Source organism: Allobosea sp. 67-29 (assembly GCF_001898115.1).
Classification (GTDB): Bacteria; Pseudomonadota; Alphaproteobacteria; order Rhizobiales; family Beijerinckiaceae; genus Allobosea.
In genome coordinates this window covers 1-43,235 of the sequence record NZ_MKSQ01000024.1, presented here as the reverse complement: position 1 = coordinate 43,235, position 43,235 = coordinate 1, and the positions used below count along the sequence as shown (strand labels likewise).

General features: G+C 61.9%; 49 protein-coding genes, 1 pseudogene and 4 riboswitches. Of the genes and pseudogenes, 26 read left to right on the top strand and 24 right to left on the bottom strand.

Annotated elements, in window-relative coordinates; translation table 11 throughout:
* The 5 genes from BGO20_RS18580 to BGO20_RS18560 all read right to left on the bottom strand — a co-directional run.
* The coding region (locus tag BGO20_RS18580) for an ATP-binding cassette domain-containing protein (protein ID WP_299858562.1) at positions 1-289 on the bottom strand (289 nt) is incomplete at its 3' end.
* 28 nt (positions 290-317) lie between these two features.
* A complete protein-coding gene (locus BGO20_RS18575) occupies positions 318-1,352 on the bottom strand; it encodes an amino acid ABC transporter permease (RefSeq protein WP_291664818.1) in 1,035 nt (344 codons plus the stop codon).
* Positions 1,353-1,429: 77 nt separating this feature from the next.
* Positions 1,430-2,569, bottom strand: coding sequence for an amino acid ABC transporter permease (locus tag BGO20_RS18570; RefSeq protein ID WP_291664819.1), 1,140 nt, complete (start codon positions 2,567-2,569; stop codon positions 1,430-1,432).
* A 55-nt stretch (positions 2,570-2,624) separates the two neighbouring features.
* Complete coding sequence (locus BGO20_RS18565; protein WP_362890409.1) at positions 2,625-3,662, bottom strand: amino acid ABC transporter substrate-binding protein; 1,038 nt, start codon at positions 3,660-3,662, stop codon at positions 2,625-2,627.
* Between the two features lie 29 nt (positions 3,663-3,691).
* Positions 3,692-4,873: a trans-sulfuration enzyme family protein gene (locus tag BGO20_RS18560; RefSeq protein WP_291664820.1), complete on the bottom strand. Its 1,182-nt coding sequence runs from the start codon at positions 4,871-4,873 to the stop codon at positions 3,692-3,694.
* A 98-nt stretch (positions 4,874-4,971) separates the two neighbouring features.
* On the opposite strand from BGO20_RS18560, the gene BGO20_RS18555 reads away from it, so the two are divergent.
* The 3 genes from BGO20_RS18555 to BGO20_RS18545 all read left to right on the top strand — a co-directional run bounded on the left by BGO20_RS18555 (position 4,972) and on the right by BGO20_RS18545 (position 8,443).
* Positions 4,972-5,856, top strand: a complete 885-nt coding sequence (locus BGO20_RS18555; protein WP_291664822.1) for a LysR substrate-binding domain-containing protein — start codon at positions 4,972-4,974, stop codon at positions 5,854-5,856.
* Positions 5,857-6,372: 516 nt separating this feature from the next.
* Complete coding sequence (locus tag BGO20_RS18550) at positions 6,373-7,044, top strand: response regulator transcription factor (protein ID WP_291664823.1); 672 nt, start codon at positions 6,373-6,375, stop codon at positions 7,042-7,044.
* Positions 7,037-8,443 carry a sensor histidine kinase gene (locus tag BGO20_RS18545; RefSeq protein WP_291664824.1) on the top strand — a complete coding sequence of 469 codons (1,407 nt, stop codon included), beginning with the start codon at positions 7,037-7,039 and terminating at the stop codon, positions 8,441-8,443. The genes BGO20_RS18550 and BGO20_RS18545 overlap by 8 nt, the downstream gene beginning before the upstream one ends.
* Here BGO20_RS18545 and BGO20_RS18540 read toward each other — a convergent pair.
* The 4 genes from BGO20_RS18540 to BGO20_RS18525 form a co-directional block, all read right to left on the bottom strand.
* Positions 8,437-9,312: an ABC transporter permease gene (locus BGO20_RS18540; RefSeq protein ID WP_291664868.1), complete on the bottom strand. Its 876-nt coding sequence runs from the start codon at positions 9,310-9,312 to the stop codon at positions 8,437-8,439. The two genes, BGO20_RS18545 and BGO20_RS18540, sit on opposite strands and share 7 nt — an antisense overlap.
* An 11-nt stretch (positions 9,313-9,323) precedes the next feature.
* The gene (locus BGO20_RS18535; RefSeq protein ID WP_291664825.1) at positions 9,324-10,148 is read right to left on the bottom strand and encodes an ABC transporter ATP-binding protein; all 825 of its coding nucleotides are present in this window, start codon (positions 10,146-10,148) and stop codon (positions 9,324-9,326) included.
* 107 nt (positions 10,149-10,255) lie between these two features.
* Entirely contained in the window at positions 10,256-11,248 is a 993-nt protein-coding gene (locus tag BGO20_RS18530) for an ABC transporter substrate-binding protein (protein WP_465246055.1), read from the bottom strand.
* A gap of 281 nt (positions 11,249-11,529) precedes the next feature.
* Positions 11,530-12,093 (bottom strand): Chromate resistance protein ChrB, encoded by a 564-nt coding sequence (locus BGO20_RS18525; protein ID WP_291664829.1) that lies wholly within the window; start codon positions 12,091-12,093, stop codon positions 11,530-11,532.
* A 147-nt stretch (positions 12,094-12,240) separates the two neighbouring features.
* On the opposite strand from BGO20_RS18525, the gene BGO20_RS18520 reads away from it, so the two are divergent.
* The 11 genes from BGO20_RS18520 (at position 12,241) to BGO20_RS18470 (ending at position 21,509) form a co-directional block, all read left to right on the top strand.
* Positions 12,241-12,987 (top strand): COG4280 domain-containing protein, encoded by a 747-nt coding sequence (locus BGO20_RS18520; protein ID WP_291664831.1) that lies wholly within the window; start codon positions 12,241-12,243, stop codon positions 12,985-12,987.
* Positions 12,987-13,196 carry a hypothetical protein gene (locus tag BGO20_RS18515; protein WP_291664832.1) on the top strand — a complete coding sequence of 70 codons (210 nt, stop codon included), beginning with the start codon at positions 12,987-12,989 and terminating at the stop codon, positions 13,194-13,196. The genes BGO20_RS18520 and BGO20_RS18515 overlap by 1 nt, the downstream gene beginning before the upstream one ends.
* Positions 13,193-13,942 (top strand): phosphatase PAP2 family protein, encoded by a 750-nt coding sequence (locus BGO20_RS18510; RefSeq protein WP_291664833.1) that lies wholly within the window; start codon positions 13,193-13,195, stop codon positions 13,940-13,942. Before BGO20_RS18515 ends, BGO20_RS18510 begins: the two co-directional genes overlap by 4 nt.
* On the top strand, positions 13,939-14,748 hold the full coding sequence (locus tag BGO20_RS18505) for an endonuclease/exonuclease/phosphatase family protein (RefSeq protein WP_291664834.1): 810 nt from the start codon (positions 13,939-13,941) through the stop codon (positions 14,746-14,748). The genes BGO20_RS18510 and BGO20_RS18505 overlap by 4 nt, the downstream gene beginning before the upstream one ends.
* Positions 14,745-15,353 (top strand): cation efflux transmembrane domain-containing protein, encoded by a 609-nt coding sequence (locus tag BGO20_RS18500; protein ID WP_291664836.1) that lies wholly within the window; start codon positions 14,745-14,747, stop codon positions 15,351-15,353. The genes BGO20_RS18505 and BGO20_RS18500 overlap by 4 nt, the downstream gene beginning before the upstream one ends.
* A gap of 113 nt (positions 15,354-15,466) precedes the next feature.
* A riboswitch (Fluoride riboswitch) is annotated at positions 15,467-15,529 on the top strand.
* An 87-nt stretch (positions 15,530-15,616) separates the two neighbouring features.
* A complete protein-coding gene (locus tag BGO20_RS18495) occupies positions 15,617-15,805 on the top strand; it encodes a hypothetical protein (RefSeq protein WP_291664838.1) in 189 nt (62 codons plus the stop codon).
* Positions 15,806-15,901: 96 nt separating this feature from the next.
* Complete coding sequence (locus BGO20_RS18490; RefSeq protein WP_291664839.1) at positions 15,902-17,137, top strand: MFS transporter; 1,236 nt, start codon at positions 15,902-15,904, stop codon at positions 17,135-17,137.
* A gap of 91 nt (positions 17,138-17,228) precedes the next feature.
* Positions 17,229-17,290: riboswitch (Fluoride riboswitch) on the top strand.
* Between the two features lie 89 nt (positions 17,291-17,379).
* On the top strand, positions 17,380-17,574 hold the full coding sequence (locus tag BGO20_RS18485) for a hypothetical protein (RefSeq protein ID WP_291664840.1): 195 nt from the start codon (positions 17,380-17,382) through the stop codon (positions 17,572-17,574).
* A gap of 212 nt (positions 17,575-17,786) precedes the next feature.
* Entirely contained in the window at positions 17,787-18,404 is a 618-nt protein-coding gene (locus BGO20_RS18480) for a hypothetical protein (RefSeq protein ID WP_291664841.1), read from the top strand.
* Positions 18,405-18,507: 103 nt separating this feature from the next.
* Positions 18,508-18,586: riboswitch (Fluoride riboswitch) on the top strand.
* Positions 18,587-18,675: 89 nt separating this feature from the next.
* Positions 18,676-20,523: a DUF190 domain-containing protein gene (locus BGO20_RS18475; protein ID WP_291664843.1), complete on the top strand. Its 1,848-nt coding sequence runs from the start codon at positions 18,676-18,678 to the stop codon at positions 20,521-20,523.
* A 247-nt stretch (positions 20,524-20,770) separates the two neighbouring features.
* A riboswitch (Fluoride riboswitch) is annotated at positions 20,771-20,833 on the top strand.
* 100 nt (positions 20,834-20,933) lie between these two features.
* The gene (locus BGO20_RS18470; protein WP_291664845.1) at positions 20,934-21,509 is read left to right on the top strand and encodes a respiratory chain complex I subunit 1 family protein; all 576 of its coding nucleotides are present in this window, start codon (positions 20,934-20,936) and stop codon (positions 21,507-21,509) included.
* On the opposite strand, the gene BGO20_RS18465 is transcribed toward BGO20_RS18470, so the two are convergent.
* The 10 genes and pseudogenes from BGO20_RS18465 to BGO20_RS18420 form a co-directional block, all read right to left on the bottom strand.
* Positions 21,502-22,262 (bottom strand): IS5 family transposase gene (locus BGO20_RS18465; protein ID WP_257735517.1). Its coding sequence is split into 2 segments (ribosomal slippage): positions 21,502-21,923 and positions 21,923-22,262, totalling 762 coding nucleotides; the frame shifts between segments, so codons are not numbered across the junction. The two genes, BGO20_RS18470 and BGO20_RS18465, sit on opposite strands and share 8 nt — an antisense overlap.
* 93 nt (positions 22,263-22,355) lie before the next feature.
* Positions 22,356-22,559 (bottom strand): annotated as a pseudogene (locus tag BGO20_RS18460) (transposase); the annotation flags it as partial.
* Entirely contained in the window at positions 22,517-22,711 is a 195-nt protein-coding gene (locus tag BGO20_RS18455) for a hypothetical protein (RefSeq protein ID WP_257735534.1), read from the bottom strand. The gene BGO20_RS18455 and the pseudogene BGO20_RS18460, both read right to left, overlap by 43 nt.
* A gap of 79 nt (positions 22,712-22,790) precedes the next feature.
* Positions 22,791-23,102, bottom strand: coding sequence for a hypothetical protein (locus BGO20_RS18450; RefSeq protein ID WP_291664848.1), 312 nt, complete (start codon positions 23,100-23,102; stop codon positions 22,791-22,793).
* A 122-nt stretch (positions 23,103-23,224) separates the two neighbouring features.
* A complete protein-coding gene (locus tag BGO20_RS18445) occupies positions 23,225-23,470 on the bottom strand; it encodes a hypothetical protein (protein WP_257735515.1) in 246 nt (81 codons plus the stop codon).
* 206 nt (positions 23,471-23,676) lie between these two features.
* Positions 23,677-23,955 carry a copper-binding protein gene (locus BGO20_RS18440; protein WP_257735514.1) on the bottom strand — a complete coding sequence of 93 codons (279 nt, stop codon included), beginning with the start codon at positions 23,953-23,955 and terminating at the stop codon, positions 23,677-23,679.
* 25 nt (positions 23,956-23,980) lie between these two features.
* Complete coding sequence (locus BGO20_RS18435; protein ID WP_257735513.1) at positions 23,981-24,457, bottom strand: cupredoxin domain-containing protein; 477 nt, start codon at positions 24,455-24,457, stop codon at positions 23,981-23,983.
* A 28-nt stretch (positions 24,458-24,485) separates the two neighbouring features.
* A complete protein-coding gene (locus tag BGO20_RS18430; protein WP_257735512.1) occupies positions 24,486-25,925 on the bottom strand; it encodes a multicopper oxidase family protein in 1,440 nt (479 codons plus the stop codon).
* Between the two features lie 14 nt (positions 25,926-25,939).
* Positions 25,940-27,403, bottom strand: coding sequence for a TolC family protein (locus tag BGO20_RS18425; RefSeq protein WP_291664851.1), 1,464 nt, complete (start codon positions 27,401-27,403; stop codon positions 25,940-25,942).
* A gap of 53 nt (positions 27,404-27,456) precedes the next feature.
* Positions 27,457-27,675, bottom strand: a complete 219-nt coding sequence (locus BGO20_RS18420; protein WP_257735510.1) for a hypothetical protein — start codon at positions 27,673-27,675, stop codon at positions 27,457-27,459.
* Positions 27,676-27,851: 176 nt separating this feature from the next.
* On the opposite strand from BGO20_RS18420, the gene BGO20_RS18415 reads away from it, so the two are divergent.
* From BGO20_RS18415 to arsB, 9 genes are all read left to right on the top strand, one after another.
* A complete protein-coding gene (locus BGO20_RS18415; protein ID WP_257735509.1) occupies positions 27,852-28,613 on the top strand; it encodes a response regulator in 762 nt (253 codons plus the stop codon).
* Entirely contained in the window at positions 28,610-30,037 is a 1,428-nt protein-coding gene (locus BGO20_RS18410) for an ATP-binding protein (protein WP_257735508.1), read from the top strand. The genes BGO20_RS18415 and BGO20_RS18410 overlap by 4 nt, the downstream gene beginning before the upstream one ends.
* A 270-nt stretch (positions 30,038-30,307) precedes the next feature.
* Positions 30,308-30,625 (top strand): ArsR/SmtB family transcription factor, encoded by a 318-nt coding sequence (locus BGO20_RS18405; protein WP_257735507.1) that lies wholly within the window; start codon positions 30,308-30,310, stop codon positions 30,623-30,625.
* A gap of 50 nt (positions 30,626-30,675) precedes the next feature.
* Positions 30,676-32,073, top strand: coding sequence for an NAD(P)-binding domain-containing protein (locus BGO20_RS18400; protein ID WP_291664870.1), 1,398 nt, complete (start codon positions 30,676-30,678; stop codon positions 32,071-32,073).
* Positions 32,073-33,296: an MFS transporter gene (locus BGO20_RS18395; protein WP_257735505.1), complete on the top strand. Its 1,224-nt coding sequence runs from the start codon at positions 32,073-32,075 to the stop codon at positions 33,294-33,296. The genes BGO20_RS18400 and BGO20_RS18395 overlap by 1 nt, the downstream gene beginning before the upstream one ends.
* A gap of 30 nt (positions 33,297-33,326) precedes the next feature.
* Positions 33,327-34,088 carry an arsenical resistance protein ArsH gene (gene arsH, locus BGO20_RS18390; RefSeq protein ID WP_291664857.1) on the top strand — a complete coding sequence of 254 codons (762 nt, stop codon included), beginning with the start codon at positions 33,327-33,329 and terminating at the stop codon, positions 34,086-34,088.
* Positions 34,089-34,182: 94 nt separating this feature from the next.
* Positions 34,183-34,554, top strand: coding sequence for an ArsR/SmtB family transcription factor (locus BGO20_RS18385; protein WP_257735504.1), 372 nt, complete (start codon positions 34,183-34,185; stop codon positions 34,552-34,554).
* 89 nt (positions 34,555-34,643) lie between these two features.
* Positions 34,644-35,069 carry an arsenate reductase (glutaredoxin) gene (gene arsC, locus BGO20_RS18380; RefSeq protein ID WP_089174918.1) on the top strand — a complete coding sequence of 142 codons (426 nt, stop codon included), beginning with the start codon at positions 34,644-34,646 and terminating at the stop codon, positions 35,067-35,069.
* Positions 35,070-35,074: 5 nt separating this feature from the next.
* Positions 35,075-36,130, top strand: coding sequence for an ACR3 family arsenite efflux transporter (arsB, locus tag BGO20_RS18375; RefSeq protein ID WP_089174917.1), 1,056 nt, complete (start codon positions 35,075-35,077; stop codon positions 36,128-36,130).
* A gap of 79 nt (positions 36,131-36,209) precedes the next feature.
* Here the strand turns inward: arsB and BGO20_RS18370 are convergent, their stop codons facing one another.
* From BGO20_RS18370 to BGO20_RS18360, 3 genes are all read right to left on the bottom strand, one after another.
* Positions 36,210-36,998: a sulfite exporter TauE/SafE family protein gene (locus tag BGO20_RS18370; RefSeq protein WP_291664859.1), complete on the bottom strand. Its 789-nt coding sequence runs from the start codon at positions 36,996-36,998 to the stop codon at positions 36,210-36,212.
* 151 nt (positions 36,999-37,149) lie between these two features.
* Positions 37,150-38,028 carry an arsenate reductase/protein-tyrosine-phosphatase family protein gene (locus BGO20_RS18365; RefSeq protein WP_248308047.1) on the bottom strand — a complete coding sequence of 293 codons (879 nt, stop codon included), beginning with the start codon at positions 38,026-38,028 and terminating at the stop codon, positions 37,150-37,152.
* A complete protein-coding gene (locus BGO20_RS18360) occupies positions 38,025-38,543 on the bottom strand; it encodes an arsenate reductase ArsC (protein WP_089174915.1) in 519 nt (172 codons plus the stop codon). Before BGO20_RS18360 ends, BGO20_RS18365 begins: the two co-directional genes overlap by 4 nt.
* Before the next feature lie 112 nt (positions 38,544-38,655).
* On the opposite strand from BGO20_RS18360, the gene BGO20_RS18355 reads away from it, so the two are divergent.
* Positions 38,656-39,699 (top strand): ArsJ-associated glyceraldehyde-3-phosphate dehydrogenase, encoded by a 1,044-nt coding sequence (locus tag BGO20_RS18355; RefSeq protein WP_089174914.1) that lies wholly within the window; start codon positions 38,656-38,658, stop codon positions 39,697-39,699.
* A 4-nt stretch (positions 39,700-39,703) separates the two neighbouring features.
* Positions 39,704-40,978 carry an organoarsenical effux MFS transporter ArsJ gene (gene arsJ, locus BGO20_RS18350; RefSeq protein WP_291664860.1) on the top strand — a complete coding sequence of 425 codons (1,275 nt, stop codon included), beginning with the start codon at positions 39,704-39,706 and terminating at the stop codon, positions 40,976-40,978.
* Positions 40,979-41,204: 226 nt separating this feature from the next.
* On the opposite strand, the gene BGO20_RS18345 is transcribed toward arsJ, so the two are convergent.
* On the bottom strand, positions 41,205-42,083 hold the full coding sequence (locus tag BGO20_RS18345; RefSeq protein WP_291664862.1) for a macro domain-containing protein: 879 nt from the start codon (positions 42,081-42,083) through the stop codon (positions 41,205-41,207).
* A gap of 1 nt (position 42,084) precedes the next feature.
* Positions 42,085-42,585, bottom strand: coding sequence for a TIR domain-containing protein (locus BGO20_RS18340; protein ID WP_089174911.1), 501 nt, complete (start codon positions 42,583-42,585; stop codon positions 42,085-42,087).
* 90 nt (positions 42,586-42,675) lie between these two features.
* On the opposite strand from BGO20_RS18340, the gene BGO20_RS18335 reads away from it, so the two are divergent.
* On the top strand, positions 42,676-42,807 hold the full coding sequence (locus tag BGO20_RS18335) for a hypothetical protein (RefSeq protein WP_291664865.1): 132 nt from the start codon (positions 42,676-42,678) through the stop codon (positions 42,805-42,807).
* Positions 42,808-43,235 lie beyond the last annotated feature (428 nt).

Sequence of the window (43,235 nt, the reverse complement as noted above, 5' to 3'; positions counted from 1 at the left end):
AGACCATGCCGACGTCGCGGCGGATCTCGTCGATCTTCTTCAGATCGTTGGTAAGTTCCGTGCCGTCGACGATGATCTGGCCCTTCTGGTGCTCTTCCAGGCGGTTGATGCAGCGAATCATCGTCGACTTGCCCGAGCCCGACGGGCCGCAGATCACGAGCTTCTCGCCGCGGCCGACCTTCAGGTTGATGTCGCGTAGGACGTGGAACTCGCCATACCACTTGTTGACGCCGATCATTCCGACGGCGTCGGAGGCGCTGGATCCAAGCACATTCACGCTTACGTTCATGAAAAGCTCCTTGTCGCTTTCGCGGTTGTCAGCGTGCCGTCCCGATACTCGCCCTTCGTTCCAGGAAGGCGCTGTATCGCGAGATCCCAAAGCACATCACGAAGTAGATCGCGGCGATGAAAAGGTAGGTTTCCGTGAAGGGGCTGGGCCAGGCCGGATCGGTGAGCGCTGCCTTGCCGGAGCTGAGTAGGTCGAAAAGTCCGACCACGAGAACCAGGGCTGTGTTCTTGACCATCACGATGATCGTGTTGGTTAGGGGTGGGATCACTTTCTGAAGGGCCTGGGGCAGGACGACCAGGCGCATGGCCTGGCCCCAGCTCAAACCTAGCGCCCGAGATGCTTCCTCTTGTCCGGCAGGCACGGCTTGCAAGCCGCCACGCACGATCTCCGCGAGATAGGCCGCTGAGAAAATGGTGAGAGCCACGCCAGCCCGAGCGAGCTTATCGATCGCCATCCCATCCGGAAGCATGATGGGCAGCATGATCGACGACATGAAGAGCAGGCTGACCAGTGGCAATCCGCGGATGATCTCGATCAGACCGGTTGAGAGGATGCGGGGAACGGCCATCGCAGAACGCCGGCCGAGCGCGAGCACAATGCCGAGCGGGAAGCCGATGCCGAGGGCGGAGACTGCTAGGATCAGCGTCACCGGCAAACCGCCCCAGTAAGCGCTGGGCACCAGAGCTAGACCGAACATCCCACCCTGCATCAGGATGAGGAAGGCCGCGATGGCAGTGGCCCAAAGGACGAGCAAGCTTCGTCCCCAGTTGCGGGGTGGCAGGCTCCAGAGGATGCAAGCGAACAGCAGGATCATCGCCAAGAACGGCCGCCACTGCTGATCGGGGGGATAGATCCCGAAGGTGATCTGCCGGAACTTGGCCCGCAGGAACGCCCAGCACGCTCCTGTAGCTTCGCGGCAAGCCGCGCCGTCGTTTGCGCTCCAGACGCTGTCGATCACACCCCATTGGATGATGCGTGGCAGCACGAGGATCAGGACCGCACCGAGTGCGATCGTCAGCACCGCACTGCCCAAGCTGCCGAACAGCACCGAAAGAGGCGACATGCGCCGCTCCGGGGGCCTGGCTGTCTTTTCGCCCGACCTCGCCGGAGAGGTTTGTTCCAAGGAGAAATCCGCAACCGTCATCGCGTCACCAGCATGATGCGCTTGTTGTACCCGTTCATCAGCGCCGAGACGGACAGGCTGATCACCAGGTAGACCGCCATCAGAATCAGCACGCCTTCGATCGCCTGGCCGGTTTGATTGATCGTCGTGGCTATGACGGAAGCAAAGTCGGGATAGCCTACGGCCAGCGCCAGGGTCGTGTTTTTTACAACGTTCAGGAACTGGCTCGTCATCGGCGGCACCATCAACCGTACGGCCTGAGGGAGAATGACCAGCCAGAGGATCCGCGGCTCCCGCAAGCCCAGCGACCGCGCGGCCTCCCACTGCCCTTTCGGAACGGCGTCGATGCCGCTCCGGACGATCTCGCCGATGAAGGCGGATGTGTAGAGCACAAGTCCCAGCATCAGTGCCATGAACTCCGGGGTCAGAGTCGCACCGCCAGAGAAGTTGAACCCCTGCAAAGCAGGCCGATCGAAACTCACGCTCGCACCAACCACCCAGCCGGAGGCCGCTGCCAGGCCCAAGCCTCCGAGCGCAATTACCCGTGGAGGCGGAATCGGGACCCGACCAGCCGTCCGTCCGAACCAGGCCGCGCCGACGGAGAGAGCGACCGCCGCGAGCGCAATCCAGGCCGGGATCGCCCATCCGCTTAAGATGGGCCAAGGGAAGAAGAGTCCTCGCAGCGAAAGAAACAGCCCCGGGGCAGGCTCCAACGCCGCGCGAGGCGACGGCAACCCGATCGTGAGGACCGCGTACCAGAACAGCAATTGAACCACGAGGGGCGTGTTTCGCATCGCTTCGACGAAGCTTGCAGCAACGCCGCGCACAAGCGGATTGAGGGAGCGACGCGCCAGTCCGATGACGAACCCGATCACCATTGCGGCGGCGATCGCGAGCACGGACACATAGATCGTGTTCAGAAGGCCGACCGCGAATGCCCGCAGATATGTTTGCGTGGGCTCATAAGCGAGAAAGCCTTCTGAAATCGGGAAGCGCGCGGGCCTTGTCAGAAAGCCGAAGCCAGTCTGGATTCCACGGCGCGCCAGATTGTCGAGAGTGTTTGCCGTCAGCCAGGCAATCGCCGCCAGGAAGGCCGCAAGGATCGCGGCTTGCCAAACGGCAGAACGAACACGGCGATCGAACCAAAAACGAAACATGACGCGCCCTCGCGCTCGTCGGGAGAGGCGATGCCTCTCCCGCTGTCCTGGTGGACTAGTTGAACACGAGCGGGAACATCAGCCCGCCGTCCTTGTGAAGCTTGTTCGGTCCGCGATCGAGCTTGATCGGACTGTTCTGGCCAATGTGCTTGTCGAAGATCTCGCCGTAATTTCCGAGCTGCTTGATGATGTTGTAAGCCCATTTCTCATCCAGCCCCAGCGCCTGACCGTTCCCCGGCTCGACGCCGAGGAAGCGCTGGACCCTAGGATCGTTCGACTTGAGCTGATCATCGACATTGGCTTGCGTAACGCCGAGGTCTTCTGCCGCGATCAGGACCTGGAATGACCACTTGACGATGTCGTAGAAGCGATCGTCACCATGTCTGACGGACGGCGCCAAAGCCTCGTAATGACCGCTGGCCGGGACGATCACGTAGTCATCCGGATTCTTGGTTTGCGTCGCCCGGGCGGTTGCGAGCGCCGAAGCATCGGAGATCAACGCATCGCAGCGCCCTCCGAAGAATGCCTGTCGGGTAGCGGGCACGTTATCGAAGAGAATTGGTTTGAGATCGAGCTTGAATTCACGAGACAGGTCCGCAACGGTGACCTCAGTGGTCGAGCCCGTTTGGAGACACACGGATGCGCCCTTCATCTGCTTTGTCTCGGTGACGCCGAGCTTCTTTGGGAGCAAGAACGCGTCGTACTCATAGTAGTTGGGGAACGAGAAGTTGAGCCCGTTCGCATCGCGTCGCAGCGTCCACGTCGTGGTGCGAGGCAACACATCGATCTCGCCGGTCTGTAGGGCAGTGAGACGCTGAGAGCCCGACAAGGGCACAAAGCGCGCCTTTTCCTTGTCGCCGAAGATCGCAACCGCGATTGCGCGGCAGGTATCGACGTCGAGGCCTTTCCAGGCACCGCTTTGGTCCGGCGCGGAAAACCCGACATTTCCTTGGCTCGCGCCACAGATCACGAACCCCCGCTGCTTGATCTGCTCGACGGTCTGCTGCGCGTGAGCCGCCGTTGCCATTGCGGTGAGCGAGCCAACCGCCGCGGCACAGGCCGCCCAGTTCCGAGCGCTATTCAAGAATTTCATGTTTCTTCCCCTTTTTTGGTGGTTGGCGTTTAGGCGACTTTTGCGTTGGGCAGTTCCAGCGCACCCAGAAGCTTCTCAAGGTCACTCCAAAGCTCGTCCGGATCCTCGAGGCCGATGCTGATGCGAAGGACAGTCCCCTCGCTCGCCCACACGGTGGCCGTGCGGCCCTCTTTGATCGCCATTGGAGCCACGAGACTGCGCGTCCCACCCCATGAGGCGCCCAGGGCGAATACATTCAGAGCGCTCAGCCCAGCATCGAGGTGACGCTCGGCACCGGGCTTCAAAACGATGCTGAACACCGCGCTGCCGCCCTTGAAATCGCGCTTGAACACATCGTGCCCAGGGCATCCGGGCAATGCGGGATGGAGCACGCGCTCGACAGAAGGCTGATTGCTGAGCCGGCGAGCGAACTCTTCGGCGACACGGCCTGTATGGGCCATGCGTAGGCCCATGGTTTCGATCCCGCGCAGAGCTAAGGAAACCTCGTCCGGCGAAACGCCGATGCCGAGAAGACGCAGAGTGTCCTTGAGCTTCTGACGCAATCCGAGGTCCGCGACAGTCACGGAACCGAGCAAGAGATCCGAATGCCCCCCTACATATTTGGTTAGGGCTTCGACTACGAAGTCCGCGCCATGGGCCAGCGGCTTGAACAGAAGCGGGCTCGCCCAGGTGTTGTCGCAGCCGACGAGAACACCCCTGGCCTTCGCTACACGGCTGATCGCAGGTAGGTCTTGGACCTCCATCGTTCCAGAACCTGGCGACTCGACCCAGATCAAACGAGTTCGATCATCGATAACCGAACCGATCTTCTCTCCAAGGAGAGGATCGTAGGCGGTAAACGTTATGCCCCGTGGAGCGAGGTAATTGATGCAAAAATCTCGGACGGGCGGGTAGACGGTATCCGGAATAAGAACGTGGTCTCCGGGAACCAGAACGGCCAACATTACCAGCGCCACGGCCCCTTGGCCCGACGGTGCCAGCACCGTCCGGACACCGCCATGCAAAGCGGTGATCTGTGCCTCAAGGGTTCGCGTCGTGGGCGTTCCCTGCAAGCCATAGCTGTAACCGTCAGGACCGCGCTGCTTTCTGCGCGCGAAGGATTCTGCGTCGTCGTAGACGATCGTGGACGCCCGATACGTCGGTACTGCAAGGCTGGCAAAGCCGTCATGGGAAACAGCCGGGTGATGAACACAGAGCGTTAGATCGTGCATGGGCGTCCTCGAAGTTGGACAAACCGTAGGCGACGATCGTATGAAAACAACTGACTTCACGGCATAATTCTATGCCTGAATCTGATAGGAGGCTCGCATTGAACTATCGGCAGTTGGAGACCTTTCGCGCGGTGATGCTGAGCGGCTCTGCGTCTAGGGCGGCCGAATTGCTCGACATCACCCAGCCCGCTGTGAGCCGGACGATCGCCGAACTGGAAAAGGGAGTTGGGTTCGTTCTCTTTGAGCGGATCAAGGGACGGCTTGTCACCACGCCTGAAGCGCAGATGCTGCTAAACGAGGTCGAAAAGAGCTTCGTTGGTCTGGATCGCATCCGAGCCGAAGCCGCTCGCATCAGAGATTTCGGAGCTGGCTCGCTCAGAATCGCCAGTCTGGCTGCGCTGGGCGCAACGCTGGTCCCCCGCGCGATTTACAAGTTCCACCAAAAGCAGCCCGAGATTGCCGTCAACCTTCAGATTCATGCCTCGTCGGTGGTCAGAGAACTCGTAAGTACCGGAGGTTTTGATATCGGACTTGCAGCTGACGAGGTCGACCTTACTGGGCTCGAACACCAGGCTTTCGCGAGCGTAAGGGCGGTTTGCGCGTTGCCTCCCGGGCACGCGCTGGCAAGCAAATCTGCAATTTCACCGAAGGACTTGGATGGCGTCCGCTTCATCGCCCTAGCGCCAGAGGATCGTGCTCGTCGTCGCCTTGATGCGATCCTTCAAGCCGAAGGAGTGGTGCCGAAAATTATCGCCGAGACACCTAGTTCTGGAACGCTATGCGCGTTGGCTCTCAGCGGCGTCGGGATCGGGATCACAAATCCGGCAGCTGCAGAGGGCTTCGCAATTCGAGGCTTGGAATTTCGCCCCTTCGAACCAGCCGTGTACTTCAAAAGCATCCTTCTATTCCGGCCTGACTCGCAGAAAACCAGGCTAGTTAAGTCATTTGTTGCAGAATTGATGCGAGCTCGGTCGGCGGAGTAAACCGTCATCACCCGATTTGCGCGCAATTGAGCAGTGACTGCGTGATAGCGCTAACGTTAGAGTGCTCTACCACTAGGTCCGAGCGCTCGTTAGAATGCAACTGTGGCAAGCAGAGCCAAACTGCCACATCGAACGCGAGCGAAGAAATGATATTCTCCTCTCTAAACGACCCCGTCGACGTTGCACGAGCAGAGGCCGCACTTGATCGAGCTTGGCATCAGGTCAAAGACTCGCTGAAAGAGAATGTCGATGTTGAAACAGGGCGGCTGCGGCTCGCCGATATCGTCGTAAGCCTCATACCAATCGCAGAGGATGAAGCCGATTTAACTCGGCGCGCTATCGAACGGTATTTCAAAGCTCCTCCGCCTACCCCTTGAGTGGAACCGGCCTGCGATGCTCGGCAAACCGCGTCAGCCATCCGCGACGAGAAGCTTCGCCAATGTAGTTAAGTCCGCTAAGGTGCCGAAGGTCGTTGGGCTGCGCCTAGCTTATGCTTCCTCAGCGGATTCTTCATAGATGCGCATCCTGCTGATCGAGGATAATCGCGAACTCTCCGACTGGCTCTCCCGTCTGCTACGTAAGAGTCGCTATGTCGTCGACGCGGTACATGACGGTGCCGACGCGGACACCGCATTGGCGACCCAACTGTATGACCTGATCATTCTTGATCTCGGTCTGCCAGGAATGGCGGGTCTGCAGGTGCTGAAGCGGTTCAGGCAGAAGAGCGGCCTGACCCCCGTGATCATCCTGACGGCAAGCGATGCTGTATCGAACCGTGTTGCAGGGCTTGATGCCGGTGCCGACGACTATCTCGTGAAGCCGTTCGATCCCCTCGAACTCGAAGCACGCATTCGCGCCCAGTTGCGCCGACGACAGGATAACCGGACATCTCAGGTCGTTTTCGGGCCGCTCGTCCTGGAAACGGGTGAACGACGCTTTTCGCTCGACGGCTCGCCACTCGATTTGACGGCGCGCGAATACAGCGTGCTCGAGGCGCTCGTGCTTGCATCCGGCCGGGTGGTTTCCAAAGCCGCACTGACCGAAACGGTCTTCGGCTTCAATGATGAGGTGACGGACAATGCGCTTGAGATCTATGTCCACCGCGTCCGCAAGAAGCTCGGGACTGGTAAGGTCACCATCGGCACGTTACGCGGGCTCGGCTACGCACTGAGGAAAAGCTGTGGCTAGAAGCCTTCGGGGCGAACTGCTGGGATGGTTGCTGGTCCCGCTTGGGGGCGTCGTGCTTTTCAACGGCTGGATCACCTATCACAATGCCGAAACCATAGCCGACCTGATTGCCGATCGAACGCTTCTCGCCTCGGCACGCGTCATCGCCGAGCAGGTTAAGGAAACCGACGGGAGGGTCGAAGCCCTGATCCCACCCTCGGCGCTGGAAATGTTCGCCTCACCAGATCGCGATCGAGTGATCTATCGCGTGATGGCACCCTCCGGGGAGCTGATCGCGGGATTTCCGGACGTCGCCCCACCACCCGCGCCGCCGAACGATCTCCAGCCCGTCTATTTCGATGCCCGTTTCCGCAATGACGCGATCCGGGCTGTTGCCCTAGCCCAACCGGTGATCTCGAAGACTGCTGGCGGCAATGCTCTCGTCATCGTCGCGACGACGCTGAACGGGCGGGACCGGCTGATCAGTGAGATCTGGCGGGCTTCGCTACGCGACCAGATCATCCTGGTCGGCATCGCAGCGCTTCTGACGCTGTTCGGACTGCATCGCGGACTGGCCCCGCTGCTGCGGCTCCGCAGCGAATTGCGGACGCGCGATCCGGGATCGCTCAAAGCGCTGCGGCGCGACGACGTCCAGAGCGAACTCAGGCCGCTCATCGACGCACTCAACCAGGCCTTCTCACGAGTCCAGGGTTACATCGCGTTGCAGCGGCGCTTCATCGCCGATGCCTCACACCAGTTGCGCACTCCGCTCACGGTGCTCAAGACGCAGGCTGCGATGGGGCTTCGCGACGAAACGCAGGAAGGCAAGACGGAGGCCCTTACCGCGATCGACAGCGGCGTCGACGGCATGAGCCGGCTGGTCAATCAGCTTCTCGTTCTGGCACGCGCGGAGCCAGGCGGGGCCGCGCTACGCAAGGAACTCATCGATTTTCGTGGGGTCGCGCGTTCAGCGCTTGAAAGCCTTGCATGCATTGCCTTCGATCGGGCCATCGATTTGTCCTTCGACGACGAGGCCGATCCATTGCCGGTGGTTGGCCATGTTACGCTGCTCCGCGAGCTCGTCCTCAATCTCGTCGACAACGCGCTGCGCCATATTCCGAATGGTGGCTCGGTCGCAGTCAGCCTCACCCGCGTCAATGGCAACGTGCAGTTGATCGTGGAGGATGACGGCCCGGGCATCCCGCTGGAAGAACGGGAGCGCGTGCTCGAGCGCTTCCACCGTCTCGCGCCATCGACCGTCGAAGGAACAGGCCTCGGGCTTGCGATCGTCCGGGAAATCGTCGCGGCCCATGGCGGCACGGTCGAACTTTCCGACAGACCCCGCGGCTCGGGTCTGCGCGTCGACGTCAGGCTGCCTGTGGCGGATCATGAAGATCCGCCACAGGATCGATCTCAGTGAGTATCCTGCAGGGGCGCGGGTCGCCAGGTCGCCAGGCGGTTCTCGACCAGGGTCATCACATATTCGGCGGCCAGCGCCACGATCATGATGACCACGATTGCGGCATACATCCCGGCGGAGTCGAAGGTGCCCTTGGCGATGTTGATCAGCAGGCCGATGCCATGGCGGGAGCCAACGAACTCGCCCACGATTGCGCCAATGATCGCAAAGCCGAAACTCACATGCAGCGAGGCGAAGATCCAGCTCATGGCCGAAGGAATCACCACCGAGCGGGTCAGTTGCCAGCCCTTGGCGCCGAGAATCTGCGCATTGGCCATCAGATTGCGGTCCGCCTCGCGGACACCCTGGAAGGCATTCGAGAAGACCACGAAGAACACCATCACGAAGGCCAGGGCCACCTTGGAAGCGAGGCCGAGCCCGAAGATCATGATGAAAATCGGCGCGAGGACCACACGCGGCACCGAGTTGATCAGCTTGATGTAGACCGAGAAGATGTCGGACAGGAACTGGTTACGTCCAAGCGCGATGCCAATAACAATTCCGGCCACCGACCCCGTCGCGAAGCCAGTTAGAGCCTCCTCCATCGTCACCCAGAGATGCAGCCAGAGCGGTCCTTCCGAAGTGCCCTCGAGCGTCCATTCGACCAGCCGGTCCCAGATCGCACTCGGGCGCGAAAAGAAGAACTCGTCGATGACCCCGAAGCGCGCGCTAATTTCCCAACCGCCGAGCATGACGATGAGAATGGCCCAGCGCCAGAACAAGACCTTGCGGCGGCGGTCCCGAGCGGCCTTGGCGGCGGCGGCCTCGATTTCGGCATCCGATGTGCCGGGCCGGAATGCGACGCCAGCGATGAGAGCTGCATCCGTCATGATCAACCTCCTCAAGCGGCCAGGGTTTCGTCACGAGCGGCGCTGCGCTCGACCTCGTCGCGCAGATCGTCCCAGATCGTGCGGGAAAGGGCGATGAAGTCTTCCTGGTAGCGGATCTCGCTGACCACGCGCGGTCGCGGCAGGTCGACAGGGTAGACCGACTTCACCGTCGCCGGACCGGAGGTCAGCACATAGACCTTGTCGGCCAGCGCGATCGCCTCCTCGAGATCGTGGGTCACGAAGATCACGGAAGCCTTCGCCTCGGACCACAACCCGAGCAGCACGTCGTGCATGATCACCCGCGTCTGCACATCGAGCGCCGAGAAGGGCTCGTCCATCAGCAGGATCTGCGGCTCGTTGATGAAGGTCTGCGCCAGCGAGACGCGCTTGCGCATACCGCCGGAGAGCTGGTGCGGGTACTTGCTCTCATGGCCGCTGAGATGGACGCGGGCCAGCCATTCGCGGGCCTTCGCATAGGCCTCCTCACGCGGTTTGCCGCGGAAGAGCGGGCCCGCCACGACATTGTCGATGACGCTGCGCCAGGGAAAGAGCGCATCGGTCTGGAAAACGAAGCCGATCCGGGGATCGATGCCATTGACCGGACCACCGAAGAGCTGGACTTCGCCACTCGACGGCCTGGCGAGACCGGTAACGAGGTTCAGCGTTGTCGACTTACCGCAGCCGGTCGGGCCGACCACGGCGACAAACTCGCCGCGGCCGACGCTCATGTTGAAGTCGCGGATGGCCGTCATCGACTTGCCGTCCGGAGTCAGGAAGCGGCGGCTGACATTGATCAGCTCGACCGCCGGGCTTGCGCTCACGTCGGTTGCAGGCATGAGGCCTCCTTCGCCGCGAAAGCGGCGTGAACGGAAAATGGGTTCAACGAGTAGCCGGGCGGCGTCAGGTCGCCGCCCGTTGATACGCCCGCCGGGCGCGACCCAACTTACTTGGCGTTCTTCACGAACTCGCTCGTGTAGGTCTTCGACAGGTCGATCTGCTTGCCCTTGATGTTCTTGGAGAACCCGGACAGCACCGCCAGCACCGTCTCGGGCCCACCCTGCGGCATGACGCCGTCGACGGTGAACATCTCCTTGCCGTCGGCGAGCGCCTTCACATAGGCGTCCTTGTTGCCGACGTAGTAGTCCTTCGGCATCTTGTCGGAGATCTCCGCGGCGCTGTGGGTGTTGATGTACTTCAGCGTTTTGACGAAAGCGTTCGCGAGCTTCTGCACGACAGGCTTGTTCTTCTCGACCCAGGCGGTCTGCATATAGAGGGACGCCGCCGGATAGGTGCCCCCTAGAGCCGCCTTGGTCTTCTCGATCGTGCGCATGTCGACAAGGATGCGCGCCTCGCCCGTGGAGAGCAGGCGCGAGATCGTCGGCTCGGTGGTCATGCCGCCCTGGATCTTGTCCTGCTGCATCGCGGCGATGAAAGTCGCGCCGGCGCCGACCGGAACCGAGGTGAAGTCGCTGAGCTGTACTCCGGACTTCATCATCAGATACTGCGTCAGGAAATTGGTCGACGAGCCGAGGCCGGTCACCCCGAGGTTCTTGCCTTTGAAGTCAGCCATCGACTTGACGTCTGGATATTTACTCGAGACGAGTTCGACCTCGCCGGGCGCCTGGCTGAACTGAACGACCGACTCGACGAATTTGCCCTTCGCCTGCAAGTCGATGCAGTGATCGTAGAAGCCGACCACGCCCTGCACGGCCCCGGCCAGCATCTCGTTCTCGGCATCGACGCCGGCCGCCTCGTTGAGGAGCTCGACCTCGAGACCCTCATCCTTGAAATAGCCAAGGCTCTCAGCGAGCTTGGCGGGCAGGTAGATCTGCTTCTCATAGCCGCCGACCATGATGGTCACCTTGTCGGCCGCGAGCACTGCGGTTGAAGCCGCAAGGGCACTCAGGAAAGCGAAAGATTGAACGACGGCGCGCATGCGCATGGCCAGACTCCCTTGGATTGCGTCCTCTTGCCCGGTCAACTCTCTTACTGGAGCGCGCCGGTAACGGTTCGTCACTTAACTCCCGGAGCTTTCACCAACCTTTCAAGTCGCAAGAAGTGACTTCGTTAGCCTCCGAAGCGAATGGTGATGGAAGGATTGGCCAGATTGGCCCTTCGTAAGTCGGCCGAGCCCGGCGCCCCGGCTCAGTGTTCGAGTGCCGGACCAGACCACCAAAAACGTCGAGCCATCGGGCTTCGTCCCTGCCCCCGCGATCCTCACTCTCGTGCCGCCTCCGGAGGCCTGTTTTCCTCCTGCGCCGCGAAAACGTTGTGAGCGTAGGCGTCGAGGATCGCCTCTGAACGCGACAACCGTTCTGCGGCCTCCTCGGCGCGCGGAGCCTTGTAGAAGTCGAGCTTGCGGATCTTCTCGATCCAGTTCTTGAACTTCATCAGGTCCTGCTCGTTTTCCTCCAATTCGGCGAAGGTAAAGTGCTCAACGCGTGTCTCCTCGGCGATCTCCGCCTCGAAGGCCACGCACTTCTCAATGAACTCCTTGTACTCGTCATCGCGATCGGCGTTGAAGCGGGCGATGATTTTCTCCTCCTGCTTCTGATCGAGACCGACGGTTGCCAGCAGCAACGCCTCGCCCTCCGCCTCGGCAATCTCGTTCTCCAGCATTTTGAGACGGCGCAAGTGATCGTCCGTCTTCGGCAGCAGACAGACGCCGCCCTGGAGGTAGATCGCGCCGAGGCCCTTGAGCTTGCGCCAGATCGAGACGCGCTTGCGCGCAGGTTCCGCCGGGACCTTGTAGGTCAGCAGCAACCATTCCAACGAGGCCATGACACTCCTTGATTGTTACGGTGGTTACATATATAACGCAGATGTGACTGCGCGCCTGTCGATCCAATGTGACACTCAGATTGCGATCTGACCAGCCCGCCGCCGCGTACGAAAAGCCGCAGTGATTTCGCGCGAAAGGACACGGGCATGATGACATGGGCCACTGCCGCTCCGGCGGTATCCGCCGCCTTCCTGGCCTCCCTGGTTGAAGTCGTCGAAGCCTTCACCATCGTGCTCGCGGTCGGAACCGTGAGGGGATGGCGCCCCGCCCTGAGCGGGACCGCAGCTGGCCTCGGTCTCCTGGCCATTCTGGTGGTGGTGCTCGGGCCCATGCTCGATCGGGTGCCCCTCCACGGACTGCAACTCGTCATCGGCGTGCTGCTGCTGCTCTTTGGTCTGCGCTGGTTGCGCAAGGCTATCCTGCGTTCGGGCGGCATCATCCCCCTCCACGACGAAGCTCTCGCCTTTGCCAAGGAAACGGCCGAGTTGAGCAAGGCCGTCAGGGATGAGGAGCGCCATCTCGACTGGATCGCTGGCCTTGCCGCCTTCAAGGCCGTGGTGCTCGAAGGCGTCGAGGTCGTGTTCATCGTGATCGCCGTCGGCGCGGGACGAGATCTGCTTTGGCCCGCCAGCCTTGGCGCGCTCGCAGCCGGTGTGCTCGTCCTTGTGATCGGGTTCATGGTCCACAAGCCGCTCGCCCGTGTTCCGGAGAACACCCTGAAGTTCGGCGTCGGCGTCATGCTGTCGGCCTTCGGTGTCTTCTGGACCGGTGAGGGCCTCGGCGTCGAATGGCCGGGACATGATGGCGCCATCCTCGTCCTCGCGCTCGGCTTCCTGGCGCTCGGCCTCGGTCTCGCCTCTGCTATCCGTCGTCCCCGGCAGGAGTTGGCCTGATGCGCGTTCTTCGTCTGATCTTCAGCGAGATCTACGGGATGTTCGTCGATGACGAGTTCCTCGCCTTGTCGATCCTCGGCGTCGTCATCACCGCGGCTATCATCTCGTCCGTGTTCCACGCCTCCTCAATCGGAACCGGATTCATCCTGGTCATCGGCTGCGTAGGCGTCCTGATGTCGAGCGTTATCCAGGGAGCAGGAAAGCGATGAGCCCCGAGAACCGGGGAATCGCCCCCGAAACGCTCCGGGCAGTCGGGCCATTGCCACCGATGCCTCCGCTCGCTCGGAGCGCCGTCCTCGTCATCATCCTGATGCTCTGTTTCGTGTTTCTCGCGAGCGAGATGATGGAAGGCGATCTCGCCCGGTTCGACACCGCGGTCCTCATGGCCTTCAGGACGGCTGGCAATGATCCCATCGGTCCGGCCTGGCTCCAGGAGACGGGCCGTGATGTCACTGCACTTGGGAGCTTCGCGTTTCTGGGCTTCCTGTTCGCCGCAACGACCGGGTACCTGCTTCTGATCGGAAAGCGGGGCTTGGCCCTGCTGATGGTTGCGGCGGTGCTCGGCGGGGTCGTGGTCAGCATGGCGCTGAAGCTGGGTTTCGACCGCCCACGCCCCGACATCCCCCACACCGCCCGTGTCTTCACCGCAAGCTTCCCGAGCGGCCACGCAACCTTATCGGCGATCACCTTCCTGACGCTTGGCGCCTTGCTCACGCGGGCGACCGCCGATCGGCACATCAGGGCCTATTTCATGACGCTCGCGGTCATTCTGACCGTCGCGGTTGGGATCAGCCGCATTTATCTTGCCGTCCACTATCCGAGCGACGTCCTTGCCGGATGGTGCGTCGGGTCCGCCTGGGCTGTCTTGTGTTGGACGATTGGCCTCCGGCTCCAGCAGCGCGACGCAGTCGAAGTGCCGGCGTCCGCCGCCTCGATGAAGCGAATGGCGCAATGAAACTCACCATCCTCAGCTACAACACCCTCTTTGCGGGTCGCGACGGTACGGACGATCGCCGGATGGTGGCGCAGATCGCTCTCATCAACGAACGCAGGCCCGACATCTTCCTCATGCAGGAGGCCAAAGGGTTCGAAGCGTCCGGTGCAGCGCTCCTACATGCCTTTGAGGCCAAGATCGGCATGCGCGGCTTTCTCGCACTCGCGCCGCGCACCGGGCAGAACACGGCGATCTTCATCCGCGATCCTCTGAAGCCGATCGCATTCGAGAGCGATAGCAGCAACTTCCATTACGCTCTTGCGATGCTGACGGTCGCACTACCGCGCTCGCTGCAACCTCTGACCCTCTTTAGCGCCCACCTGTGCCCGAATGGTGCGGCCATTCGTCGGCGCGAGGCGGCCTATCTCGCGGTCCAGGCCGATCCCGATCGCATCGCGCTTCTGACCGGAGATTTCAACTCTGTTTCCCCCCGGGATCCCGAACCGGGCGGGTTTTCCGATCTTCCGCCCCACCACCGGGCCCGCTACCTGGGCGACGATCTCGCCATCGCCGATCGGAGCGTCCTCGCCGGCCTCGAAGCAGCGGGATGGGTCGATATCGGCCACCAGCTCAGTGAGAACGCCGCGCCAACCGTCCCGACCGCTGGATTCTCTGGAACCGAGTTCGCGCGCATGCGCTGCGATTTCGTCCTGGCGTCGCGGGCGCTGGCACGACACGCAGAACACTACGAAGTCATTCGGACGCCAGCGACCGATATCGCCTCCGATCACTACCCCGTCCTTGCCAGCTTCGAGATAACGTCATGACCGAAACCTCCCTATCCTCCGACCAGCCGACCGGGCTGCGCCGCATCGTTGGGCTCGTCGCTGCGCTTAACCTCGGGTATTTCGGTGTCGAATTCGCGGTGGCGCTCGCCATCGGCTCGGTTTCGCTGTTCGCCGACAGCGTCGATTTCCTCGAGGATGCTTCGGTCAACCTGCTGATTCTGATCGGCCTGGGCTGGAGCGTGCGCAACCGTGCCCGGCTCGGCATGGCGCTCGCAGGTATTCTTCTGGTTCCAGGCATCGCCACCCTCTGGGCGGTCTGGACAAAAATCAACACGCTTGTCCCACCCGAACCTGTCGCCCTGACGCTGACCGGCCTCGGGGCCCTCGCGATCAACCTGACTTGTGCCCTGATGCTGGCGCGCTTCCGGGCGCACAGTGGCAGCCTGACCAAGGCGGCCTTCCTCTCGGCGCGCAACGACGCCATCGCGAACATTGCGATCGTCGCGGCGGGTCTGGTGACGGCCTATCTTTGGTCCTCGGCCTGGCCTGACATCATCGTCGGACTCGGCATCGCCGCGATGAACGCCGATGCCGCCCGCGAAGTCTGGGCGGCAGCGCGCAACGAACACACCGCCGAGGCCTGATGACAGCGCACATCAAGCCATAGACCCTGGAGATCCGCCGCGGGTTCGCGATTTCCGATTTGACTGACCTCGGATGAGGACTATCGGCTGGCACGAGGAAGTTGTAGCGTCGCTCACCGTATGGGGATGGAGTCCCCCGATAACCGCCCTAACCGGCTGATGACTCCTACAAGCGCATGAACTGCGCTCGTAGGAGCATGGCCGAGACCTAACGGCATGACCTGCAAGCGCGAGAGACGTCGCCAGAATGCAGGAGCTGTTCCATGGTCCAGACTGATCGCAACCGAAGCTTGACCGGCGAGACATCGGCACACCCGCTTCTCCTCTACATTGCCATCAGCCTGTTGACCGTGTTCGGCATTCTCCAAGCCGAGATTCATCGTGAAAGCCTGCAAGGCGTCGGCGTGACCATAAGCACCCAACCCGCGGACGGGCGCTTCCTCGGTCCATAAGGTCGCTCGCGCGCCCCGGGCTACGGAGGCGATGAAGGTGCCGATGGCAGGTGGGATCGCCGGATTTTACGGCCGTCCCCGAATAGGGCAGCTAGCATGATGCAAGTCCGGGATGAGACAGCGCCGACGCTTGATGCCGCGGGGACGCCCGGCTTCGATGCACGCGGGCGCAGGATAGCGCTGCGCTTCGTGTTGCTGGTCGGCATCCTCAGCTTCTTTGCGGACTTCACCTATGAAGGCTCGCGAAGCATTCTAGGTCCCTATCTCCTTGCCCTAGGCGCAAGTGCAACCATCGTCGGGATCGTGACGGGCTTCGGCGAATTGCTGGGTTACGGTCTCAGGTTGGTGTCGGGTCGATGGGCCGATGCGACCGGTCGCTTCTGGCCCATCACCATCCTGGGCTATGTGGTGCAAATGGCGGCCGTACCGGCACTCGCGCTGACGCAGACATGGCAGCAGGCTGCCGTCCTCATCATTCTGGAGCGTGTCGGGAAAGCGATCCGCAACCCGCCACGCGACGTCATGCTGTCGCACGCGGCAAAACAGGTCGGCGGCTATGGGATCGCCTTCGGCATTCACGAAGCACTCGACCAGTTCGGAGCCATGTTCGGCCCTCTGCTGGTTGCCCTCGTCCTCGCACGGCAAGGAAGTTTCCATGAAGCCTTCGCGGTGCTCGTCGTTCCCGCCCTGATCAATCTCGCTTTTGTCGCAACGGCACGGTTACTCTACCCGCGGCCGCAGGATCTCGAGGCGAAGGAGCCCGAGATGGGCGGCGAGCGCTTGCCGAAGGTGTTTTGGCTATATCTCGCCGGGGCCGCGCTCGTTGCAGCAGGCTTCGCCGATTACCCGTTGGTCGCCTACCATTTCGGCAAGACGCACAGCGTCCCCGGTGAGTGGATCGCCATCTTCTATGCCGTGGCAATGGCGGTCAGCGGCACGAGCTCCCTGGTGTTCGGCCGCCTCTATGATCGCTTCGGCTTTCCCGTGCTCGTCGCGCTAACCCTTGCGGCGGCAGCGTTCGCGCCCCTCGTCTTCCTGGGCGGCTTCTGGACAGCGCTCGCCGGCTCCGCGATCTGGGGCATGGGAATGGGGGTCCATGAATCCATCATTCCAGCAGCTGTCGCGCCGATGGTGCCAGCGCAACACCGGGCCTCGGCATTCGGCATCTTCACGGCTGGCTACGGTGTCTTCTGGTTCCTGGGCAGCGTGGCGATCGGTGCGCTTTATGATGTTTCCCTACCAGGAACCATCGCCTTCTGCGTCATTGCCCAGCTTGCGGCCATCCCCATCTTTCTCGCCGTGGGGCGCCAAACCACTCACCTTCCCCTTTAGGAGGTCCATTCGGGAGAAGTATTCCAGCAACCCGAATCTCAGCGATCGCTTGATCGTGCGGGCATTGACCGAGCCGTCCACGCGACCTAGGTTGCCGAGGAGGGATGGAGTCCCCCCAAACCGCCTTAACCGGCTGATGACTCCTACAAGCGCTCAGGTTGCGCTCGTAGGAGGACGTCTAAAAGCGACTCCAACGGCATAGCCTGCGGCGAGCGGACGCTCTGAGATGCAGGAGACTTGCCATGAACCCATCTAATCGAAACCGAATTCAAGACGCGGCGGCCGATACGTCGGCAGACCCGCTTCTGATCTACATTGTCCTCGCCCTTTTGACCGTTCTCGGCGTCCTCCAGATCGACATCCACCGCGACGCGCTGTTGAGGCTTGGCCTGGACATGAGCCACGAGCAGATCGACACGCGCTTCTTCGGCCCGTGAAGGCGGTTTCACCGAACCGGGCTGGCCAAAAATCGCCCCGCAAGCCCCCTCGCCTTGGGAAACTCCTACCGCCCGGGCAACACGGGGGACCGGCAGCGGCCCCGGCCGAGCAATCCCTGGCAACGCGACAACGCATCGCCAGTGCCTTGAAATGCCTCAGATCTCTCCACGACGGAGATCATGGCGTTCTCGAAGCCATCGGGATCGGCCTCGTGATCGTGCCTGACCTGGCAAAGCTATTATTCGCACGCGAACCATGCGGTCTTTTTCAACCCCGCAGCCGAGCCGTTGAAGCGTTGGCGGCGCTGCGGGCCTTCGATGTTCTAGCAAGTTTTCTGCAGTCGCTGCGGCGGGCGGACGATCCCGTCGAGAGGCTTGGCGATGATGTCGTTGCAAGCGCCGCCGGCCGGGCCATCGCGCAGTTGCGTGAAGCGTGGGTATCCGACCTTCTCATCGAATTCGCGCGGCACCGCCCGTTGCAGGGTGTCCTGGTCGGACTCGGCTCCTTTCTCCGCCTTGACGCCCTGCCCCTGTTTATTGGCGCCCTTGCCGAAGATGAACTTCGCCTGACCGCGCAAGCTAGCCTGCGCCGCTACGGAGCAGTGGCCCGCTCTGATCTCGTGGCCACAGCGCTTGAGAGCCCCTTCCCACCGGGCAAGGAAAGTGAATCTCACCTGCGGAAAAGGCGCGCGGCCCTGTCGGTCCTGATCGATCTCAGCATCACGTCGAAATTTCGGGACAGGCTTCGCGGCATCATCCGGGATCCGGATCCTGTGATTGCGCACCTCGCTCGCGAGGTCTGCGCTGCATCGGGGCGCAAGCGTGACTGAACCCCGATTGACGGTCGGACCAAGAGCGCCCCCCTTTCCATGCGCTAATCGCATGACACTGTGTGCAATGCAGCATTTTCCAACTGCGCGACGGCGCACTATGAGCGAGCCCGGCAATGGATTCTGCCTGAGCTGTTCTTCGGCTCGAACCGCCTCGGAAGGCTGATGACTCCTACTCGACTGCAATTTTGCAGGACGGGGAGTCATGGCTGAGGGGCATCTTCACTGATGGCCTGTCGCGTGAGGCTCCGACTGCGTTTCGGAGCCCATGATGTCGCCGCCCGCCCTGATCCAACGCTGCCTGCAAGCGTTAGCTCTGCTCAAATGGACCGCCATCGTCGTGCCGATGGCCGCGAGCGTCGGTTCCCTTTGCGCCCTCTTCCTCTGGGCACTGGACAAGGCCACGCAGACCCGGTTCGACCATCCGAACCTGCTTTACGGCCTGCCCCTCGCGGGCCTCGCCATCGCGCTGGTCTATCGCTCCTTTGGGAAATCGGCCGAGGGCGGCAACAATCTCATCGTCGAGCAGATTCATGAGCCGGGCGCCGGAGTGCCGTTGCGGATGGCGCCGCTCATCCTGATCTCGACCGTCGTTACCCATCTTTTCGGCGGATCAGCCGGGCGCGAGGGCACCGCCGTGCAACTGGGCGGCAGCCTCGCCAGCGCCTTCGGCCGTCTGCTACGCCTCGATCAGCGCGAAGTTCGGCTCCTGCTGATGTCTGGCATCGCCGCGGGCTTCGGCGCTGTTTTCGGAACCCCGATCGCCGGCGCCGTCTTTGCCCTGGAGGTGTTGACGGTCGGCCGCATCCAGTACGAGGCCTTGATCCCCTGCTTGATCGCCGCTGTGATCGGCGACTGGGTTTGCCAGCTATGGGGCATCGAACACAGCCACTACGTGATCGGCTTCGCCCAAGGGCAAAGCGCTTTCCACCTCGACGTCCTGCTATTCGCAAAGGTCGTGCTGGTGGGTATCGCCTGCGGGATCGTGGGTCAGTTCTTTTCCGAGGCTTCGCACTGGTCGCAGTCCCTGTTCAAGCGCTTCGTCAAATACGGACCGCTGCGGCCCGTCGTCGGCGCGCTTCTCATCATCGGGCTCGTCCATGCCATCGGCACGCGCGAATATCTCGGCCTGGGTGGCTGGTCGCCGAACCCGAACGACGTGACGCTGCTCGGCTTCTTCGACCCGAGCCGGACCGATAGCTGGAGCTGGGCCTGGAAGCTGCTCTTCACGGTCCTCACGCTGAGTTGCGGCTTCAAGGGTGGAGAAGTCACCCCGCTCTTCTTCATCGGCGCCGGCCTCGGCCATGCTGCCGGACAGGCGCTGGGCGCCCCGATCGATCTCTTTGCCGGCCTCGGCTTCGTCGCCCTCTTCGCCGGCGCCTCGAACACGCCACTGGCCTGCACGCTGATGGGCATCGAGCTCTTCGGGGCCGAGAATACGGTCTACATCGCGGCCGCGTGCTTCACCGCTTATGTCTTCAGCGGACATTCGAGCATCTACCTGTCGCAACGCCTGGGCGTACCCAAGAGCAGCATCGGCTTCACGCCAACCGAGATTTCGCTGCGCGAATCCCGCCACCTCACAGCGCAATCCGCCCCAATCCTGAACTTCGCCCACGTTTTGCGTGGTCGGAAACCGGCCCTGCGGCCAATCTACCCCACCAGCAAGGACAGCCTGATGTCGTTTCCGCATATCGTCAGCCCCGCCGATGTCGGCATGGTGCGCATTTATCTGAAGCCTCGCGACAAGCTGCCGCGGCAAGGTGGCAAGGGCCTTTGGGGTGCCAAGCCGCTCTACCGGGCACTCGTCGAAACTGCGAAGGCAGACGGCATCATGAACGCGGTCGCCCACCATACGACCTACGGCTACAGCAACCACGGCCGGTTGGAAGCTCAGGGCGTTGAGATGAGCAACCCGGAACTGACGATGTGTGTCGAACTCATCGGGCAGCGCACGGAACTCGAAATGTTCTGCCGGCGCCACGGCGACCTGCTCAAGGACAAGGTGATCATCTTCAAGCACCTCGAGCACTGGAGCATCTCGAAAGCCGATGCGCATCTCGTCGAAACGACGATCGCACCAGACCGGCCGCTGAACGTGGTGGCCAAGGCGAGCTGATCGCAACCCGGGAAATTCGGGCCGCCTGGCGAGCGGCGGTCCGGTCCCCGTCAGCCTGGACCTGTCCTCCAACAAGCAGGCCAAAGCTCCAACGGAGGAGAAGCGAGAAACATCTTGGCCAGCAAAGCCACGAGAATGGCTAGCGCCAAGCTCGTGAGTGCCAAACCGGCCAATGTGGTGATGAGAATAAGCTCCATGCATCAGGAGCCACCCTCCACCCTTGACAACCGGGGAAGCGAGGATCAGCTTCATAAATGGTGATGGAGTTCGCCATTTAACCGCCCCCAGGGCTGATGACTCCTGTCGAGCCAAATTGGCAGACGGGAGAAATGTGCCTTGGACCCGCGGAGCATTTTCTCAGATTTTCGACAGCAGGTACCGGAGGCACATCACGCTCCGGGAGGCCGGTCATGACCGGCCGCGATGTCATTCTCCAGATCGCGCAAGTCCTGGCCACGCTGCTATTGGCGCCGTTGCTGCAAGGCGTCATCCTCCAGTTCGAGGAGCGGGTGCAGCGCAACCAGGGGCCAGGCATCTTCCAGCCCTATCGCGACCTCTGGAAGCTCTTTCACAAACAGATCGTCGTGCCGGAGACCGCATCCTGGCTTTATTGGGCTGCGCCGATCGTCGCCTTCACCACGACACTGACCGTTCCCATCCTGATCCCGGTGCTCACCGATTACCCGCTGCCGCTGTCGGATATGGGCGACATCCTCGGGGGCGGCCTCGTGCTGACGCTCGGCTCCTTCATGGTCACATTGGCGGGGCTCGACACGCGCAGCGCCTATGGCGGCATCGGCTCGAGCCGCGCCGTCATGGTCGCGATCCTGGCCGAGCCGACGCTGATCCTCGTCTTCGTCGGCATCACATTGCTGGCTAAGGCGATGCTGCCCTTCGTCGTGAACCATCTGCTCGTGGCCGAGCCCTCGATCTATTGGGGCCCGACGCATCTCTTCCTAGGTCGTAGTGACGATTTAACTATTTGATCCATATGGCAATTGCGGCGAGTTTGACGAAGCCCATGAAATTGGCGAGCAGTTTATCGTATCGGGTGGCGACGCGCCGGAACTGCTTGAGCTTGCTGAAGAAGCGCTCGATGCGATTGCGCTCCTTGTAGAGGTCGACGTCGTAAGAGCGCAGGTCTTTCCGGTTGCGCTTGGGCGGGATGACGACCTCTGTGCCATCCCCGAGGATCCTGTTGACGAGGTGATCGGCGTCGTAGCCCTTATCGGCGATGGCGGCATCAGCCTCGATCCCGTCGATCAAGTCATGGGCAAAGGCGATGTCGTTGCGCTGTCCGGGAGAGCCGATCAATCGGATTGGAAGACCGAGCGCTTCCGTGGCCGCGTGGATTTTCGTGCTCAATCCGCCGCGAGACCGGCCCAAGCCCTGGGCATCCGCCCCCCTTTTATCTTGCGTGCGCCGGCCGCATGCTGGTGCGCCCGCACGATGGTGCTATCGACCATGAGCCATTCGAGATCGGCTTCACGCGCCAGAACCGCCAACATCTCGTCGAGAACGCCCATCTCGATCCAACGATAGTAGCGCCGCTTCACCGAGCGGTGATCGCCAAGCCGTTCGGGCAGATCGCGCCAGCGACCGCCGGAACGCGCCATCCAAAGAAGAGCATCCAAAAACTTGCGGTTGTCGGTGCGCGGACCACGCTTGCCCTTTGTTCCCCCGGGGACAAAGCCCTTGATCCGCTCCCATTGGTCATCCCGAAGCGCGTCGCAATCCATCGCCGATCTCCAAAATCAGCTTTGAATCCGATTTGCGGCGATTGGGGAATCCCAAATCCTTAAATCGTCGCTACGCCCTAGAGCGTTTCCGGTTTAATCCGGATCATATCCGGCTGCCTTGAAGTAGTTGGCGCATTCGGTCGGCGAGAAGAGCTGAAGGATGGTGCCGACTGCGTCCCACAAGGCGCCGATTGAGCGCTCTGCTTTGGCTCGGAGCATGGCCTTCAGCTTGGCGAAGGCATTCTCGATCGGGTTCATGTCTGGGCTGTAGGGCGGCAGGAAGGACAGCGTCGCGCCTGGCCGAGCCGCAGACCAATCCAGAGTGTCCACACCGGCGCAACGACAAACAACAGCGCGGCCGCAATATTGATCAGCCAGTGGCCGTGCGGGTAATCGAGGCCCATGATCTGGTGACCGAGATCATGGATAAACTGAAACGTCGCGGTCACGTCTGCTGAACTCGTTCCTCGGTAGCGACGCCACCTATGTCGGCGCCATTTGCGTTGCCTTCCGATAGGATTGCGGGCCTCAACTCGGTGGAGCTCGGAGCGTGCGATAGAGATCGTTCACCCCATCGCTGAAATCGGCGTCGGGGTTGCGCGTGCAGAAGCTCCGCAGGAACTCGGCCTGCTTGAGCAACGGATAGACGTCCGGGGCGAGGTCCAGATCCTCGTCCTTTCCTGGGGGCGCCCGCAGCAGCAAGCCACTCATGTACCCCTGTGCCCAGGCGAAGAAGTTTTTCTCGACCTCTGGCTTGCCGTTGGTCTCCCGCAAGAAATACTGGCAGCTTGAGGCGCCGATTCCGACAATCTTGACCGACTGCGCTTCCGCCTGATCCATGAACAGCGTTCCCGCGGCCACAGCCCAGAGCGCCCAAAGCACGCACCTTCGGCGTGGTTTCAGGCAGTCGCTGATCATTTCATGATCTTTCATCGACGGCAGTGAGCTGGTCCGCCGGGACATCATTCCGGATCATCCCGGCTGTGTGACGGAGCATCCGCGGCGCAGCGTCCGTTCATGCAGACGATCTTGATGCGTCTGTCGAAGCAGTTCGCTTCATAGACTTCACTCTGTCCAATGGGATTGAGGCGCGTGACCTTGGCAGTGGGGCAAGACGCTTCGATCAACGCCCGCTGCAGATCGCCATCGTCCGCCCGCGCTTGCAGCGCGACAAGCGCAATAGAAATCGCCAGCAAGACCAATCGCATGGCTCGCCCTTCATCGTACTTCGTTCTTTGCATGGTCAAAGGCGAAGCTTCAAACAGCTCGCGATGGTGCTTCCGTCAGACAATGCGCCTGCTAACGCAACCAGCGTCGCCAGAGTTCGGTGACGGAATAGCCAGTTTGGCCGAAACAATCGCCGGGAACGGCGCTATGAGCGGCAAGGCAATTTGCGCCTTGCCGCTCATCAGAATCACTTCGCCTTCTGGAGCTTGGTGACGGTGATCTGGCCGTTGACCCTGTCGGCGTCGAACTTGATCTTGTCGCCGGTCTTCAGCCCTTTCAACATGGCGGGATCGCCAGCGCGGAACACCATCGTCATGGCGTCCATGTCGAGGTTCTTGATCGCGCCATGGTTGATCGTGAGCTTGCCTTGAGCCTCATCGACCTTGGTGACGGTGCCGCTGACCGACTGCGCGGCGGCCGGCAATGCGACGATCAGGAAGGCAAGGGTGGCGGCAGTCTTCAGCATGGGACGCTCCTTTCGCTGAGGTTGCTTACTTGACGATGATCTTGCCGGTCATGCCCGCCTCGCGGTGACCGGGGATCAGGCAGGAGAAATCGAACTCGCCCGGTTTGGTGAAGGCCCAGACGATCTCGCCGGCCTTCTTCGGCGCGAGGCGCTTGGCGTTCGGATCGTCATGTTCCATGTCGGGGTTCTTCTGCATCGCGACCGCGTGCTTGAGGTTCTCCTCCAGCGTCGCCAGGACGAGCTCGTGATCCAGCTCGCCATTATTGCGCAGCTGGAAGCGGATCTGCTCGCCGCGGCGGATCTCGATGCGATCGGGAATGAAGGACATCTTGCCGTCCTTCTCACTCATCACGACCTGAACAGGCCGCGCCGGCTTCTTCGGATCGCCCGGCTTGCCATAGGCGGCCTCGCCGCCATGGCCGGGATCGGCCAATGCCGCTCCTGCAGACAAAGCCATTGCAGTGATGACGACGAGCGAATTTGCCTTGAGAATCCCAGACATGCAGTTCTCCTGAGTGAGTTCAACGATTTCAATGATTGCCATGGGCGCCAGCCTTGTTGGCGACCATGGGTTTGCCATCCGGGCCTAACCGGGGCTTGCGCGGATCCTTGACCTGCCATTCAGTCGGCTCAATGCCGCTGTCGGGGGAGGCGCCGCGCGCCGCCTCGGCGAGCTTCTGGCCCTTGTACTCAAAGGCGACGGTTCCTTCGGGATGCTTGAACCAGCCGGGATCCTTGTAGTCGTTCTTCGCCAGCCCCTCGCGGACCTTCACCACCGAGAACATGCCACCCATCTCGATCGGGCCGAACTGACCGAAGCCGGTCATCATCGGCAGGGTATTCTCAGGCAGCGGCATTTCCATCGAGCCCATCTCACCCATGCCGTTCGAGCCCATCGGCATGTAGCCGGGTGCGATCTTGGCGATGCGCTTGGCGAGGTCCTTCTTGTTCACGCCGATATAGGTCTTCACCGAGTGCCCCATGGCATTCATGGTGTGGTGGGATTTGTGGCAGTGGATCGCCCAGTCGCCCGGCTCGTCGGCGACGAAATCGAAGGCGCGCATCTGGCCGACGGCGACGTCGATCGAGACCTCGTCCCAGGCCGCCGCCGGATCGACCCAGCCGCCATCGGTGCACGAGACCTTGAACTCGTAGCCATGCATGTGGATCGGGTGGTTGGTCATGGTCAGGTTGCCGAAGCGGATCCGCACCTTGTCATTCTTGCCGACGACGAAGGGGTCGATCCCCGGAAACACCCGGCTGTTCCAGCACCACAAATTGAAATCAGTCATGGTGTTGACCTTCGGCACATAGGAGCCGGCCTCGATGTCGAAGGCATTGAGCAGGAAGACGAAGTCGCGGTCGACGCGCCGGAACGCCGGGTCCTTGGGATGGACGACGAAGAAGCCCATCATGCCCATCGCCATCTGGACCATCTCGTCCGAATGCGGGTGGTACATGAAGGTTCCCGAGCGCCTTAGCTGGAATTCGTAGACGAAGGTCTTGCCCGGTGGGATATGCGGCTGGGTCAGCCCGCCGACGCCGTCCATGCCGTTCGGCAGGCGCTGGCCGTGCCAGTGGACGGCGGTGTTCTCCGGTAGCTTGTTGGTGACGTAGATGCGGACCTTGTCGCCCTCGACCGCCTCGATGGTCGGGCCCGGCGACTGGCCGTTATAGCCCCAGAGATTGGCCTTCATGCCGGGGGCGAGCTCGCGCACCACCGGCTCGGCGACGAGATGGAACTCCTTCCAGTCGCCATTCATCCGCCAAGGCAGCGACCAGCCGTTCAGTGTCGCGACCGGCTGGTAGTCCGGTCCCGTGGTCGGCACGAGTGGGGCCTGCGTCGTTGCCTCCTTCATGGTCGGGGCTTCGGGGACCGCCGCGAAGGCAGCGCGCCCCGATACAGCTGCCGCCCCAGCCAGAACGAGTCCGGACGAACCGATGAAGCCTCTGCGAGATAGGGATGTCATGTCGGGAAGCTCCTTCAGTGCCCGCCGCCGGCGTCGCCGCCGCTCGCTGCCGCGACGGCGGCCGGGCCGCCACCTCCGCTGCCACCGCCGATCAAGGCGTGCTTGAAGTCGGTATGGGCGATCCAAAAGTCGCGGCGGGCATTGATCGCCGCGACGTTCGACAGAATGCGGTTCCGGGCGTCGGTAATCAGATCGGTCACGTCAGTGAGCATGCCACTGTACTGCAGCAGCGACTGATCCAGGATGATCTTGCGCAGCGGCAGCACGTTGTTCTGGTACTGCCGGGTGATGTCGTAATTGGCACGGTAGGCGGTGTAGGCCTCGCGCGCCTCGGAGCGGATGTTCACCGCCTTTTCCGCCAGCTTGTTGGCGGCCTGCATGTAGCTCTGCTCGGCGAGCGCGACCTTGGACTGGCCGAAATCGTAGATCGGGATGTCGATCTCCAGTTCCAGCGTCCGGCTGCGGCTGCTTTCGCGCTCGACATGGCCATCTTCCGTGATGACACGCCCACGATCGTAGGTGCGGCGTCCCAGCAGATCGACGTCGTTGACGAAGCGCGTCGCCTGGGTGAGCCCCAGCGACTTCGCCAGCACGTCGAGATCGGCGCGTGCGATCCTGAGATCGATGCGCTTGCGTAGCGCTTCCGCCTCGACCGCCTTGACCGATTGCAGTCGCGGCAGCGGCGGTAGACTACCGACGCGGAACTTCAGATCATCGCCCCAGAGTCCGAGCTGGCGGACGAGGCGCTCGCGCTCCTGGCGCTGCTGCTGGTGGGCCTGGGCGAGCTGCACGGTCAGCTCCGCCTCGAAAGCGAATTCGCGCGCCTGGTCGATCTTGTTGACGCCGCCGGTCTCGCCGAGCCGCTTGAACAGCTCGGAAGCCGCATCAGCCGAAGCCTTCGCCTCCTGATAGAAGGCGACTTGGGCATTGGCTGCGGCCGAACGGTAATATTGGCGGCGGGTGTCGGCCGCGAGTTTCAGCACCGCCTCGGCCGTGCGCAACTGTGCCGTCTGGAAACGCTCGCGGGCGATCTCGGCACGCGCCGGCAGGGTTGCCAGCGCCAGCAGGCTGCCGACGATCTGGCGCTCGATCTCGACTTCGAAGCGGCCGGAAAGCTTGGAGATACCCAGCCGCGGATTGGGCGGCAGGCTCGCCGCGACCATCTGCGCCTCGGCCATGCCGAGTTCGTTGAAGGCGGCCTGCAGGCCGCGATTGTTGAGCAGCGCGACCTGCACAGCCGCATCCGCGGTCAGCGGCTTGCGCAGCAGCTGATCGATCCGCGCCTTCGCCGTGAGCGCGGCCTGATCGTCGCCGATCTTGGTCACATCCTTGCCGATATCGGCGTAAGTCGCGGCCTGGATCGGCGCCATGCCGCCATCGGCAGAAAAGCTAGCGCAGCCTCCCAGCAGGGCCGCCGTGCCGGCGAGCAGCCCGAAACGGAACAGCCGACGGGCATTCAATATCGCTGGAGCGGTCAAGGCTGTCCTTCCCCGGATAAAATTGATCGCTGAAATGGATACGGCAGGCGAAGTCATGACTTCGGGCCGACGTCACGGTTGAGTTCGTGCCAATCCTTGGGCTCGGCCGGGCGGTATGTGGCGGCGCCAGCCGTCACGCTGCGATATTGGACGGCAGGGACGCGGATATTCGGATCAGCCGGCTTGGCAAGATATTCGGGAACGGGTGTCAGCGAACAGGCGCCTAACGCCAGCCCTATACCTGCCAGGAACGGCACCTTCACGAACGTCACGATTCGGCTCCTCGCGTTTCGATGGCATAGGGGTAGCAGCGCACGCCCGGAGGCGTCCGTTACAAATTGTATCAAAGCAACGCGGGCGGCACGGCGGTAAGCGCGCTATTGTGCAGTCGTGCAAAGGAAGAAGCGCCACCGCCCCGATGGGCTTGTTTCGGGAAGCCGAGCGAAAGATGGATCAAGATCCAATCAAAACGATCGCCGAAGATCACGGTCATATTCTCGTGGTAGACGATGACCCGCAGATCAGGCTTCTGGTCTCACGTTTCCTCCAGCGCCATGGCTATCAGGTCACCGGGGCACCGGACGGGCGCGTGATGATGGATGTCGTGGCCCGCACCAGCTTCGACCTGATCGTGCTCGACCTGATGCTACCTGGCCGTTCCGGTGTCGAGCTTTGCCGCGACGTCCGCATGACGTCCCAGGTGCCCATCGTGATGCTGACCGCCCGCAGCGAGGAGAGTGACCGGATCATCGGCCTCGAAGGCGGGGCGGACGACTATGTCACCAAGCCGTTTAGCCCGCGCGAATTGCTGGCTCGTATTCGAGCCGTCTTGCGCCGCACTCGCTCGCGCAACGCCACTGAAATCCGACGTTCCGAGATCGTGTTGTTCGATGGCTGGTCGATGGATCTGCGCCGCAGAGAGCTGCAATCACCTTCCGGGACATTGGTCGATCTCTCAACCGGTGAGTTCGACCTTCTCGTCGCCTTTGTGGAACACGCCAACCGTGTGCTGTCGCGAGAAGCCTTGATGCAATTCGCTAAGGCCCGAAGCAGCGGCGACCCATTCGATCGTACGATCGACGTCCAAATCAGCCGGCTGCGGCGGAAGCTCGAAGCGGTGACGAATGGCAGCCAGCTCATTAAGACCGTCCGTGGTTCCGGCTATGTATTCGCGTCGGATGTCCGCATTCGGGAAGGGCAGTCCGCTTGAGAAAATACATCGAGCGTCTTTGGCCTGATACGGTCGCCAGCCGCGCCATCATGATCCTGGTGGCCGCACTCCTGGCATTCCATCTGCTCGGCTTCTGGGCCTATCGCGTCGGCTTCGAGAGTCTGGCGATGGCGGCCCGCGACCGTGGCCTCGCCGAGCACATCGTTTCGATCAAGCGAGCAATCGCAAGCACTTTTGATGCGCCGGAACGCGATCGCGTCGCTCACGACTTGTCGAGCGCTAGCCTTGAGGTTCACTGGAGCAATGTCAGCCTGGTGCTCGGCAACGCGCCGGCGACGGAACGGGCGCAGATCATGGAAGCGCGCCTCAAGGAGCTGGCGCCCGAACTTGCCGCGGAGTCGTTCCGGGTCGGCTTCGCCGATGACGGTGCCTTGGGAAGTGGAAATGCCGATGCCTACCGACACATGATGCTGGTCTCGGTGCGCTTGACCGACGGCTCCTGGGTGAATTTCTCGTCGTCCGCCCTTGGAGCGAACCCACATATCGACTGGAGCGTGATTGCAGTCACCATCTGCTTTGGCGTCGGCATCGTCGTTGTCGCGCTACTACTGCTTCGCTGGGCAACACGACCGCTGCGCGATCTCGCCATCGCGGCCGAGCGATTCAGCATAGATCAGACGCCGCAGCCGCTTCCCGAAAACGGACCGATCGAGGTGCGTCGCGCCGCGCGGGCCTTTAACACCATGCGCGAGCGCATCCAGCGCCTCGTCACCGAGCGCATGCAAGCGATGGCGGCGGTCTCACATGATCTGCGAACCCCGATCACCCGCCTCAGGCTCCGTTCGGAACTTCTCGACGACGACGCGACCCGCGATCTGATCGACGCCGATCTCGGGGAGATGGAGGCGATGATCGACGCCACGCTGGAATATCTGCGTGGCGGGGTCTCCAGCGAAGCGATCCGACCGATCGATCTCGCTTCGGTCATCGAGACCATCGTCGACGATCATCTCGATCAGGGGCATCGAGTCGCGTTGATCGGCCTCACTTCCGCTCCGGTGCTGGGGCGCGTGCTCTCGCTGAAGCGCGCTTTCTCCAATATCATCGGCAATGCCATCAAATATGGCCATACGGCCCGTGTCACGATTGCCGAGGCCGGAGACCATATCGCTGTCACCGTCGAGGATGAAGGGTCGGGCATTCCGCCGGCGGATATGGAGCGCGTATTTCAACCCTTTGTGCGGCTTGAGGAGTCCCGAGGCCGCGAGACGGGCGGCACCGGCCTGGGGCTCACCATCGCGGCATCCGTGATCCAGACCCACAGTGGGCTCATCAATTTAGCCAACCGCGCGGCCGGCGGCCTGTGCGTAACAATTACCTTGTCGAAAGCGGGCCTAAGTAGCGCGTCATCGGTCAGCGACGCCGGCCAGGCGCCAGCGTTATCACGGGTACTCTGGAGCTGAGCGCCATCGCGCTCAGCTCCGTATGATTGATCTCCAATCGCTACTGAACGATCGTCTCTGCCAAACTGCTTGAGGAAGGCTATCAGCTCGGCGATCTCCAACTCGTTCGGATGCCGGCCTGGGCTGCGGCGGGAGACGACGAGCCGCCAGCGACGCCCATAACCCCCAGCGTCAGCGGCGGTTCGCGAGCGCTTCTTGCCGCCAAGACAGTGTTCTATATTTCTAGAAGTACGAATTGCCTTCCGCGCGTGCTTGGGGCAAGCTCCGTCTATGCTAAACACTCAAAACGCCGCCCCTCAGCTGGAGGCCCTCGGCAACCCAACCCGGTTGTCGCTCTACCGCCTCCTGGTGAGGGCGGGACATCCCGGCTTGTCAGTGGGGCAGTGCCAGCAGCGCCTTGAGATCGCAGCGTCCACGCTATCGCACCACCTGAAGACGCTGATCATCGTAGGGCTGGTCAGTCAGGAACGCGATGGCACCACGCTGATCTGCCGGGCGAACTTCGACCGCATGAACGAACTGGTCCAGTTCCTCATCGCCGAATGCTGCGCCGACGCCGGGTGTGGCTCCGAGCAGACTGCCGCATAAATTTTTTCGACCATATTTCAGTATTTCCGGTTTCACGGGAGGATGCGAAGGTGGCAACCAAGACGATCGCGATCATTGGAGCCGGCCCGGTGGGTCTCGCCGCGGCAGCCCACGCCACGGAACGCGGCCTCATCCCGATTGTTCTGGAGCGCGGCCCGGCGGCCGGACATGCCATCCGGCAATGGGCTCATGTTCCGATGTTCTCACCCTGGGCCTTCAACATCGATAAGGCGGCGGAGCGCCTCCTCGAAGCGTCGGGTTGGACGCGCCCCGACCCGGATCGTTACCCAACTGGCGGTGACCTGATTTCGCATTACGTCGCCCCTCTTGCCGAACGGCTACGGGATCGGATCAAGCTCAATGCCGAGGTGATCTCGGTTTCCCGGGCTGGCTTCGACAAGGTCAAGACGGATGGCCGCGAGGCAGTGCCGCTGCTGGTGCGCTATCGCGACGGCGGTACGCCGGCGAGCTTGGCCGTCGATGCCGTCATCGACGCTTCCGGCACCTGGTTCTCGCCGAACCCGGCTGGGGTCGGCGGCTTGCCGGCAATCGGCGAGATCGAAGCGACCGAGCATATTGCCTACGGGATGCCGGACATCTCCGGGGAGGCCCGATCGCGTTATGCCGGGAAACAGGTCGCGGTGCTCGGCGGAGGCCATTCGGCCATCGGCACCCTCATCGCGCTATCCGAGCTTCAGGCCGAGAATCCCGCAACCAAGATCACCTGGCTCTATCGGGGTCCGATCCTGGCGAAGGCATTCGGTGGCGGCGCCGCCGACCAGCTCTCCGCCCGCGGCGAACTCGGTCTCCAGATCGCGGATCTCGTCAAGCAAGGCCGCATCAGGACCCACACCGGCTTTCGTCTGGAACAGATCGAGCGCGATGCCTCCGGTCTGCGCTTGATCTCAAACGACGAACGCAAGCAGGCCGTCACCGTCGACGAACTCATCGTCGCGACCGGCTTCCGCCCGGAACTGGCTCTCCTGCGCGAGCTGCGCGTCGAGCTCGATCCGGCGCTCGAATGCCCGCCGAGCCTGGCGCCGTTGATCGACCCCAACGTCCACTCCTGCGGAACGGTGCGTCCGCACGGTGCCGCCGATCTCGCCCATCCGGAACCTGGCTTCTACATCGCAGGCATGAAGTCCTATGGCCGAGCGCCCACCTTCCTGCTCGCGACGGGGAATGAACAAGTCCGCTCGATCGTGGCTGAACTCGCCGGCGATCACGCCGCGGCCCGGCGCGTCGAGCTCGTCTTGCCGGAGACTGGCGTTTGCAGCGCGACGCCCGGCGGACCGTCGGCTTCGACGTCGAGCTGCTGCGGAGGGCCCGCGCCTGTGGCCGTCGATGCCTGCTGCGCCGATGACGCGGTTGCCAAGCAATCCGGGAAGGCAGGATGCGGATGCTCGTCCAGCTCCCGCGAAACCACCCGTGAGACGGCCGAAGTCTGATGTCCAGTCTGTCGCTGCCTATACCCGCTCCCACCGGAGGGCGTGGTCTCGCGTTGATCACGGCGCTCGGCGTCACTCAGGTCGCTGGCTATGGCGGCCTGTACTACGCCTTCGCCGTACTGGCTCCGAAGATGACCGAAAGCTTCGGCTGGTCTCCGGAGTGGACATATGGCGGGTTCGCGGCCGGGCTGCTGATCGGCGGACTTATCGCGCCCGTCGCTGGGCGATTGATTGATCATTACGGCACCCGTCTGATGATGACCCTCGGGTCGGTGCTTGCCGGCCTCTCGCTTCTCGGCTTGGCGGAAGCGCGCGGTCCGGTTGGCTATTTCGCGGCCATGATCGCTCTGGAGATCGTTTCGACCCTCGTCCTCTATGATGCAGCGTTCACGGCGCTGACGCAGGCACGCGGCCCGGGCGCAAGGCGCGCGATCAGCCAGCTCACCTTGATCGGGGGCTTCGCATCGACGCTGTTCTGGCCGTTGACGACTGCCCTGCTCAACTCCTTTGACTGGCGCGACATCTACCGGGTCTATGCGGTCGTCCAGATCGCTCTGTGCGCGCCGCTGCATCTGTTGCTGCTGCCGGGTCCGATCCATCGCACGGCGAGTTCCGTGCCCAGCGCCGACGCCGCAGATGCCTCGCAGGTCAGGTATCTTGAAGGGAACGATCGGCGGAGCGCCTTCGCCCTGCTGGCATTGGCATTCTCGCTTCAAGGCTTCGTGGTATCGGCAATGTCGGTCCACATGCTGACGATGCTGCAAGGGCTGGGGCTGAGCGCGGCTGTCGCTGTCGGCATCGGCGCCATGGTCGGTCCCTCCCAGGTTGCGGGGCGCCTGATCGAAATGCTCTTCGGAACCTCGATCGACCCCGTCACGACCGCCTGGACCTCCGCCGCATTGATGCCAGTCGGATTCGTTCTGCTGACAATCGGCGGTTCCGCGGCCGGCCTCGCGGGTCTGTTCGCGATTGCCTATGGCATCAGCATGGGACTGAGCTCGATCGTACGCGGCACGGTCCCCCTGAAGCTCTTCGGCCCAGCCGGCTATGGGGCGATGTTGGGCAAGCTCTCCGCACCCGGACTCGTCGTAAAGGCTGCCGCGCCGCTCCTCTTCGCCATGCTGCTCGAACGTGCCGGATTGATGCCGAGCACGCTCCTCCTGGTCGCCCTGTCCGGGCTGGCAGCGGCTGCAATGTATGCTCTGGCGCGCAAGCTGCGCTGAGCTCTGTTCCGGATATCAAGGAGAACCCTCATGCCAATGCGTGAGCTGACCGATCTTTCCTCGCTTCCAGCCCTCAAGCCCGAGTTCGCAATGAGGCGGCCCGCCGAAGGGCTGCCCGATCCGCTCGGTCACCCCCCGCGCATCCTGTTGCTCTACGGATCCCTGCGCGAACGCTCATTCTCTCGGCTCGCCGTCGAGGAGGCTGCGCGCCTTCTGACGCTATTCGGGGCCGAGACGCGTATCTTTGATCCGTCCGATCTTCCTCTGCCGGACCAAGTCAAGGGCGACGACCACCCTGTGGTCCGGGAATTGCGCGAGCATGCTCTCTGGTCAGAGGGGCAGGTTTGGTGCAGCCCTGAACGCCACGGGCAGATCACCGGCGTAATGAAAGCGCAGATCGATCACCTGCCGCTGGAGATGGGCGGCATGCGCCCGACCCAGGGACGCACGCTCGCCGTAATGCAGGTGTCGGGCGGCTCCCAGTCCTTCAATGCGGTCAACACGCTTCGCCTGCTCGGGCGCTGGATGCGGATGTTCACGATCCCCAATCAATCGAGCGTCGCAATGGCCTACAAGGAATTCGATGAGGCGGGGCGGATGAAGCCGTCGTCTTACTATGACCGCATCGTCGACGTGATGGAGGAGCTGGTCCGCTTCACCGTCTTGCTGCGGCCGCATGCGGAGACGCTGGTCGACCGCTACTCCGAACGGAAGCAGAAGCAGATCGTCGTTGATCCGACGACGGACATGTCGGCTATCGCCATCGCTCACCAGCGTCGCCGGTCGGCCTGACGGCCGCTTCGGCTCTCTCAACGCCAAGCCGGAATGCCCGCTATCCAGGGCCGTTCAGCTTGCAATACATCCATATATCCACTAACTTGGATACATGGAATCAGAGCAGATTATTTTGGGGCTCGCAGCTCTCGCGCAGCAGACCCGCCTCGACGTGTTTCGCCTGTTGGTGAAGCATGAGCCGGAAGGTCTGCCCGCGGGAGAAATAGCCCGCCGCCTTGCCGTGCCGCAAAACACCATGTCGTCGCACCTGGGCATCCTGGCTCGGGCCAAGCTGGTCCGAACCGAACGCCAGAGTCGCTCCATCATCTATCGAGCGAACCTGGTGGCGGTGCAGCACCTCGTCACCTTTCTGCTGAACGATTGCTGCGGCGGACGGACGGAGATCTGCGCTCCGGTGGTCGCGGCGCTCTCGGCTTGCTGCGCCTCCTCTTCGGCCGCGACCGAGATTGAGGAACACGCCTAGACCCCTCCCCCGACCGGCTCTGCGCCTCTCGATAGGCGGCTCGCGCCTTGCCGCCGGAGCACGAAACCTCTGTGCCGGAGTTACTTCAGATGGACGTCGTCATCTACCACAACCCCGATTGCGGGACCTCACGGAACACGCTCGCAATGATCCGGAATGCTGGGGTCGAACCGCACGTCATCGAATATCTGAAATCGCCGCCCTCGCGCAGAATGGTGCGCGAACTCGTCGATCGCGCCGGCCTTACGCTGCGCGAGGCGCTACGTGAAAAGGGAACGCCTTACGCCGAGCTTGGCCTGGACGATCTCTCGCTCAGCGATGAAGCCCTGCTCGACGCAATCGAGGACCATCCCATTCTCCTGAATCGCCCCTTCGTGGTGACGCCGAAGGGCGTCCGACTGTGTCGCCCGTCCGAGCGGGTGCTCGACCTGTTGCCGCCGCAGCGCGGTGAGTTCCGCAAGGAAGACGGCGAGCTTGTCGTTGATTCATCCGGCCGTGTCCTCGCGGGAGCCTAACAGCCATGTCGACCTTCGAACGCTACCTCACCCTTTGGGTCGCCCTGTGCATCGTCGCGGGCATCGCGCTCGGCCACATTGCGCCCGGCGTCTTCCAGGCGATCGGCGCGGCTGAGATCGCCAAGGTCAACCTGCCAGTGGCGGTGTTGATCTGGTTGATGATCGTGCCGATGCTCCTGAAGATCGATTTCGCAGCGCTCGGCGAAGTCGGGCGCCACTGGCGCGGCATCGGCGTCACCCTCTTCGTCAACTGGGCGGTCAAGCCCTTTTCGATGGCCGCGCTCGGCTGGTTCTTCATCTCCTACCTGTTCCGGCCTTATCTGCCGGCGGATCAGATCAACAGCTACATCGCCGGCCTGATCATCCTCGCGGCGGCGCCCTGCACGGCGATGGTCTTCGTCTGGTCGAACCTGACGAAAGGCGAGCCCCTGTTCACGCTCAGCCAGGTCGCCCTCAACGATGCGATCATGGTGGTCGCTTTCGCGCCGATCGTGGCCCTGCTGCTGGGCCTTTCGGCCATCACCGTGCCGTGGGACACGCTGCTGCTGTCGGTGGTGCTCTATATCGTCATCCCGGTGATCGTGGCTCAGCTCCTGAGGCGTCAGCTCCTCGCGAGCGGCGGACCGGCCTCACTCGACCGCGTGCTCGGGGTTCTCGCTCCAATCTCGCTGGTGGCATTGCTGGCGACGCTGGTGCTGCTCTTCGGCTTCCAGGGAGAACAGATCCTGGCGCAGCCGCTTATCATCGCGATGCTCGCTGTGCCGATTCTGATCCAGGTGTATTTCAACTCTGGCCTGGCCTACCTGCTCAATCGGATGACCGGCGAGGCGCATTGTGTCGCCGGCCCCTCAGCCCTGATCGGCGCAAGCAACTTCTTCGAGCTCGCCGTCGCCGCGGCAATCAGCCTGTTTGGCTTCAACTCCGGAGCGGCGCTCGCGACCGTCGTCGGGGTGCTCATCGAGGTCCCGGTGATGCTGTCGGTCGTCGCGATCGTCAATCGAAGCAAAGATTGGTACGAGCGCCATCCGGCCGTCGCACGCGCGGAAGCAAATCGCGGCTAACAGCACCCGCACAAAGCCAACGGCCGCTTTCCATGCGAACCTGGCTGCCGGGCCTAACGGATTTTTGCCGGCAGTCTCTTCATCTGTGTCTCCAGACCTTTACGGCCGACACAACGAGGATCAACGCCAAGGCTGGCAGAAGCACATTACCCGGCACAACACCGAGCAAGCGGCCACCGACGAAGGTCCCGACGATCGATCCGATCGCCATGGTCAGGACGAACGCGCCGTTGCGCCGCAAGACGGAAAATGCCTGGTCCTGACTGTAGCGGGCAAAGCCGACGATCATGGTCGGCAAGCTGACGGCGAGCGATAGACTACCTGCCAGCTTGATGTCGGCGCCGAACAGCAGGACCAGCGTCGGGATCAACAACTCTCCGCCTGCAACCCCCATCAGGGACGCGACGACGCCGATGGCGAATCCTGCGATGACTCCGGCAACAAGCTGAGTGGATCCCGTAACGAATGCCCCGGCTGAGCTGACGTTGTGTCCGAAGATCAGGACGATCGCGATGATGACGAGCAGGACCGAGATAACTTTGTAGAGGGTTTCAGACTTCAAACGTGTAGCCCACCCGGCACCGAACCAGGCGCCAAGCAAGCTCCCCGCGAGCAGATTCACGATCACCTGCCAGTGGTTGGCGATTTCGACGGACGGCACGGTGGCCGTCCGGAACGGCAGAGCGGTCGCCACCACGACCAGGCTCATCGCCTTGTTCAGGATGACCGCATCAAGGGCGCGAAAGCCGAATGCTCCGATGAGGAGAGGCAATCGAAACTCGGCACCTCCGAGACCGATGAGACCGCCAAGCGTGCCTATCAGTGCACCACCGCCGAATGCGGTCGATTTATCGCGGAGAGATTTCATGAGCGCGAGCCTTCGACGCACACCTGCGTCGTGATCTAGATCAGGCCCGTGAAACCGACGTGGCGGTGCGCTTCACGGCAGGCTTACGGCGTGCCGTGGGGCAGGACCCATCTAAAGCTTGATGCGGCGATTTGCCAAGCGGTCGTCGCCTCTAAGCAGCTTCCAAAGACCTGGGTGTCGCCCCATCCATCCGGCCAATGGCTTCAAGCGCTGGCGCCAGGTCGTCGAGCATCATGCTCTCGAACGGCAAATTGACGAGAGCCGTGACCCGAGCGGTCAGGTCTCGATAGCTTTGACGGAAAGCGGCACGGCGCGCCTCAACCGGACCGCCGACCTCTGCGGGATCGTCCAATCCCCAATGAACTCGCATAGGCGCGCCCGGGAAGGACGGGCAGGCTTCGTCGGCCGCGGAGTCGCAGACCGTGATGACGAGGTCGATTTCGGGCGCGTCCGCCGCCAGGAACTCGCCCCAGGACTTCGAGCGGAAGTCAGCGGTCGCATAACCCAGCTCCCTGAGTAGCTGGAGCGCGAGCGGGTGCGGCGCCTCATGCGGGCGGCTGCCTGCCGAATAGGCTTGGATGCGGCCGAGCCCTTCCCGGTTCATGACGGCTTCCGCCATGATCGATCTGGCGGAGTTCCCCGTGCAGACGATGAGCACCCGCAAGGGTGTGTCGGTTGCCTGAGCCTCCCTGCGCGACAGATAGGGAGTTGCAGGCGTCTCGCAGGTCGACGGGCTCTGCGAGCAGCAGGCTTCGGCCAAGAAACCAAGCAAGGCGTCCGCGCGATCCGGAACCGCGGCGAAGATGATGTGTCGCCCTTCACGGCGCGAGGCCAGCAGCCCGACCTGCTCCAACGCCCCCAGATGAGTCGAGAGGGTATTGTGCGGAACGGCCAGCAGCCGACCGATATCGCCTGCCGCCAGGCCATGAGGCCGGTAGCGCATCAACAGGCGGAAGATTTCCAGTCGGGTCGACTGGGCAAGCGCTCCCAACAAGTCGACCGCGCTGGCGGCTTCGAGGCGGGTGGTCAAGCTGCGTCGTCCTTCCTTGCCAGATTGGTGCCGATCGCATCCAGCCGATGCTGTAGAGCGACACTCTCCAGCGAGGCTAGCGGCAAATTGGTGAAGATCGATATCCGATTGTTCAACATGCGATAGGCATCGGCGAAGGCAAGCGCCTTCTGGACATCCTCGCCAACGAACGCTGCCGGGTCAGGCAGGCCCCAATGCGCGCTCATCGGCTGTCCCGGCCAGTGCGGGCACGGTTCGTTCGCGGCGTCATCGCAGAGCGTGAAAACGAAATCGAGCGGCGGCGCGTCCGGCCTCGCGAACTCCTCCCAGTTCTTCGGGCGAAACTGAGTGATGTCGTAGTTCAACGACTTCAGCAGGCGCGCAGCGAACGGATTGATCTCCTCCCGGGGATCGCTTCCGGCGCTGAATCCTTTGAACTTGCCCGGCGCGACGCGACTGATGATCGCCTCCGCCATGATCGAGCGGGCGGAATTGCCGGTGCAGACAAAAAGCACGTTAAGCGGGGCGCGGGTCATGTCTGTCATCTCATTATGTCGATAGGTGTCGACATGATTGACTCCGTCGTCATTTCGATGTCAAGCGACATATCGAATAATTTGCTCCGGATCGAATTTGAGAGGCGATGGGATGAAGGTCGGGATCAACGGCATGGGGCGCATCGGACGCTTGGCCCTGCGAGCGGCGCTGGGCGCAGCAGAACGACCGACTGATGATCCCCGGCGCGGGAACCGCCTCGAGGTCGTCCATCTGAACGAGATCAAAGGAGGCGCCGCGGCGACGGCTCACCTGCTGGAGTTCGACAGCATGCAGGGTCGCTGGCGAACCGAGATCGACCATGATGGCGACAGGGCGATCCACATCGGCGAACGTAAGCTCAGCTTCTCATCCGAGGCATCCCCTTCGGAGCTGCCCTGGGGCGATCTGGGCGTCGACGTCGTTCTCGAATGCACCGGCAAGTTCCTGACCCTAGCGGTGCTGGAAGGACATCTGAAGCGCGGCGCCAAGCGAGTGATCGTTGCCGCGCCGGTCAAGGATCCGTCCGTCCTGAACGTTGTCGTCGGCATCAACGAGCATCTCTACGACCCCTCCCTGCATCCGATCGTGACGGCCGCCTCCTGCACCACGAACTGCCTTGCGCCGGTCGTGAAGGTCGTCCACGAGCACCTCGGGATCCGGCACGGCCAGATCACCACGATCCACGACCCCACCAACACCAATGTTGTGGTCGATGCCCCGCATAAGGATCTGCGCCGGGCGCGTTCGGCGATGCTCTCGCTCCAGCCGACGACGACGGGCAGCGCAACGGCGATCGCGCTGATCTATCCGGAACTCAAGGGGAAGCTCGATGGCCACGCGGTCCGCGCGCCCGTGCTCAATGCCTCGCTGACCGACTGCGTCTTCGAACTCGAACGGTCGACGACGGCCGCCGAGGTCAATGATCTCTTCAAGAGTGCAGCGACAGGCGCCCTCGCCGGAATCCTTGGCTTCGAAGGGCGCCCCCTCGTCTCGATCGATTATCAGCGGGATACGCGCTCCAGCATCGTCGACGGCCTGTCGACGCTCGTCACGAGCGGCACGATGCTTAAGGTCTACGCCTGGTACGACAACGAGATGGGCTATGCCTGTCGCATGGTCGACCTTGCCTGCCATCTCGAAGCAGTCGGGATCTGACGCGATGAACGAGGGCACGCGCAACTACGCCATCGTGACGGCCGGATACTGGGGCTTCACACTCACGGACGGCGCTCTGCGCATGCTCGTGCTGCTGCACTTCTTCCGGCTCGGATACTCGCCCTTCACGCTCGCCTTCCTCTTCCTCCTCTATGAGGCCGCCGGCGTGCTGGCGAACTTCATCGGCGGCTGGCTCGCGGCGCGCTACGGCATCACCAGGATGCTCGCGGTCGGCTTGACGACGCAGATCACCGGCTTCTTGGTGCTTTCGGCTCTTTCGCCCGATTGGTCGGCCGTGGCCTCCGTGATCTGGGTGGTACTCGCTCAGGGCATCTGCGGCGTCGCCAAAGACCTCACAAAAACAGCCTCAAAATCTGCCATCAAGATCGCCGAGACAGCAGCCAAGGCGGAGGATTCGGAAGGCCGCCTCTTCCGCTGGGTCGCCTGGTTCACCGGCTCGAAGAACGCGATGAAGGGCTTCGGCTTCTTCCTCGGCGGCCTGCTGCTCGAACTCCTCGGCTTCCGGGGCGCGCTGTGGGCCATGGCAGCGGCGCTCAGCGTGGTGCTGTTCGGGGTCGTGGCATCGCTTCCGCCCATGCTCGGAAAGGCGAAGGCGAGCAAGAGCGCACGCGAGCTCTTCGGCAAGAACCGCGGCGTCAACCTGCTGGCGATCGCGCGCGTGGCGCTGTTCGGCGCCCGGGACGTCTGGTTCGTCGTCGGCGTACCCGTCTTCCTCTACGCCGCGGGCTGGACCTTCACGATGGTCGGCAGCTTCGTCGCGCTCTGGACCATTGGCTACGGGCTCGTGCAAGCGGCTGCACCCGCCGTGGTCAAGCGCAGCCCTGACGGGCTGACGCAGGAAGTGAAGGCGGCAAGGCTCTGGTCGCTGATCCTCGCCATCATTCCGGCCGCCATCGCTGCCGTTCTGGCGAGCAACTCGGGATTGAGGCCGGATATCGTCCTGGTGGTGGGCCTGGGCCTGTTCGGCTTTGCCTTCGCCGTCAATTCCTCGGTCCACTCCTACCTGATCCTGGCCTATGCCGGATCCGAGAAGGCCGCAGAGGATGTCGGGTTCTACTACGCTGCCAATGCGCTCGGACGGTTCACTGGCACGCTGCTGTCAGGCCTTCTCTTTCAATGGGGCGGCATCTACGCCTGCCTGGTCGGCTCCTGCCTGATGCTGGCCGCCTGCTTCGCGGCGACGCTGGCGTTACCGGCGCGGGGTGCGTTAGTCCCAGCAAAAGCTGAACACGCAGTGATCCCGGGCTTGCCTTCTTAACTAGTGGCTTGTGCCTTGATCTTAGGTGGCGGCCCAGAAACGGCCCCACGCAGCGTTGCCGTGTCGCAGGAATCTGAAATTGGGTCCAGCGTGAGGCCCGCAATGCCTCATCGATGCCGCCCTGCATAGGCGAGCCCAGCGCCGCCACCTTGACCGGAAGCAAGGCTTTGCCGCGTTAGAGCTCACATGCGGCAAGCCCTAACGTCTCGGAGCGGCGCCTTCTGGGTTAAATGTGCAGGCTCGACATTAAGTAATCCCGAATTTCAAAAAGATTTATTTTGTGTTTTGGCACATCGCCAGGGTGGACGATTATGCTCAATTTGTTTGAGAATACGGCGTCAGTCGAGGCGTCAGCAAAAGATTGGGCAATTCTCTCGATAATCTTCTTGCGCGACAGTGAGACTCGGCCACGGCCCGTACCAAGAACCGGAATAGCGATCTCACCAAGCTCGCCACGCGTTGCCATATACTTCCAAAGCGCCTCCAATGCGTCGTCTATCATTCGCGGTGTAGAGCTCGCGGTTCCATGTTCATTTAATTCTGACATAGCTAGGAAGTAGAAATTCTTACCGTGCGCCTTCACCCTTGCTACCGTCCCGATCTTATATACCTCGTTCTTCCCTTTCCTGTTATTGTCCGTACGGCTCTTTTCGCCATTGAGAGATTCTTCTATTTGCTTCTCAAGATCGCCATAGTTTCCAGGAAAATATTTTAGAAGGAATTGCCCCTGCAAACTTTCCGGCGCGATAAGACCATTGGTGATATCAGTATCAAACGTTGTATTTGTGCTGATAATAACCTCTCCGGGAGAGTCCAAAATATTTCCAATTCGTACTTCGACACTGAAATCACGTTTAGGAATTTTGTACCGGACGCGCGAGACAGGCCGCCTAGTCGCCAGAACGTAAACAAAGGCAACCAGCATTATGATAGGAAAGGCAAATACGCTGTACTTGTCTTTCGTATATATGTTAAAAAATTCGAACAGCTCAATGAACAGCCACATGACGCCGACAGCCGCAAAAAAACGAGCAACTGCCTCGGTCGAGAAAACCGCATAGCGCCAGTATGACCAGGTGCATATTGAATCGAAAAAGTACCTCACTCTACAGACCCAAACTCATGTAGGTTGCGTCCGTGTAGTGATAATAATCTGTCTTGCCTTCTGATTTATACTTGGCGTGAGACGCTGGCCAATTTGCCATCGCGTGTTCCACTATCTTCATTCCGAAGGGAACATACACTGCAAGCTCGTCGCGAATGGTCGGTGGGCACAGAGCATCTCTTTTTCGAGATCCGTTGAGATTCACGCCGATAATTGGAAGGTCCAGCCTGAGGGCAACTTCCATTTCCCATTTTACGAATTTCGTGAGGCGCGCGGTGTTCTCGCCGATGAGCACCACGAGAAGCTTCGAATTAGCGAAGCGCACACGTAGCTGGCGCTTGATGCTTTCGACCTCGCTTGTGTCGCGCGCCGAGTTTAAGTCGTGCGCATTGTAGAAGTCAAAGGAGAATCTTTGATTAGCTGACCACGCCTGCATCAAGCGGTAATACTTCATATCTGTATCACCATCGAAGCAGATGTATGTTTTGTTGCGGTATGCCATCACACCCCCCCGGGCCGTTCGTAGCAGTATCATCAGGGCTGGAAATCAGAAGCTGCGCAAGTGAGGACGTCATTTCTGCGCGAGAAACTCGTGGAATTGCCCCTGCTGGAAAATCCGCTGACGCATCACGCGACCTTTGCCCTGGCAGCAAATGATCACACGCGTGATCGCGTCCTGGAGGCGACGTTAGCGGCGCAGGAAGCGATTTCTCGTGAACCATGAAAGATCCGGGGCCTCCCGCGGCCGAGGCGGAACAATCTCCTGTGGCATGAGCTGAAACTCATCAGAGTCTTTCGCCTTACCGATACGTCGAAGCTGCCTCCGGAATAGATGGACATCGCCGAAATAATTTGGATACGCCTCCTTTAGATTCTTGACCTTATCTACCTCGACGAGAACGGTATCAAAGCTCGGCCGTTCGGGGTCAATAATGGTTTCGATTTCCTCCCGTTCGTAAGACTCAATACCTTTCATCGGCTCTCGATAAGCCGTGACAGACACTTCATTTGTCGCCGTGTCATAGCGGATCAGGAAATACTTGGTATCGCGATCAAAAATATGACGTTCGGCGGCTCGAAACGCTTGGCTCTGACCTGAGCCCCGACTTTCCTCCGGTTATGGGGAGAGTCCTAGGGTTGATTTAGGGCCTA

Coding starts and splice junctions, on each gene's coding strand:
- BGO20_RS18575 (WP_291664818.1), bottom strand. CDS start 1,352: ATGTCGCCTCTTTCGGTGCTGTTCGGCAGCTTGGGCAGTGCGGTGCTG.
- BGO20_RS18570 (WP_291664819.1), bottom strand. CDS start 2,569: ATGTTTCGTTTTTGGTTCGATCGCCGTGTTCGTTCTGCCGTTTGGCAA.
- BGO20_RS18565 (WP_362890409.1), bottom strand. CDS start 3,662: ATGAAATTCTTGAATAGCGCTCGGAACTGGGCGGCCTGTGCCGCGGCG.
- BGO20_RS18560 (WP_291664820.1), bottom strand. CDS start 4,873: ATGCACGATCTAACGCTCTGTGTTCATCACCCGGCTGTTTCCCATGAC.
- BGO20_RS18550 (WP_291664823.1), top strand. CDS start 6,373: ATGCGCATCCTGCTGATCGAGGATAATCGCGAACTCTCCGACTGGCTC.
- BGO20_RS18540 (WP_291664868.1), bottom strand. CDS start 9,312: ATGACGGATGCAGCTCTCATCGCTGGCGTCGCATTCCGGCCCGGCACA.
- BGO20_RS18535 (WP_291664825.1), bottom strand. CDS start 10,148: ATGCCTGCAACCGACGTGAGCGCAAGCCCGGCGGTCGAGCTGATCAAT.
- BGO20_RS18530 (WP_465246055.1), bottom strand. CDS start 11,248: ATGCGCGCCGTCGTTCAATCTTTCGCTTTCCTGAGTGCCCTTGCGGCT.
- BGO20_RS18525 (WP_291664829.1), bottom strand. CDS start 12,093: ATGGCCTCGTTGGAATGGTTGCTGCTGACCTACAAGGTCCCGGCGGAA.
- BGO20_RS18520 (WP_291664831.1), top strand. CDS start 12,241: ATGATGACATGGGCCACTGCCGCTCCGGCGGTATCCGCCGCCTTCCTG.
- BGO20_RS18515 (WP_291664832.1), top strand. CDS start 12,987: ATGCGCGTTCTTCGTCTGATCTTCAGCGAGATCTACGGGATGTTCGTC.
- BGO20_RS18510 (WP_291664833.1), top strand. CDS start 13,193: ATGAGCCCCGAGAACCGGGGAATCGCCCCCGAAACGCTCCGGGCAGTC.
- BGO20_RS18505 (WP_291664834.1), top strand. CDS start 13,939: ATGAAACTCACCATCCTCAGCTACAACACCCTCTTTGCGGGTCGCGAC.
- BGO20_RS18500 (WP_291664836.1), top strand. CDS start 14,745: ATGACCGAAACCTCCCTATCCTCCGACCAGCCGACCGGGCTGCGCCGC.
- BGO20_RS18495 (WP_291664838.1), top strand. CDS start 15,617: ATGGTCCAGACTGATCGCAACCGAAGCTTGACCGGCGAGACATCGGCA.
- BGO20_RS18490 (WP_291664839.1), top strand. CDS start 15,902: ATGATGCAAGTCCGGGATGAGACAGCGCCGACGCTTGATGCCGCGGGG.
- BGO20_RS18485 (WP_291664840.1), top strand. CDS start 17,380: ATGAACCCATCTAATCGAAACCGAATTCAAGACGCGGCGGCCGATACG.
- BGO20_RS18475 (WP_291664843.1), top strand. CDS start 18,676: ATGTCGCCGCCCGCCCTGATCCAACGCTGCCTGCAAGCGTTAGCTCTG.
- BGO20_RS18470 (WP_291664845.1), top strand. CDS start 20,934: ATGACCGGCCGCGATGTCATTCTCCAGATCGCGCAAGTCCTGGCCACG.
- BGO20_RS18450 (WP_291664848.1), bottom strand. CDS start 23,102: ATGGATCAGGCGGAAGCGCAGTCGGTCAAGATTGTCGGAATCGGCGCC.
- BGO20_RS18445 (WP_257735515.1), bottom strand. CDS start 23,470: ATGCGATTGGTCTTGCTGGCGATTTCTATTGCGCTTGTCGCGCTGCAA.
- BGO20_RS18440 (WP_257735514.1), bottom strand. CDS start 23,955: ATGCTGAAGACTGCCGCCACCCTTGCCTTCCTGATCGTCGCATTGCCG.
- BGO20_RS18435 (WP_257735513.1), bottom strand. CDS start 24,457: ATGTCTGGGATTCTCAAGGCAAATTCGCTCGTCGTCATCACTGCAATG.
- BGO20_RS18430 (WP_257735512.1), bottom strand. CDS start 25,925: ATGACATCCCTATCTCGCAGAGGCTTCATCGGTTCGTCCGGACTCGTT.
- BGO20_RS18415 (WP_257735509.1), top strand. CDS start 27,852: ATGGATCAAGATCCAATCAAAACGATCGCCGAAGATCACGGTCATATT.
- BGO20_RS18405 (WP_257735507.1), top strand. CDS start 30,308: ATGCTAAACACTCAAAACGCCGCCCCTCAGCTGGAGGCCCTCGGCAAC.
- BGO20_RS18395 (WP_257735505.1), top strand. CDS start 32,073: ATGTCCAGTCTGTCGCTGCCTATACCCGCTCCCACCGGAGGGCGTGGT.
- arsH (WP_291664857.1), top strand. CDS start 33,327: ATGCCAATGCGTGAGCTGACCGATCTTTCCTCGCTTCCAGCCCTCAAG.
- BGO20_RS18385 (WP_257735504.1), top strand. CDS start 34,183: ATGGAATCAGAGCAGATTATTTTGGGGCTCGCAGCTCTCGCGCAGCAG.
- arsC (WP_089174918.1), top strand. CDS start 34,644: ATGGACGTCGTCATCTACCACAACCCCGATTGCGGGACCTCACGGAAC.
- arsB (WP_089174917.1), top strand. CDS start 35,075: ATGTCGACCTTCGAACGCTACCTCACCCTTTGGGTCGCCCTGTGCATC.
- BGO20_RS18370 (WP_291664859.1), bottom strand. CDS start 36,998: ATGAAATCTCTCCGCGATAAATCGACCGCATTCGGCGGTGGTGCACTG.
- BGO20_RS18360 (WP_089174915.1), bottom strand. CDS start 38,543: ATGACCCGCGCCCCGCTTAACGTGCTTTTTGTCTGCACCGGCAATTCC.
- BGO20_RS18355 (WP_089174914.1), top strand. CDS start 38,656: ATGAAGGTCGGGATCAACGGCATGGGGCGCATCGGACGCTTGGCCCTG.
- arsJ (WP_291664860.1), top strand. CDS start 39,704: ATGAACGAGGGCACGCGCAACTACGCCATCGTGACGGCCGGATACTGG.
- BGO20_RS18340 (WP_089174911.1), bottom strand. CDS start 42,585: ATGGCATACCGCAACAAAACATACATCTGCTTCGATGGTGATACAGAT.